The 56,059-nt window shown below is 63.9% G+C and carries 54 protein-coding genes (2 of these 54 cut by a window edge); 33 read left to right on the top strand and 21 right to left on the bottom strand.

Annotated features, from left to right (window positions below; translation table 11 throughout):
• From murI to rdgB, 4 genes are all read left to right on the top strand, one after another.
• Positions 1-160 carry the end of a glutamate racemase gene (murI, locus tag JMY29_RS12270; RefSeq protein ID WP_035733078.1) on the top strand. 899 nt of this gene lie to the left of the window's left edge, so 160 of the gene's 1,059 nt are visible here — the last part of the coding sequence; the start codon falls outside the window, past its left edge; the stop codon is at positions 158-160.
• Complete coding sequence (locus tag JMY29_RS12265; RefSeq protein WP_018776318.1) at positions 157-954, top strand: MBL fold metallo-hydrolase; 798 nt, start codon at positions 157-159, stop codon at positions 952-954. The genes murI and JMY29_RS12265 overlap by 4 nt, the downstream gene beginning before the upstream one ends.
• Before the next feature lie 84 nt (positions 955-1,038).
• Entirely contained in the window at positions 1,039-1,797 is a 759-nt protein-coding gene (rph, locus tag JMY29_RS12260) for a ribonuclease PH (RefSeq protein WP_018776317.1), read from the top strand.
• Complete coding sequence (gene rdgB / locus JMY29_RS12255; protein WP_189075145.1) at positions 1,794-2,465, top strand: RdgB/HAM1 family non-canonical purine NTP pyrophosphatase; 672 nt, start codon at positions 1,794-1,796, stop codon at positions 2,463-2,465. The genes rph and rdgB overlap by 4 nt, the downstream gene beginning before the upstream one ends.
• 100 nt (positions 2,466-2,565) lie before the next feature.
• On the opposite strand, the gene JMY29_RS12250 is transcribed toward rdgB, so the two are convergent.
• Positions 2,566-3,330: a DedA family protein gene (locus tag JMY29_RS12250; RefSeq protein WP_018776315.1), complete on the bottom strand. Its 765-nt coding sequence runs from the start codon at positions 3,328-3,330 to the stop codon at positions 2,566-2,568.
• A gap of 129 nt (positions 3,331-3,459) precedes the next feature.
• On the opposite strand from JMY29_RS12250, the gene JMY29_RS12245 reads away from it, so the two are divergent.
• From JMY29_RS12245 to JMY29_RS12225, 5 genes are all read left to right on the top strand, one after another.
• Positions 3,460-3,861, top strand: a complete 402-nt coding sequence (locus JMY29_RS12245; protein WP_179128283.1) for a GntR family transcriptional regulator — start codon at positions 3,460-3,462, stop codon at positions 3,859-3,861.
• Positions 3,858-4,790 (top strand): ABC transporter ATP-binding protein, encoded by a 933-nt coding sequence (locus JMY29_RS12240; protein WP_055972142.1) that lies wholly within the window; start codon positions 3,858-3,860, stop codon positions 4,788-4,790. Before JMY29_RS12245 ends, JMY29_RS12240 begins: the two co-directional genes overlap by 4 nt.
• Positions 4,787-5,473 carry a hypothetical protein gene (locus tag JMY29_RS12235; protein WP_189075144.1) on the top strand — a complete coding sequence of 229 codons (687 nt, stop codon included), beginning with the start codon at positions 4,787-4,789 and terminating at the stop codon, positions 5,471-5,473. The genes JMY29_RS12240 and JMY29_RS12235 overlap by 4 nt, the downstream gene beginning before the upstream one ends.
• A 108-nt stretch (positions 5,474-5,581) precedes the next feature.
• The gene (locus JMY29_RS12230) at positions 5,582-6,592 is read left to right on the top strand and encodes an exonuclease domain-containing protein (protein WP_018776311.1); all 1,011 of its coding nucleotides are present in this window, start codon (positions 5,582-5,584) and stop codon (positions 6,590-6,592) included.
• Positions 6,593-6,658: 66 nt separating this feature from the next.
• A complete protein-coding gene (locus JMY29_RS12225; protein WP_189075143.1) occupies positions 6,659-7,207 on the top strand; it encodes a DUF4395 domain-containing protein in 549 nt (182 codons plus the stop codon).
• A gap of 6 nt (positions 7,208-7,213) precedes the next feature.
• Here the strand turns inward: JMY29_RS12225 and JMY29_RS12220 are convergent, their stop codons facing one another.
• On the bottom strand, positions 7,214-8,284 hold the full coding sequence (locus JMY29_RS12220) for an ADP-ribosylglycohydrolase family protein (protein WP_189075142.1): 1,071 nt from the start codon (positions 8,282-8,284) through the stop codon (positions 7,214-7,216).
• A 135-nt stretch (positions 8,285-8,419) separates the two neighbouring features.
• Between JMY29_RS12220 and JMY29_RS12215 the strand changes: the two genes are divergently transcribed.
• From JMY29_RS12215 to JMY29_RS12190, 6 genes are all read left to right on the top strand, one after another.
• Positions 8,420-8,722 carry a YidH family protein gene (locus tag JMY29_RS12215; protein WP_018776308.1) on the top strand — a complete coding sequence of 101 codons (303 nt, stop codon included), beginning with the start codon at positions 8,420-8,422 and terminating at the stop codon, positions 8,720-8,722.
• Positions 8,723-8,735: 13 nt separating this feature from the next.
• Entirely contained in the window at positions 8,736-9,098 is a 363-nt protein-coding gene (locus JMY29_RS12210) for a DUF202 domain-containing protein (RefSeq protein WP_189075141.1), read from the top strand.
• Positions 9,099-9,268: 170 nt separating this feature from the next.
• Positions 9,269-10,180: an MIP/aquaporin family protein gene (locus JMY29_RS12205; protein WP_189075140.1), complete on the top strand. Its 912-nt coding sequence runs from the start codon at positions 9,269-9,271 to the stop codon at positions 10,178-10,180.
• Positions 10,181-10,251: 71 nt separating this feature from the next.
• Positions 10,252-11,427 carry an exonuclease SbcCD subunit D gene (locus JMY29_RS12200; protein WP_189075139.1) on the top strand — a complete coding sequence of 392 codons (1,176 nt, stop codon included), beginning with the start codon at positions 10,252-10,254 and terminating at the stop codon, positions 11,425-11,427.
• On the top strand, positions 11,424-14,465 hold the full coding sequence (locus JMY29_RS12195; RefSeq protein ID WP_189075138.1) for an AAA family ATPase: 3,042 nt from the start codon (positions 11,424-11,426) through the stop codon (positions 14,463-14,465). Before JMY29_RS12200 ends, JMY29_RS12195 begins: the two co-directional genes overlap by 4 nt.
• An 86-nt stretch (positions 14,466-14,551) precedes the next feature.
• Positions 14,552-15,913, top strand: a complete 1,362-nt coding sequence (locus JMY29_RS12190) for an MFS transporter (RefSeq protein ID WP_189075137.1) — start codon at positions 14,552-14,554, stop codon at positions 15,911-15,913.
• On the opposite strand, the gene JMY29_RS12185 is transcribed toward JMY29_RS12190, so the two are convergent.
• The gene (locus JMY29_RS12185; RefSeq protein WP_039242012.1) at positions 15,904-16,515 is read right to left on the bottom strand and encodes a TetR/AcrR family transcriptional regulator; all 612 of its coding nucleotides are present in this window, start codon (positions 16,513-16,515) and stop codon (positions 15,904-15,906) included. The genes JMY29_RS12190 and JMY29_RS12185 overlap by 10 nt on opposite strands.
• Positions 16,516-16,748: 233 nt before the next feature.
• Here JMY29_RS12185 and JMY29_RS12180 point away from each other — a divergent pair, with 233 nt between their 5' ends.
• From JMY29_RS12180 to JMY29_RS12155, 6 genes are read left to right on the top strand one after another with little or no spacing between them, the layout of a single operon-like run.
• Positions 16,749-18,452 carry an amidohydrolase gene (locus JMY29_RS12180; protein WP_189075136.1) on the top strand — a complete coding sequence of 568 codons (1,704 nt, stop codon included), beginning with the start codon at positions 16,749-16,751 and terminating at the stop codon, positions 18,450-18,452.
• 46 nt (positions 18,453-18,498) lie between these two features.
• On the top strand, positions 18,499-19,491 hold the full coding sequence (locus tag JMY29_RS12175) for an ABC transporter substrate-binding protein (protein ID WP_110503966.1): 993 nt from the start codon (positions 18,499-18,501) through the stop codon (positions 19,489-19,491).
• Positions 19,492-19,518: 27 nt separating this feature from the next.
• Positions 19,519-20,295, top strand: a complete 777-nt coding sequence (locus tag JMY29_RS12170) for an ABC transporter permease (protein ID WP_064721752.1) — start codon at positions 19,519-19,521, stop codon at positions 20,293-20,295.
• Positions 20,292-21,068, top strand: a complete 777-nt coding sequence (locus JMY29_RS12165) for an ABC transporter permease (protein ID WP_189075135.1) — start codon at positions 20,292-20,294, stop codon at positions 21,066-21,068. Before JMY29_RS12170 ends, JMY29_RS12165 begins: the two co-directional genes overlap by 4 nt.
• Complete coding sequence (locus JMY29_RS12160) at positions 21,065-21,919, top strand: ABC transporter ATP-binding protein (RefSeq protein WP_026266915.1); 855 nt, start codon at positions 21,065-21,067, stop codon at positions 21,917-21,919. The genes JMY29_RS12165 and JMY29_RS12160 overlap by 4 nt, the downstream gene beginning before the upstream one ends.
• Positions 21,916-23,523, top strand: a complete 1,608-nt coding sequence (locus JMY29_RS12155; RefSeq protein WP_189075134.1) for a sulfatase family protein — start codon at positions 21,916-21,918, stop codon at positions 23,521-23,523. The genes JMY29_RS12160 and JMY29_RS12155 overlap by 4 nt, the downstream gene beginning before the upstream one ends.
• A gap of 57 nt (positions 23,524-23,580) precedes the next feature.
• Here JMY29_RS12155 and JMY29_RS12150 read toward each other — a convergent pair whose 3' ends face one another.
• Positions 23,581-24,540 carry an AraC-like ligand-binding domain-containing protein gene (locus JMY29_RS12150; RefSeq protein ID WP_018776295.1) on the bottom strand — a complete coding sequence of 320 codons (960 nt, stop codon included), beginning with the start codon at positions 24,538-24,540 and terminating at the stop codon, positions 23,581-23,583.
• A gap of 234 nt (positions 24,541-24,774) precedes the next feature.
• Between JMY29_RS12150 and JMY29_RS12145 the strand changes: the two genes are divergently transcribed.
• Positions 24,775-26,250 (top strand): APC family permease, encoded by a 1,476-nt coding sequence (locus JMY29_RS12145; RefSeq protein WP_189075133.1) that lies wholly within the window; start codon positions 24,775-24,777, stop codon positions 26,248-26,250.
• Between the two features lie 72 nt (positions 26,251-26,322).
• Here JMY29_RS12145 and JMY29_RS12140 read toward each other — a convergent pair whose 3' ends face one another.
• Both JMY29_RS12140 and JMY29_RS12135 read right to left on the bottom strand, forming a co-directional pair.
• Positions 26,323-27,123, bottom strand: coding sequence for a MoaF C-terminal domain-containing protein (locus tag JMY29_RS12140; protein WP_018776293.1), 801 nt, complete (start codon positions 27,121-27,123; stop codon positions 26,323-26,325).
• A 122-nt stretch (positions 27,124-27,245) separates the two neighbouring features.
• The gene (locus JMY29_RS12135; RefSeq protein WP_035733076.1) at positions 27,246-27,992 is read right to left on the bottom strand and encodes an IclR family transcriptional regulator; all 747 of its coding nucleotides are present in this window, start codon (positions 27,990-27,992) and stop codon (positions 27,246-27,248) included.
• A 126-nt stretch (positions 27,993-28,118) separates the two neighbouring features.
• On the opposite strand from JMY29_RS12135, the gene JMY29_RS12130 reads away from it, so the two are divergent.
• Positions 28,119-29,453 (top strand): MFS transporter, encoded by a 1,335-nt coding sequence (locus JMY29_RS12130; protein WP_018776291.1) that lies wholly within the window; start codon positions 28,119-28,121, stop codon positions 29,451-29,453.
• Between the two features lie 66 nt (positions 29,454-29,519).
• Here JMY29_RS12130 and JMY29_RS12125 read toward each other — a convergent pair whose 3' ends face one another.
• Positions 29,520-30,704: an IS30 family transposase gene (locus JMY29_RS12125; RefSeq protein WP_374757942.1), complete on the bottom strand. Its 1,185-nt coding sequence runs from the start codon at positions 30,702-30,704 to the stop codon at positions 29,520-29,522.
• Positions 30,705-30,815: 111 nt separating this feature from the next.
• A complete protein-coding gene (locus JMY29_RS12120; RefSeq protein ID WP_209783757.1) occupies positions 30,816-31,499 on the bottom strand; it encodes a phosphoribosyltransferase in 684 nt (227 codons plus the stop codon).
• A gap of 71 nt (positions 31,500-31,570) precedes the next feature.
• Between JMY29_RS12120 and JMY29_RS12115 the strand changes: the two genes are divergently transcribed.
• Complete coding sequence (locus JMY29_RS12115) at positions 31,571-31,984, top strand: MarR family transcriptional regulator (RefSeq protein WP_018776289.1); 414 nt, start codon at positions 31,571-31,573, stop codon at positions 31,982-31,984.
• A gap of 24 nt (positions 31,985-32,008) precedes the next feature.
• On the opposite strand, the gene JMY29_RS12110 is transcribed toward JMY29_RS12115, so the two are convergent.
• The 5 genes from JMY29_RS12110 to JMY29_RS12090 all read right to left on the bottom strand — a co-directional run bounded on the left by JMY29_RS12110 (position 32,009) and on the right by JMY29_RS12090 (position 36,808).
• Entirely contained in the window at positions 32,009-32,839 is an 831-nt protein-coding gene (locus JMY29_RS12110) for an alpha/beta fold hydrolase (RefSeq protein WP_082924586.1), read from the bottom strand.
• A 1-nt stretch (position 32,840) separates the two neighbouring features.
• Positions 32,841-33,170, bottom strand: coding sequence for a biotin/lipoyl-containing protein (locus JMY29_RS12105; protein ID WP_018776287.1), 330 nt, complete (start codon positions 33,168-33,170; stop codon positions 32,841-32,843).
• Positions 33,163-34,242 carry an alpha-ketoacid dehydrogenase subunit beta gene (locus tag JMY29_RS12100; RefSeq protein ID WP_189076828.1) on the bottom strand — a complete coding sequence of 360 codons (1,080 nt, stop codon included), beginning with the start codon at positions 34,240-34,242 and terminating at the stop codon, positions 33,163-33,165. Before JMY29_RS12100 ends, JMY29_RS12105 begins: the two co-directional genes overlap by 8 nt.
• The gene (locus JMY29_RS12095) at positions 34,235-35,284 is read right to left on the bottom strand and encodes a thiamine pyrophosphate-dependent enzyme (RefSeq protein WP_079580513.1); all 1,050 of its coding nucleotides are present in this window, start codon (positions 35,282-35,284) and stop codon (positions 34,235-34,237) included. Before JMY29_RS12095 ends, JMY29_RS12100 begins: the two co-directional genes overlap by 8 nt.
• Positions 35,285-35,422: 138 nt before the next feature.
• Positions 35,423-36,808, bottom strand: coding sequence for an amino acid permease (locus tag JMY29_RS12090; RefSeq protein ID WP_189076829.1), 1,386 nt, complete (start codon positions 36,806-36,808; stop codon positions 35,423-35,425).
• 176 nt (positions 36,809-36,984) lie between these two features.
• On the opposite strand from JMY29_RS12090, the gene JMY29_RS12085 reads away from it, so the two are divergent.
• From JMY29_RS12085 to JMY29_RS12060, 6 genes are all read left to right on the top strand, one after another.
• Positions 36,985-37,458, top strand: a complete 474-nt coding sequence (locus tag JMY29_RS12085; RefSeq protein ID WP_018776283.1) for an Lrp/AsnC family transcriptional regulator — start codon at positions 36,985-36,987, stop codon at positions 37,456-37,458.
• Between the two features lie 103 nt (positions 37,459-37,561).
• Positions 37,562-38,281, top strand: coding sequence for an NUDIX hydrolase (locus tag JMY29_RS12080; RefSeq protein ID WP_189076830.1), 720 nt, complete (start codon positions 37,562-37,564; stop codon positions 38,279-38,281).
• The gene (gene nadA / locus JMY29_RS12075) at positions 38,278-39,585 is read left to right on the top strand and encodes a quinolinate synthase NadA (protein ID WP_189076831.1); all 1,308 of its coding nucleotides are present in this window, start codon (positions 38,278-38,280) and stop codon (positions 39,583-39,585) included. The genes JMY29_RS12080 and nadA overlap by 4 nt, the downstream gene beginning before the upstream one ends.
• A 39-nt stretch (positions 39,586-39,624) precedes the next feature.
• Positions 39,625-41,358, top strand: a complete 1,734-nt coding sequence (locus JMY29_RS12070; protein WP_189076832.1) for an L-aspartate oxidase — start codon at positions 39,625-39,627, stop codon at positions 41,356-41,358.
• The gene (gene nadC / locus JMY29_RS12065; protein WP_189076833.1) at positions 41,351-42,229 is read left to right on the top strand and encodes a carboxylating nicotinate-nucleotide diphosphorylase; all 879 of its coding nucleotides are present in this window, start codon (positions 41,351-41,353) and stop codon (positions 42,227-42,229) included. Before JMY29_RS12070 ends, nadC begins: the two co-directional genes overlap by 8 nt.
• A gap of 15 nt (positions 42,230-42,244) precedes the next feature.
• Entirely contained in the window at positions 42,245-43,411 is a 1,167-nt protein-coding gene (locus JMY29_RS12060; RefSeq protein WP_189076834.1) for a cysteine desulfurase family protein, read from the top strand.
• Between the two features lie 70 nt (positions 43,412-43,481).
• Here the strand turns inward: JMY29_RS12060 and JMY29_RS12055 are convergent, their stop codons facing one another.
• The gene (locus tag JMY29_RS12055; RefSeq protein WP_026266912.1) at positions 43,482-43,967 is read right to left on the bottom strand and encodes a GtrA family protein; all 486 of its coding nucleotides are present in this window, start codon (positions 43,965-43,967) and stop codon (positions 43,482-43,484) included.
• 18 nt (positions 43,968-43,985) lie between these two features.
• Positions 43,986-44,834 carry a fumarylacetoacetate hydrolase family protein gene (locus tag JMY29_RS12050; RefSeq protein ID WP_189076835.1) on the bottom strand — a complete coding sequence of 283 codons (849 nt, stop codon included), beginning with the start codon at positions 44,832-44,834 and terminating at the stop codon, positions 43,986-43,988.
• Positions 44,835-44,946: 112 nt separating this feature from the next.
• Here JMY29_RS12050 and JMY29_RS12045 point away from each other — a divergent pair, with 112 nt between their 5' ends.
• On the top strand, positions 44,947-46,140 hold the full coding sequence (locus tag JMY29_RS12045) for an SLC13 family permease (RefSeq protein ID WP_064721765.1): 1,194 nt from the start codon (positions 44,947-44,949) through the stop codon (positions 46,138-46,140).
• On the opposite strand, the gene JMY29_RS12040 is transcribed toward JMY29_RS12045, so the two are convergent.
• Positions 46,137-46,805, bottom strand: coding sequence for a DUF1684 domain-containing protein (locus JMY29_RS12040; protein WP_189076836.1), 669 nt, complete (start codon positions 46,803-46,805; stop codon positions 46,137-46,139). The two genes, JMY29_RS12045 and JMY29_RS12040, sit on opposite strands and share 4 nt — an antisense overlap.
• A gap of 54 nt (positions 46,806-46,859) precedes the next feature.
• Between JMY29_RS12040 and JMY29_RS12035 the strand changes: the two genes are divergently transcribed.
• Both JMY29_RS12035 and JMY29_RS12030 read left to right on the top strand, forming a co-directional pair.
• Positions 46,860-47,726, top strand: a complete 867-nt coding sequence (locus JMY29_RS12035; RefSeq protein ID WP_189076837.1) for a hypothetical protein — start codon at positions 46,860-46,862, stop codon at positions 47,724-47,726.
• A 70-nt stretch (positions 47,727-47,796) separates the two neighbouring features.
• Complete coding sequence (locus tag JMY29_RS12030; protein ID WP_055972202.1) at positions 47,797-48,603, top strand: transglutaminase-like domain-containing protein; 807 nt, start codon at positions 47,797-47,799, stop codon at positions 48,601-48,603.
• Here JMY29_RS12030 and JMY29_RS12025 read toward each other — a convergent pair.
• The 5 genes from JMY29_RS12025 to JMY29_RS12005 all read right to left on the bottom strand — a co-directional run.
• The gene (locus tag JMY29_RS12025) at positions 48,600-49,061 is read right to left on the bottom strand and encodes a MarR family winged helix-turn-helix transcriptional regulator (protein ID WP_018776271.1); all 462 of its coding nucleotides are present in this window, start codon (positions 49,059-49,061) and stop codon (positions 48,600-48,602) included. The two genes, JMY29_RS12030 and JMY29_RS12025, sit on opposite strands and share 4 nt — an antisense overlap.
• Positions 49,061-50,185, bottom strand: coding sequence for an LLM class flavin-dependent oxidoreductase (locus JMY29_RS12020; protein ID WP_189076838.1), 1,125 nt, complete (start codon positions 50,183-50,185; stop codon positions 49,061-49,063). Before JMY29_RS12020 ends, JMY29_RS12025 begins: the two co-directional genes overlap by 1 nt.
• Positions 50,186-50,324: 139 nt before the next feature.
• Positions 50,325-53,573 (bottom strand): efflux RND transporter permease subunit, encoded by a 3,249-nt coding sequence (locus JMY29_RS12015; protein ID WP_189076839.1) that lies wholly within the window; start codon positions 53,571-53,573, stop codon positions 50,325-50,327.
• Positions 53,574-53,641: 68 nt separating this feature from the next.
• Positions 53,642-55,147, bottom strand: coding sequence for a malate:quinone oxidoreductase (locus JMY29_RS12010; protein ID WP_018776268.1), 1,506 nt, complete (start codon positions 55,145-55,147; stop codon positions 53,642-53,644).
• 79 nt (positions 55,148-55,226) lie between these two features.
• Positions 55,227-56,059, bottom strand: partial view of an ABC transporter substrate-binding protein gene (locus JMY29_RS12005; protein ID WP_374757539.1) — the 3' portion only. 844 nt of this gene lie beyond the right edge of the window; the window shows 833 of its 1,677 coding nt (coding positions 845-1,677); the start codon falls outside the window, past its right edge; the stop codon is at positions 55,227-55,229.

Below are 56,059 nucleotides of genomic sequence, written 5' to 3'. Positions count from 1 at the left end.
GCATGTCGACCACGTGGCAGCGCAGTATCCCACCGGCAGCCTCGCCCGGATCACCCCCGAGATGCTGGAAGCAGCCAAGTCCGGTGCCGGCCTTGGCCGCCGCTCGTATTTCGTGAACCCCGGAGCGAGCGCGGACGCAGCCATGGGGCGTGGCTTGTGAAGCTGACCATTGTCGGGTGCACCGGATCCTTCCCCGGACCGGGATCGCCGGCGTCGTGCTACCTCGTCACCGCCCATGACGGCGAACGCGAGTGGAAAATCGTCATGGACCTTGGCAGCGGTGCCTTGGGTGCCATCCAGCGCTACACGGACCTTGAAGACATCGACGCGATCTTCCTCACGCACCTGCATCCTGACCACTGCATGGACCTGTGCGGCCTCCACGTCGCGGTGCGCTGGAAGCCGGGCGGCTGGGGACGGGACCGCCTTCCCGTGTGGGGCCCGGCTGCCACTGCCGACCGGATGGCCACGGCCTACGGTTTGGAGCTGGACCCGGGGATGCATGAGGAATTCGATTTCACCAACTGGACCGAGCTCAAGCCCGTCACTGTTGGTCCCTTCACCGTGACGCCGTTCGCCGTGAACCACCCGGTGGAGGAGGCCTACGCCTTGCGCGTCACGGCCACCGAACCGGGCAAGGACGGTGTCCCCGTGACCAAGATCCTGACGTATTCGGGCGACACCGATTCCTGTCAGGGACTGGAAGACGCCGCCAAGGGGTCGGACCTCTTCCTGTGCGAGGCGGCCTTTGAAGAGGGGCGGGACGACGACATCAAGGACGTCCACCTCACCGGCAAGCGTGCGGGCGAGGCTGCAACGAGTGCAGGAGCCAAACGCCTTCTCCTCACTCACATCCCCGTGTGGACGTCGCAAACAAAAGTGTTGTCCGAGGCCAAGCCAGTGTTCGCCGGGGACGTCGCCGTCGCCGTGGCCGGAGTCCACTACACGATCTAGCAGCCACTGCACGATCCAGCAGCCACCGCACGCTCCGGCAAGGCCCGGCGGTGGCAGTACCGTCATCGTCGCTAAGCTTGGAGCATGACTTCTGAAGCTACAGCCACACCCGTCGTCCGCGCCGATGGCCGGACCCCTGACCAACTGCGACCCATCAGTATCACCCGCGGCTGGTCCAAGCAGGCTGAGGGTTCTGCCCTGATCGAGTTCGGCAACACCCGGGTTCTGTGCACCGCTTCCCTGACCGAGGGCGTGCCACGCTGGCTCAAGGGCGAAGGCCGCGGCTGGGTGACGGCCGAATACGCCATGCTTCCCCGTGCCACGAACACCCGTTCGGACCGTGAGTCCGTCAAGGGCAAGATCGGTGGCCGCACCCACGAAATCTCCCGCCTGATCGGTCGCTCCCTGCGCTCCATCATCGATACCAAGGCACTCGGCGAGAACACGATCGTCCTGGACTGCGACGTCCTGCAGGCCGACGGCGGCACCCGCACCGCTGCCATCACTGGCGCTTACGTCGCGCTCGCCGAGGCCATCCGCTTTGCCCGGGAGAACAAGCTCATCTCCCGCAATGCCGAGCCCCTTGTGGACACCATTGCGGCGGTTTCCGTTGGCATCATCGACGGTGTCCCCATGCTGGACCTGCCCTACGTTGAAGACGTCCGCGCGGAGACCGACATGAACGTCGTCGTTACAGGCTCGGGCAAATTCGTCGAGGTCCAGGGCACCGCGGAAGGTGCTCCGTTCGACCGCGACGAACTCAATGCCCTTCTCGACCTTGCGCTGCTGGGCACAACCCAACTCGCCGCCATCCAGCGCGAAACGCTGGCGGAAGCTCCGTGAGCGCCGCTTCAGCGGCCATCGGCCCCCGCCTCGTTCTCGCCACGCACAACAAGGGCAAGCTGAAGGAACTCCGTGAACTGCTGCGGGGCCAGGTGCCGGGCCTCGACGTCGATACCCAAGTGGTGGATGCCGCCGCAGCGGGTGCCCCCGACGTGGCAGAAACCGGCGTCACCTTTGCCGAGAATTCGCTGCTCAAGGCCCGTGCCGTGGCCGAAGCGACCGGCTTGGTTGCCATCGCCGACGACTCCGGGCTGGCAGTGGATGTCCTGGGCGGCGCACCCGGGATCTTTTCTGCCCGCTGGTCGGGCCGGCACGGCGACGACACCGGCAACCTGAACCTGCTGTTGGCACAACTGTCCGATGTTCCGGACCAGTTCCGTGGGGCAGCGTTCGTGTGCGCCGCGGCCCTGGCTGTCCCGGGGACGGATGGCATCGCCCACGAGACCGTGGAGTACGGCCAGCTGGAGGGGACGCTTCTTCGTGAGCCCCGCGGTGAAGGGGGCTTCGGTTACGATCCTGTGCTGCAACCTGCCGGCATGGATCGCAGCTGCGCCGAGCTGAGCTCCGAGGAAAAGAACGCCATCAGCCATCGTGGCCAAGCGTTCCGGGCTTTGCTGCCTGCGGTCATCGCTGCTCTTTCCGGGACCGCGACGCCGACGCAGCAGTAACGTCATCGGCTGACTGTGCAGCCGTCAAAGAAGAGGCACCCCGCGTTCGCGTGGTGCCTCTTCTTTGCTGTGAAGCTTTTGCTGTGGCGCTGCGGGAGCCTTAGTGCTCGCCGTGCTTCCCACCGTCATGTTCTTCGATGAATTCCTCCACCGGGTCCGTCCCTTCGGCTGCGGCTTTACGCTTCGCCACAAAGCCGCGGGTGACCTCGATGATGACCGGGATGACGGAGATCAGCACGATGACAATGAAGATGATGTCCAGGTTCTTGCTGACCCAGGGGATACGATCGCCCAGAACGTAACCCAGGAACGTGACGCCGCCGCCCCACAGCACTGCGCCGATGACGTTGAAGATGAAGAACTTGCGCTTGTCCATCTGGGCAACGCCCACAATGACGGGGACGAACGTGCGGATGATGGGGACGAACCGCGCCAGGATCAACGCTTTCCCGCCGTGCTTCTCGAAGAAGGCGTGGGCGCTCTCGACGTTCTCTTTCTTGAAGAGCTTTGAGTCCGGACGGTTGAAAATCGCTGGACCGGCCTTGGAACCGATGAGGTAGCCCGTCTGGTTGCCGATGATCGCGGAGACGATGATCAGGCCGGCCAGGGCCCAGATGTTGAACTTGATTGTATCCGTGGCAACCAGCAGGCCCGCGGTAAACAGCATTGAGTCGCCGGGCAGGAAGAAGCCCACCAGCAGGCCCGTCTCCGCAAAGACGATGCCGCACACGAGGAGTACAACCCACGGTGCCAGGGCAGGATCGGCCAGGAAGATCTGGGGGTTGAGCCAGTCGGGCAGGAACGAAGCCATGGAGGGCTGCACCGGTCCTGCACCCCCGAAAGTGGATACGGCAAGGTCGCTCATCGCAGAAAAGATCACCCAACAAGCCTACTGGACGGCCGTCGTCGTCTTTTTCGGCGAAAGTCTTGACTCAAACTTCGGCGGTTGTATGGTTAGTTACATGAGTAATGAACCAATGAGGCGGTGTTGCTCATGATCGATGACAGCAAACCGATCTTCATGCAGATCGCCGAACTCATCGAGAACGGAATCGTGGACGGCAGCCTGGCCGAGGAATCCCAAGTGCCTTCCACCAATGAGTTCGCAGCTTTCCACCGTATTAATCCGGCAACGGCAGCCAAGGGCGTCAACGTGCTGGTGGATTCAGGAATTCTCTACAAACGCAGGGGGATAGGGATGTTCGTGGCGACAGGGGCGCGCGCCAACGTGATAGCGCGGCGCACCGAGGAATTCTTCGAACAATACGTCAAGCCGCTGGCACTGGAAGCCCGAAAGCTGGGGATCTCGAAGGAGCAGCTGAACACCATGATTGAACGCAGTTCCGGACTCGCACCTGACTCCGGAACGGACAAGGAAAGGAGCGCGGCCCTGTGAGCGATACCGTCGTCGAGGCCCGTAACCTGTTCAAGAAATACAAGGATCTCAACGCGCTGGACAACGTCAACCTGAGCCTCCCGGCCAACCGCATCTACGGCTTGCTCGGACGTAATGGCGCCGGCAAGACCACCTTGATGTCCGTCCTTACGGCCCAGGCCTTCGCGAGTTCGGGCGAAGCCCTCGTCTTCGGCTCCGGCGCTTACGAGGACGACTCTGTGCTGTCCCGTATCTGTTTCATCCGAGAGTCCCAAAAATACCCGGATGACTTCCAGCCCAGGCACGCCTTCCGCTCCGCCGCGCTGTTCTACAGGAACTGGGACCAGAAGTTCGCGGACCGGCTGGCTGAGGACTTCCAGCTCCCCGTCAAGAGACGAATCAAAAAGCTCTCCCGCGGCCAGCTGTCCGCCGTAGGAGTCATCATCGGCCTTGCCTCACGCGCAGAACTGACGTTCTTCGACGAGCCGTACTTGGGACTCGACGCCGTAGCCCGGCAATTGTTCTATGACCGGTTGGTGGAGGACTACGCGGAACATCCGCGAACCATCATCCTGTCCTCCCACCTGATCGATGAGGTAGCCAACCTTCTGGAACACGTAGTTGTTATCGATCGGGGCCGGATCATCATGAACGCGGACGCGGAGGACATCCGTGGTTCCGCCGTGACTGTTTCCGGTTCCGCGGACAAGGTGGACTCTTTCCTCTCCGGCCGGAAGATCCTTCATCGCGAAACCCTCGGTTCCCTGGCCTCGGTGACTGTGGACGAGACGCTCAACAGCCGCGAACGCGCGGAAGCGCAGGAGCTGGGGCTTGAACTCTCGCCCGTATCCCTGCAGCAGTTGGTGGTTCGCAAAACCATGGCCGGAGCCGGCACCAAGGGACAGGGTGCCCAGGAGTTCGCAGACGACGCGTTGGAGGCAAAGCGATGAGCAGAACACTAGCGGTTGCCCGGATGCAACTGATCAACAAGTGGACCTACATTGGATGGCCGCTGACCATCCTGGCCGCTTCGTTCCTGATGTCGCTGGCCATCTTTGCGCTTATTCCCGTCAACGAGGGCAAATACGGCGGTGGAAGCCAAGCCCCCTTGTGGTACTTCCTGGTGCTCGGAATCCAGAGCATGACCTTGGTGTTCCCGTTCTCCCAGGGACTGAGCATCAGTCGTCGGGCTTTCTACCTGGGTACTGTGGGGCTCTTCTCGCTCATCGCTCTTGGCATGACAGGCCTTTATCTCCTGGGTGGTGCCATTGAAGGGGCAACGAACGGTTGGGGTGTCTATGGCTACTTCTTCAAGATTCCGTGGGTCACGGACGGGCCTTGGTACTCAACAGCGGCCTTCTTCTTCGTGGTGATGATGTTCATGTTCATCATCGGGTTCTGGTTCGCCACCATCTTCAAGCGCTGGGGGACAACCGGAACTCTGGTATCAACGCTGGGAACGGCGGTGGCCCTCATCGGCCTGGCTGCGCTGGCAACCCTGCTGGGATGGTGGGGCGCAGTGGGAAGCTGGACGGCCCAGCAGACCCCACTGAGCGTCAGCGGGTGGATGGCATTGTTGTGCGTGGCACTCGCAGCCGGCTCCTACGCCACTCTTCGCCACGCCACACCTTAGGCAACACGGTAAGCAACACGATGTAGCGTTCCCCACATTAGCGGTGCAAGTGGCCGCCCCGCCGTCGAAATCGGCAGGGGCGGCCTTTTCCGGCTGTAATCTTGTCCAGTGGCATTGGACTTTACGGCGATCGACTTTGAAACAGCCAACGGCTTCAGGGGGTCGCCCTGTTCAGTGGGTCTCAGCAAGGTCCGCAACGGGGTTGTTGTGGAGGAAGCCTCCTGGCTGATGCGTCCCCCGGAGAACCACGATCATTTTGAGTTCCACAACACCCGCATCCACGGCATCCGTGCCGAGGACGTAGCGGGCCAGCCCAGGTTCGGTGAGCTGTTCCCCGAAATCGGCGCGTTCATCGGCGGCGATATCCTGGCCGCACACAACGCCGCCTTCGACCTCGGAGTCATCAGGTCGGGGTTGGAAGTCTCCGGTCTCGCCGGGCCGGCCTACGACTACGTCTGCACCGTGATGCTTTCGCGCCGGTGCTATTCACTCGTTTCGAACTCCCTGCCGTATGCGGCCGAAGAAGCCGGCGTACCGCTCGTGAACCATCACGACGCCGCAGAGGATGCCCGCGCATGCGCCGGGATCCTGGTGGACATCGCACGGCGCAACGATGCCAACAGCATCGCCGAGCTCTACCTTTCCCTGGGACTCAGCCTGCCAAGCCAGCCCGCTTTCGACCCCGCCTTCGGATTGTCCAAGGCGACGATGTCCGCGTTGGCCGCCAGGACCGGCAGCTCCTTCGAGCGAACACTGGACCGCACTCCGGGCATCGCCGGCGGCTGGTCTGCCTGGCCGGAGGAAGGACCCAATCCTCTGCCCAACCCCGCGGCAGAGCCCGGCCACCCCCTGTTCGGGCAAACAGTGGTCTTCACCGGAGACCTCGCGATCACCCGGCCGGAAGCCAAATCGCGGGCCGCGGAGATGGGCGCCCGGCCCGAAAGCCGCGTCACCGCCCGGACCACGGTTCTCATTGTCGGCGACGGTTTCGTGGCCGGAGACCTTCGTGCCGGACGGCTCACGGGCAAAGCCAAACGGGTCCTGGAACTCCACGCCAAGGGCCAACAAATCGAGGTCGTCTCGGAGGGCGAGTTCCTGCAGATGGTCGGCGGCGCATAAGGCCCCGCGGGTCATAGTGCGCAACAATGCTTCCTGTCCGGGGAGCGGGACTCCTAGCCTTGGCTAATGAGCAAGCCAAGCGTTTCCCTGGCCCCGGCGCGGCAAACTGCCAACGCCCCGGCGGGCGGGGTTGATTGGCGGAGAGTCTTCGCTTTCCCCAACCCGGTCAACGAATACGCCGCCCGGATAACTGCCGGCCTGGTGGTGATCCTTGCCGTTACGACGCTGCTGACCAGCTGGGGTGGGGGACTGGTAGCACTGGCGACCGGCTTCTGGCTGCGGGTCCTGTTTGGTCCCCGGATTTCCCCGTTGGCACTGCTGTCCGTCAAAGTCCTGGCGCCCAGGATCGGGCGTGCCAAGCTGGTGCCCGGTCCTCCCAAGCGCTTCGCCCAAGGCATCGGGGCAGCTTTGACGAGTGCCGCCGTCGTGTTGTTCTTCACCGGCTTGCAGCCGGCGGCATGGGTGCTGCTCGCGTTGTTGATCGTGGCAGCCTCACTGGAATCGCTGGCTGGCTTTTGCCTCGGTTGCGCCATCTTTGGCTTCCTCCAGCGCCGGGGTTTTATCCCCGCCGACGTGTGCGAGGAGTGCGCCGACATCTCCGTTCGCAGATCGTAGAGTCCCTCAGCCGGTGGTCACGGCAAGCAGCCTGTCCGCCATGCCGCGAATGACCTCGGGGGCTTCCAGTGCTTCCAGCCAGTCCGCGGGAAGGCACTCTTCACCATAAAAGGCGCCCAGGATGTTTCCTGCGATGGAGCCTGTGGAGTCGCTGTCGCCGCTGTGGTTTACGGCAACCGCCACAGCATTGCGGAAGTGCTCGGCGGGGTCCCCGCCGCTGGTAGCCAGAACGGCGTAAAGCCCGACGGCGAGTGCCTCCTCGGCAACCCACCCCTCACCGAGCGCTGCGGTCAGCTCTTCCGGGCTCAATACTGTGTTCCGGGCGGACAACTGCAACGCGGCTTCAAGGCTCTCGGAGAGCTCCGGGGCCTTGGTGGGGACGTTGTTCACATATGCGAGGGCTTCCTTGGCTGCGTCCCGGACATCGCTGCCGGCAACAATGTGATGGATCAGCAGGCTGAAGGCGGCCGCGCTTAGCCGTGCTGAAGGGTGTCCGTGGGTCAACGAGGCTGCGTCGGAACTGAGTTTGTAGACGGCGTCCCGGGAGATGTGGGGGATCAGGCCGAACGGCGCCGAACGCATTACTGTGCCGCATCCTTTGGACTCAGGATTCACCGGCCGCGCCACCGTTCCCATCTCGCCCGAGGCCAGGCCACTGAGGCAGGCGTTGCCCGGAGCCCGCCGGTGCCGGAGCACAGCCTGGGCATCGATCCACCGGGGCTGCGGGACGGGCGCTGACGAGGAAACCGCAACGTCCTGCGTCGCAAGCCAGCGCAGGTAGGCAAGCCACAGGCAGGCGATCTCGTCTGCCGCCACTCCATCGTTCGCCCATTCGAGCGCCTCCACCAGACCATCCACCGTGTACAGCGTCATCTGGGTGTCGTCCGAAAAGTGGCTGCCGCCGTCGAGCTGTTCAAACGAGGTCAGTCCCGCGGAGCCGTAGCGTGCCCGAATCGCCGCGATGGAGTCAAACTCGACGGCGTATCCCAGGGAATCGCCCAGGGCCCCGCCCAAAAGGGAGCCGTAGACACGGGACTTGAAGGACGGCGTGGCGGGGGAAGTAGCTTCAACACTCATGCCAGTAACTTACCGTGCCCGTGAGGCCCCGCTGATATGGTGGGGAAGCTGTCCGGCACTGCGAAAACTTGGAGAGATAACGTGCGTGAACCTGCTTGGCGACGAACAGGTAAAACACCTGACTACAGGTTTTCGATGGCGAATGAGCGTACTTTCCTGGCCTGGATCCGCACTTCGCTGGCTCTGCTTGCCGGCGCTGTGGCCGTAGATCAGTTGGCGCCGAATATCGCGCCGACGCCCGTCCGGCTGGTTTTATGCGTCCTGCTGGCCCTCGTAGGGGCCGGCCTGGCGGCACTGTCCTACCGCCGGTGGGGCCAGATGGAAGCAGCGATGCGGCAGGACCAGGCACTGCCTTTCTCACGGGTGATGTTATTCATGACCATAGTGGTAGCCGTGGCAGCGTTCGCCTTCGCGGTGCTGATCCTGGTGGCCCGATGAGCAGGAAGACCCAGTGACCGGCACCGTTCCGGAAAGTACCCGGGATCCCGGCCTGCAGCCCGAGCGGACCACCCTTGCCTGGCGCAGGACGCTGATCTCCCTGGTGGTGGTGGACCTGTTCATCTGGCGGAGTTGGCTGACATCAGAGCCTTCCTCCGGCACCATCGTTACCGGCCTGCCTGGACTGGACTACCAAGGGATCTGTGCGCTGGCCGCCGCGGCGGCCACCGTTGTCCTCGCTTCCGTGGTGTGGGTGCGCTCACGGCAACTCCAGGCCGGCTTCCAGGCAGCCCCCACGCGGTTGATCCTGGCCAGCACCCTGTCCGTGATGGGCCTGGGCGCCGCCGCGATCGCGGCCATTTCCTTGGGCGGATAAGCTCAAGGGGCAGCTTTCATCGCCTCCAGCGTTGACCCAGCAACCGTCCAGATTCGGGTGGCAAGATACTCGAGGGCTCCTGGCGCGTTGAAAGGCGTGCCCTAGTGTTGCCCGCTGTGCTTCGGCACCAGCGCACCAACTTTCACACCGACCGTAAGGACCCGTTCCACATGACCTCTTCTGTGCAGGCCGCTACCGATCCCCAACCGGGACTCCTGGCCAGGCTGTCGGCTGAAGCCCTGGGATCGTTGTTCATTGTGCTCGTTGCAGTGGGTGTATCGATACTCTCGAGCCCTGCAGCGGCGCCTTTGCCCTCAGCCTTGGCCGCCGGGCTGACCGTGACTGTGTGCATGTTGGCTTTCGGGCACGTTTCGGGTGGACACTTCAATCCCGCGATCACCTTGGGCAACCTCATTGCCGGACGCATCCGGGCGCTCGCCGCCGTCGCGTATATCGCAGCACAGCTCATCGGAAGCGTGGTTGGTGCAGCCCTTGTCTACGTTGTGGTGACTACCGTGCCCGTTCTCGCGGATGTGCGGGCCGCTTTTGGTTCCACAGCAGCCGGCTTCGGGGAGCACGCTCCCGCCCAAACCCAGCTGGCGGGCGTGCTGCTGGTGGAAGTTATCGGTTCTGCTTTGCTTGTTGCCGTCTTCCTCGGAGCGGCGGCCGGACGCCGTGCCCTTCCTTCCTTGGCACCGTTCGCAGTGGGCCTGGCGACGGCCGTACTGCTGCAGTTCGGCCAGGTTCTTGGCAACCTTCCTTTCAACCCCGCACGCGCAACCGCGCAAGCTTTCTTCAGCCCCTCCTGGGCCATTGAAGGACTGTGGCTTTTCTGGGTGGCACCACTGATGGGCGCAGCACTTGCCGGGCTGGCCTTCCGCGGTTTCCAGGGACTGTCCCTGCCCGTCGGCGCCGCCGCCGAACCCCGGAGCGGGACAGATGCCATCAACGACGACTTCGACGCTGGGACGGGGACCGCTGAGGAAGCTGCGGGCGCCGGTTCCGAAACAACTCCGGAGCCGCTCCCTGCGACGCCGGCGAAGGATGACGCACGCGACTTTTTCGACGGCAAGAAGGGCTAGCAACCGGCCAGGATCGACGCAGGGCGGCTTGTCTGCGCTTTATTGTCGGTGACCCCGGTTAGCTTGGAATCATGCGGTTACTCCATACTTCGGATTGGCATCTGGGCCGGTCGTTCCACGGCGTTGGCATGCTCGAGGCCCAACGCGGCTTCGTGGACCAGCTGGTGACTTTCGTCGACGCCAACTCGGTGGACGTCGTGCTGATCGCAGGGGACGTTTATGATCGCGCCCTGCCGGGCCTGGACGTCGTCACGCTGTTGGATGATGCTTTGGTGCGGCTCACCCGGGCCGGGGCCAGCGTTGTGCTCACCAGCGGCAATCACGATTCCGCCATCAGACTGGGTTTCGCTTCCCGGTTGCTGGAACGAGGGGGAGTGCACTTGCGCACGCGGGTGGAGGACCTGGACAGCCCCATTGTTTTCCCTTTTGGAGCCGAACGGGACGCCCCGGGCCAAGTGGCGATCTACGGAATTCCCTTCCTTGAACCCCGCCTTGTGGCCGAGCGGCTGGGCGTGGACTCTGCCAACCACTTTGACGTCACACAGCAGGCAGTAGGGCTTATCAAGAAGGACGTTGAACGTCGCCGCGAATCCGGACCTGTCTACCCGGTGGTCCTGGCACACACCTTTGCCAGCGGAGGCATCACGTCCGAAAGCGAGAGGGACCTCAGTATCGGGGGACTGGGAGCGGTGCCCTTGGACCTCTTCGAAGGATTCACTTACACGGCACTGGGCCACCTCCACGGACGGCAGCAATTGGCCGGCAATGTCCGCTACTCGGGTTCGCCGCTGGCGTACTCATTCTCCGAAGCCAAGCACAGCAAAGGTGCCTGGTTGGTGGACATCAACCCGTCAGGGGACATCGACGTCCAGGAAGTAGTGTGGGAAGCCCCCAAGACCCTGGCCGTACTGCGCGGGACTTTGGATGAGCTCCTGGAGTCCGGGGAGTATGCCTGGGCGGAAGAGGCCTACTGCCAGATCACCATTACTGACGCACAGCGGCCAACCCAGGCCATGGAAAGACTGAGAGTCCGCTTTCCGGACACGTTGGTCCTTTCCTTTGATCCCGAAGGCGCCGGGACCCGGACTACGACGAGCTACAGTGACCGACTCGCCAAGGCCCAGGACGATCTCGGAGTCTGCTGCGGCTTTCTGGAGCATGTCCGGGACCGCGGAGCCGGCGAGGCCGAAGAAGCTGCGCTCCGGGAAGCACTCGAAGCCGTCCGCTTGGAAGAGGCGGAACTGTGAGAATCCATCGCCTGGAAATAGAAGCCTTCGGCCCTTTTGCCACTGCCCAACACATCGACTTCGATCACTTGGGAGCGCAAGGACTCTTCCTCCTCAACGGTGCCACCGGGGCAGGCAAGACCAGCATCCTTGATGCCATCTGCTTTGCCTTGTACGGAGCCGTGCCCGGCGCACGCCAGGAAGGAAAACGCCTCCGCAGCGATCACGCGGCACCTTCAGCCGAACCACGCGTCGTCTGCGAATTCTCGGCACGCGGACGGCGCTTCGAAGTGACGCGCTCGCCCGCCTGGGAACGCCCCAGCGCACGGGGCAGGAAAGGGTTCACCACGCAGCAGGCGAAGACCCTCCTTCGGGAACGGATCGCCGGGAGTTGGGAGGAGAAATCCTCAAGGAACGACGAAGTCGGTGCCGAGCTCGCGGACATTTTGGGGATGGACAGGGAACAGTTCACCCGCGTGGTGATGCTTCCCCAGGGTGATTTTGCGGCGTTCCTCAGGTCCAAGGCCAACGACCGCCTGGAGCTCCTGCAGAAACTCTTCGGTACGCAACGCTTTGAAGCCGTCGAACGCCGGATCGCACGGCAGGCGGCGGAAGCCGCCCGGGCCGTGCAGGAAAATGCCTTGGAACTCAAGCTGTTGCTGGACCGGGCTGCAGCGGAGCGCCAGCAACTGGGACTCGACCAAGCCGCGACGGAAACTGCCGGGACTACAGTTGCTAATCCTGATGCCGGCGGAACAGCCGGGCAGGAACCGGAGGCCTGGCTGGCAGAGGTGGCAGCGGAGGTGAGTGCTGAATGGACGCGGAGGACAGACGAAGCAGACCAGGCAGAGTCGCTGTCCTCGCGCCTTGCCGAACAGTTCCGGCAAGCCCAGGAAAAGTCATTGCGGCATGCCCGGCTCGGAGCCGCAACGCAGAGGCGCGTCCTTCTTGAACTGGCCGCGCCGCGGGCACTGGAGAACAAGGACAAGCTCGCGAGGCACCGCCGGGCTTCCGTTCTGAGCGGCCAGCTTGACGCCGTTGACTCCTCCGCCCGCAAGTATCGCGCTGCCGTCGCAAAGGTTGAGCAGCTACGGGAACGGCTCGAAGCTGCAGGGCTGGAGGCAACAAACTCCAGCGCATCCCTTGAACGCCTCAAGGCCACCTATGCGGTTCTGGAAGCCCGCCTCCCTGACGAAAAGCGACTGGAGGACATCGCCGGCCGGCTTGCCGCCAAGCGTCGCGAACAGGCAGACCATGAAGCAGCAGTCGACCGGGCCGTGGACGAACTGGAACGGCTGCGTGAAGAAGCAACAGCTGTGAGCGGCCTGATTGAACCACTGGAACCGGCGGCTGATGGACTCGCGGAGCTTGAGCGCGAAACAGCCACTGCTGCTGAGCTGGTGGAAATTGTGTCCCGCCATGCCGAGGCAGCCAACGAGTTGGCAGAGATCTCCGAGAAGCACCTTCGAGCCCGTGCCACGGCCCAGGATCACCGCCAGGAATGGCTTGACGTTCGCGAGCTCCGCCTGGCCAATGCGGCAGGGGAGCTGGCTGCCGCGTTGGAGAGCGGTCAGCCATGCGCTGTGTGCGGGAGCGAGGACCACCCGCATCCCGCAGCTGCGGTACGGTCGGCCCTGTCCCTGGCCCAGGAAGAGGAACACGCCAGGGAGCGGTTCGAGGCCAGCGAAAAAGCCCAGGGTGTCCTTGCCGAGCAAGTCTCCGCAGCCGCCCAGGTCCTTGCCGGACTGGCGGCCCAAGGCGGCACCGTGGATGCGGAGGAGGCACAGGCGCGTCTCCTGGCTGCCCGGACCTCGACTTCGGCGGCGACAAAGGCATCCCGGACCCTTGACCAGCTTCGGAGCAAGCAGGAGGGCATTACCAGGAAACTGGCTCAAGTGCAGGAGCAGCACGCAGAGGACGCCGGTGCAGCCTCCCGGGCGTCCTCGGCCGTCCTTCACCTGCAGGAACAGCACGACACTTTGAAGGCCGACCTCGCCGGTTTACGGGAAGATTTCCCGAGTCTTCGTGAACGGTTGGAAGCCCTGTCCGCCGAGCGCACGCTCCTTCAGTCGGCAGCTGATGCCGACCGGGAACTCCAGCAGGCAGGACAGGCCCAGGCCGACGCCGCCGTATCGCTCCAAAATGCCTTGCCGGACTCAGGGTTCGCCTCGGCAGAGGAAGCGCGTGGCGAACTGCTTCCGCCGGCCGATGTGGTCGGTCTGGAGAAAGACGTGGCTGATTTCGACACTGAAGCGGCCCGCCTGGACGAGTTGTTTGCCAGCGAGGACTTGGTTCTGGCGGCCAAGGAAGTCCGGATCGGCGAGCTTCCCTTGCCTGAGGCTGAACTCGCCGAGGTCAAGCTCCACGCCGCCGACGCGGCTGATCGGGCAAGGGCGGCAGCATTGTCGGCAGCCCTTGCCGCGAAATCGGTGGAGGCCATTGAACGGATCCGGGTCGAGTACAACACCTTGGCCGAGGCCGGCAGGGAACCCCGCAACCAGGCCCGCATCCTGGCTGAACTGGCCGACACTGTCCGGGGCGCCGGGGACAACAACTACCGTATGAGCCTGAACGCCTACGTCCTGGCGGCACGCCTTGAGCAAGTGGCACTCGCGGCCTCTGAAAGGCTCGTTGCCATGAGCGACGGCCGGTACACGCTGCAACACACCGACGCCCGCGCGGCCCGGAACCAGAAATCCGGCCTCGGCCTTGAAGTGGTGGACGAATGGACCGGCCAGCGGCGCGACACCTCCACGCTGTCCGGCGGGGAATCCTTCATGGCCTCGCTTGCCCTGGCCCTCGGCCTGGCTGACGTGGTCCAGCAGGAGGCGGGCGGCGTGGACATCGAGACACTGTTTGTCGATGAAGGCTTCGGCAGCCTGGACGAACAAGCGCTGGAGCAAGTGATGGACGCTTTGGAAGGATTGCGCGACGGCGGCAGGGTAGTGGGCCTGGTCAGTCACGTTGCCGAAATGAAGCAACGCATCACCAACCAGCTCCAGGTGGTCAAGGGACGGCACGGCTCCAGCGTGCGGATTGCCGAAGCTGTTCCGGTCTGACAGGTATCCGATAGACTTAACCCGTTACACCGGGTCGCGCGCATCGGGAGGAGGGACGATGCGCAACCTTTAGCGAACCCGGATTAATGGAAAAAACTTCTGTGGCCTCCCAGCCCTTGTCATCGACACCCGCGCGGACCTCGCGTCTGCCTGGCCGTTTCGCACGGCTTCCGGAACTTGCCGGACCTGGTTTCCTGCCGCTGGGCCTCTTCGCCCGGCTCCCCCTCGCCATGTTGACCGTTGGCACCCTGACCTTGGTGACCTCAGTCAGCCACTCGTATGCAATCGGTGGCATGGCTGCGGGAGCGGTCGGCATCGGCTCCGCCCTGGGCGCACCTGTCCTGGGCTCCCTGGCTGATCGTGCGGGGCAACGCATCGTCCTGCTCGTCGCCGCGGTCATCAATACCCTGGCTGTTGCCGGGCTTTTGGCCGCCGCCTATATCACTCCCGGCTACGGGGAGGTAGCCGATGCTGCGGGCGTCCTGATCGCGGCCTTCCTTGCCGGTGCGAGTTGCCCCCAGGTAGGTCCCATGGCCCGCGTGCGCTGGATGGCCCTGACCACCCGCAATCTTTCTCCCGGCGCAACCGGCGGCAAAAGAAGCGTGGCCGCCAACCGGGCTGATCTTGACACGGCACTGTCTTACGAAGGCACAGCTGACGAGGTGACGTTCGTGCTCGGCCCGGCGCTGGTGGGTGTGCTGGCCAGCATGGTAGCCCCATGGCTGCCGCTCGCGCTTGCCGCCGTCATGACCATCACCCTGGTCCCTGCTTTCGCCGTCCACCCCAGCCAGCAGGCCGTGGTGCCGGCTCCGCGCAAGGTGAAGGCCGGCGTCGAGGGTTCAGGCGAAGAGGGCACTCAGGCGGCCGCGCCGCGACGCAAGCGGTGGGCCGGGGCGGTAGTGGCGGTGCCGGTGGTGGCCATGGTGTGCATGGGCACCTTCTTCGGTGCGACGCAGAACGCGTTGAGCGCCTTTTCAGCGCAATACGCCACTGCAGAGATTGCGGGCCTGTTGTACGCGGTGATGGGTCTGAGCTCGGCGGTTGCCGCGTTGTCTGTCGCGTTCTGGCCGCAGCGCTTCAGCTTGGCTTCGCGGTGGGTTGTGGCTGCCTTGGCGATGTCCGCTTTGTCCTTGCTGCTGCTTCTTCCTGCGGGTATCTGGCCCATGGTTTTCGTACTGCTGGTGCTCGGCATTCCGGTGGGTCCGGTCATGGTCACGGTCTTCAGCATCGGAGGCGTCGTTGCCCCGTCCGGCCGAATGGCGACTGTCATGACTGCCCTGGCCAGCGGGATTGTGGCCGGTACGGCGCTTGGCTCCTACCTGGCCGGACAGCTGGCCGAGACGCAGGGCCCGGGCGCAGCTTTGGTGGTTTCCATGGCCGCCGCCGCGGGCCTCCTGCTGCTGGGTGTTGTGACGTCCTTGGTGATGAAGCGCCAGCCTCAGGCGTAGTCGAGCGCACCGGACAGGGACCTGGCCATGAGCTCCACCAAGCGCTTGGACCGCTCCTCGTCGGGGTCTGCCAGGTGCTGCATGCTGATGCCGTCGATCCCCGAGATGAACAAGCGGGTGATGTCCTCCAGATTGGCGGGGACGGGCTCGCCGGCGGCTTCAGCGGCTCCGCGGAACAACTCCAGCGTTGAGCTCACCCACCCGTCGTACATGGAGCGGTTCATGAGCAATGCCTGTGGCTGGTCGTCGGCTTCCACCCGGAAGCGTCGGAGCAGCAGTTCGAACGTGGTTACTTGTTCGTGGGGGTTTTCCAGCATGCGGCTCCAGATGCGCCGGGCGTGGGCGCCCACCATGTGGCGCAGGCCCATGCCGGGGTCGGGGACGGGGTCCAGTGCCTTGGCGTAGTCCCTGCTGAGGAAGTTATAGACCTCTTCGAGGAGTTCGTCCTTGCTGCGGAAACAGTAGTGCAATGCCGCGAGGGGGGCGTCGGCCTCGCTGGCGATCCGACGTGTCGTAGCCGATGCCAACCCATCCTGTGCGATCACCCTGGCTGCCGCCTCGACGAACTGCAGGCGCCTTTCTTCGGCGGGAACCCTTGCCATCCGTTACCTTCCTCATGCTTCTTTCCGCCCGTGATCGGATCCACCAACCCAGCGGTCTCATCGATCGTAGGCGCTCTCCGCCGTGACGGCCTCGTGGCCGTGCCGTGGCGGCGGAAAAGTCCTCTGGAAGAAATTTTACGTCAAAACCTAGTCAAGTGACCCAGTCAAGCGACATACTTCTTTCAGGAACGTTGTCTGCATCACATTCGGATGCGGTGACCTGAGGAGAATCGATGCAGGATTTCGCTGATCTGGTGATCACGAATGCCTCTGTCCACACCATGGACCCGGCGCAACCACACCGCATGACTGATGCCATCGCCGTCAAGGACGGCTGCGTCGCAGGGCTCGGCCAAAACGATGTGAGCCGGCTGATTGGCCCGGAAACGCGGGTTGTTGACGCCGCAGGAGGGGCTGTTATTCCCGGCATCAATGATGCCCATTTGCACTTCGTCTCGGCGGCGATGGCCGCCTTCGGCTATGTGCGGCTGGACCCGGACATCGCCCCGGACTGGGCAGCCGTCGTCGATGTGCTGACGGCAGCACCGGTGGGCCCCGATGGCTGGATCCGCGCCCACGGCTGGGACGAGTCGATACTTGGACCGGCCAAGGGCCTGTTGGATTGCCGCTCTGACGCGCCCCTCGTGGCGTTCGACGCCACCGGCCACCAGCTCCTGGCCAACCGGGAAGCGCTCAAGCGTGCCCGCATCAGCGCCACGACCCCTGATATCCACGGCGGCGTGATCGTCAGGGGAGGGGACGGTGCCCCTTCCGGCCTGTTCCAGGACGGTGCCATGGAACTCATCTCCCGTGCCATGCCACCCGTTCCGGCCGCAACGCTCCGCCCGGCGCTGCTTCGCTTCCAGGAGTATCTGCACTCGCTGGGCATCACCTCCCTCACGGAGCCTGGATTGGGGCCGGCCAGCGCCGGGCTCATGGACGGAGCAGGTTCGACGGCGGCGCTCGGGTTGCTGGGCGACCTCGCCTTGTCAGGCGAACTGACGCTGCGGATCAATGTCCTCATGCTCTTCGCCGGAACCGGGGGAGCCAATGCCCGGGCCGTTGAGGAAGGCCTGCGAAGCGGGCTGGCAGAAAGCTGCAGGAACCGCGGCATCGATCCGGAGCAATTGAGGATAGCGGGCGTCAAAGTCTTCGCGGACGGGATCCCACGCAGCGGCACCGCCTGGATGAGCGAGCCCTATGGCACGGCCTGTACGCACGGCAGCCTGGTGATCCAGGGTGCCAGCGATGGCGAACGGGTGGCTGAACTCAACCGGATTCTGCAACTCATCAACGATGCCGGACTGCAGGCCGGTGTCCACGCCACGGGAGATGCGGCCACCGCCGCAGCTGTGCAGGCGATCATCGAAGCCACTTCTCCCGGCGGGAGTCCCGCGTCCGCCGGGAATCACCACAACCGCCACTACATCATCCACGGAGCCTTCAGCGACACAACCACCCTGCAGACCATGGCTTCCCGGGGCATCGGATACAGCACCAACCCCCTGATCCGCCAGGAAGCCGGGGACATCATGCGCCAGGTCCTCGGCGAGGACCGCTTCTCCCGCCACCAGCCCCTGCGTTCAGCAGTGGAGGCGGGCGTACGTTTCAATATTGCTTCCGACGCACCTGTGACCAGTCCGGATTGGCGGCGCACAGTGGTGGCCGCCGTCCGGCGTGCCACCCGCTCCACCCCTGGTGCACCGGGTGACCCCGAGCGGATCACCGGTCAGCAAGCGCTGGCTGCCATGACCCTCGAGGCTGCCTGGCAGGATCACGCGGAGCACTCCAAGGGCTCCCTGCTACCCGGCAGGACAGCAGATCTGTGCCTGTTATCCACCCCGTGGCCGGCCGATGAGGAGATCGAGAAACTCCTCGACACAGACATCCGGCTCACTCTCAGCGGTGGCCGTGAAGTCCACCCGTCCACCAGCTAGAACCATTTTCTTCCGTTTAAACCATTCGTCATTCAAGGAGCAACACATGCGACGCATTATTCCTTTGGCCGTGGCCGCTGCACTGTCCATGGCACTTGCAGCCTGTGGCGGCGGCTCCGGCCCGGCTGCCGTCCCGGCCGCCGATGGGACCACCACCCTTAAAGTGGGAACCATCGGCATAGGGTCCGACGCCGGCATCCGCCTCGCGGCCGACAAGGGCTACTTCAAGGAACAGGGCCTCAACGTCGAGATCTCTGTCATCGCCAACCCTCCCGCGGGAATTGCAGCCGCCCAGAGCGGTCAGATCGACCTCAGCTATACGCCTTCCATTCCGCTCCTGAATGCCTTGAGCCAGAACGTGCCGCTCAAGATCGTTGCCGCAGCTGACGGATACAAGGACGGGGCAGGAAAATCCAGCGACCTCAACCGCGTGGACGATACTGGCCTCCTCGTCCGGAAGGATTCATCCATCACCCGCCCGAAGGACCTCGAGGGAAAGAACGTCAGCGTTCCGGCAAGGAAAGCGCAGCTGGAGGTGACGGTCAGCAAACTGGTCAAGGATGACGGGGGAGATCCCGCCAAAGTGAACTGGATGGTCCTGGACCCGTCATCGGCCCTGCAGTCGTTGAATTCCGGACGCGTGGACGCGGCGTCCCTGGTCGCTCCGTTTACCTCCAAAGCGGTGTCAGAGGGGAACCGCCTGCTGGCGTCCCCCGGGGTCGAGTTCTTTGAGCAGGGAGCAATTGGCCTGTGGGTCTCCGGGGCTAACACGGTGAAGTCCAAGGAAAAGGCCTTGGCAGGGTTCAAAGCCGCCATCTACAAGGCGAACGCCTACGCCAACGGCCACATCGATGAAGCGCAGCAGCTCAGTGCGGAGATCACCAAGACCCCGCTTGACGTGGTCAAGTCCGGGGCCGTCAACTACTGGCCCGATGAGGTCCGTGTGGAAGACATTGAGCGGGCCAACAACAATCTCGCCGACCTCGGCTTCCTGAATGCGCCGGTGAAACTGCCGGCCGACCTCATCTTCGGCAAGTAGGCAGGAGAACGCCATGGGAGATTCATCATGAAAGCGTCCGTACGCCCCTACGCCTTCAGCATCGTGGGCGTCGCGGGGGCCCTGGTCATCTGGCAGCTTCTCGCAGAGGCCAAGGTTGCAGGAACTGCCCTGCCGCCGGCCACGACAGTGTTCGCGACCCTTGCGACCATCCTGGGAACAGGAACGTTCTGGTCCTCACTGGGGGCCACGATCGGCATCGCATTGCTCGCTCTGGCGCTGTCTGCCGTGGCCGGCGTAGCCATAGGGCTGCTCGTCGGCAGTTTCGAGTCCGTCAAGTACGCCACCTTGGCCGTCTTGGAGTTCCTCAAGCCGGTCCCGCCGATCGTCATCCTGCCCCTTGCCGTGCTGGTCCTCGGCCCAACAGCAGAGATGTCGCTGTTCCTCGTAGTATTCGGTTGTTTGCTTCCCATCGTCATGCAGACCGTGGATGGCGTTCAGGGCACCGACCCCGTGGCACGCGACACCGCCCGTTCCTATGGCATGGGAGAGGGCGAAATCCTGGCCCGTGTGGTGCTTCCCAGCGCCATGCCTTACATAGGAACAGCGATGCGCGTGGCAGCTCCCGCAGCCTTGGTAGTTACCGTGGTGGCCGGACTCCTCGGCGGCGGCCCGGGCCTCGGCCAAAACATCTACCAGGCCCAGGCCGCGGGTGACTACGCCGGACTCTATGGTTTGGTGATTGTCCTCGGAGTCCTGGGCCTCCTGTTCCAAGGTGCCACGCGCCTGGCTGAGCGCCGGGTCCTGCACTGGCACGAGTCCTACCGGGAAGTGGTGCCGCGATGAGAATCACAATGCGTAACTGGGTGATCGGCGTCGCCGCCCCTGTGCTTCTGTTGGTGGCGTGGTGGTTCCTTTCCGCGGACTCCACAGATCCTTTCTTCCCCCCGCTGCAAACCATCCTTGTCCGCTTCCAGGAATTGTGGCTCTTTGAACACTTCCAGTCCGACGTCCTGCTCAGCCTGGGAAACCTGTTTATCGGTTTCGTCATCGCTGCTGCGGCCGGGATCGCACTGGGGTTCATCACGGCCCTGGTTGCTCCTGTCCGGTGGATGCTTGACCCGTTGATCCACTTCCTCCGCGGAATACCCCCGGTAGCGCTGGTGCCGATCTTCATCTCGCTCATAGGCTTCGGCACCCAGATGCGCGTCACCAGCATCGCCCTGGCGGCGCTGTTTCCCACAATGATTGCCACGGTGGACGGCATCCGCAGCGTCAGCAACGACCTCTTGGACGTCTCCAGGGTCTACCGCCTGACCCGCAAGGAACGTGTGCTGAAGGTGCTCCTGCCGGCGGCGACCCCGCAGATCTTCTCCGGGCTGCAGGTGAGCCTGCAGGTGGCGTTCATCGTGATGATCGCCAGCGAGATGCTGGGCAGTTCCCAAGGGATCGGAGCCATGACTTTGCTGGCCCAACAGAGTTTCATGACGGCGGACATGTGGGCGGGAATCCTGCTCCTTGGCGTCATTGGCTTCCTGGTCAACATCCTGTTCAGCCTCCTTCGTCGCAGGGTCCTGTCCTGGTACATCGGATCCCGCCGCCTGGCGCGTGCATCATGAGCAACCGTCCGGCCCCGACTCTTCCCACCCGAAACAGAAAGTCCACCATGGCACAGCAACCAGAAACACGAGTAAGCGCCGCCACGCCCCGGTTGGACGTGGCGCACCTCGCCAAGACCTATGGCAGCGGAGGAAAAGCACGCACGGTCATCGAAGACCTGACCTTCACGGTGGATGCCGGCGAGGTTGTCTGCATCGTGGGTCCATCCGGCGTCGGCAAGACGACCCTCCTCAAATGCCTGGCCGGACTCCAGCCCGCGACCAGCGGAAGGGCCGCCATCGATGGGCGGATCATCAGCGGCCCGCCTCCGGAAATGGCCTTGGTCTTCCAGGACTACAACCGGTCGCTGATGCCATGGCTCACGGTCAGGAAGAACCTGGTTCTTCCCCTGCGGCATCTCAAGCTGTCCGCAGCGGAACTGAAGGAGCGCTGCGACAGTGCGCTCGCCGCCGTCGGCCTCTCCCACGCCGACAACCAGTATCCCTGGCAGCTGTCCGGCGGCATGCAGCAACGCGTCGCGATCGCCCGGGCGTTGGCCTACCGGCCCGAGATCCTGATCATGGACGAACCTTTCGCGTCAGTGGATGCGCAGACGCGGTTCGACCTGGAGGACCTGTGCCTGAAGATCCGGCGGGATTTCAACATGACCATCCTGGTGGTAACGCACGACATCGACGAGGCGGTCTACCTTGCGGACCGGGTGGTGGTCCTGGGGTCACGGCCCGCGCGCGTGCTCAAAGTGGTGGACGTGGACCTGCCCGCTCCCCGCGACCAGATCACCACGCGCTCGCTGCCGGAATTCGCCCGGCAGCGCACAGAGGTGCTCTCACTCATCAAGAGGCCTGCATGACGGGGCAAGGCGCCAGCGGCAACCGCCGGCCCAACGTCCTGTTCATCATCGCCGACCAGCTCCGGGCAGACCACCTGGGCTTCGGCGGCAACGGCACTGTCAAGACCCCACACCTGGATGCGCTCGCGGCCAGGAGCATCGTCTTCGGGAATGCGACAGTGGCCAATCCTACGTGCATGCCCAACCGTGCCAGCCTGATGACCGGGCGGTGGCCGTCGGCGCATGGAACCCGGTGCAACGGCATCACGTTGGATCCCCAGACGCAGACGGTTCCGGGCTCCTTGGCTGCCGGCGGCTACCGCACGGTGGGAGTGGGCAAACTGCACCACCAGAACATGGGCTGGGAATTTGAACCCCACCAGGCCGAGGAAATCCGGGCCACCGACCCCATGCTTTTGGACGCGGCGGCCGGGGACGCCCGCCGTCATGCTTTCCCTGCCGGGTGGGACCTGTGGGAAAACCGCGAAGCGCACGATGAGCGGTTCATTGCGCTGCCGTCGGACTACTACGGCTACCAGCACGTAGACCTGGTCATTGGACACGGCGACCGGCCTGGTGGCCACTACGTGCATTGGGCCAGGGAACGGGGCGTCGACCCGGAGACTTTGGGTGGTCCCGGCAACTCGTCCAACAGATATGGCGGGTGGGACCAGGTGTACCAAACGGCCATTCCAGCGGAGGTGCACCCCACCAGCTACGTGAGCGAGAAAGCGATAGAGCACCTGAAGGATGCCGCGGGCCAGGATCAGCCGTTCTTCATGTTCGTGTCCTTTCCCGACCCCCACCACCCGTTCTCCCCGCCGGCCGGCTACTCCGGGCTCTATGATCCGGCGGCCATGCCCCTGCCGCTCGGCTTTGACCAGGACCACGAAGCATCGCCGGCGCACGTGCGGGACATGATTGAACACCGAGGAGAGCCGAATCCGGACCCCACCATGACGTGGGCCGCGACGGAGGAGCAGTACAGGAACGCGGCAGCCGCACAGTACGGCCTGATCACCATGATGGATGAGCACATTGGCCGGATACTCGATGAGCTGGACAGGCAGGGGCTGGCGGAGGACACCATCGTGGTGTTCACCAGCGACCACGGTGACCTGTTCGGCGACCACGGCCTGATGCTTAAGCACTTCGTCCACTACCGCGCTGTCACGAATGTCCCGTTGGTGCTGCACATCCCCGGAAGGCCGCCGGGCCGGACGGAAGCGCTGGTTTCCAGCGCGGATGTGGCACCCACGCTGCTGGAGCTCACTGGATCCCGGGGTTACCGCGGAATCCAGGGACGCTCGCTGGTGCCTTTGTTGGAAGGGGCTACTGAGCAGCACCGGGACGCGCTGTTGGTGGAGGAGGAGCAGCCGTTCGGTTTGCCGGGTTTGCCGGGACCGGTCCGCATGCGGACGGTCATCACGCCTGAGGGGAGGTTGACCAGGTACTTCGGCACTGACCTTGCCGAACTGTACGATCACCGCACCGATCCCGGTGAGTTAACCAACCGCGCCGGCGATCCCGCTTTCGCTGAGTTGGAGGACCGCCTGCTGCGAACCATGCTGGAGGAGATGGCCGCTTTGTCGGATGAAGGGACAGCCCCGACGGCGGCAGCGTAGTCAACTGCCCGAAACACCGGCCCGACGGCGTCCCCCGGGTTCCGGTGCAGGGAACCGTTAGTGGCTGTTGCGGTAGCCGGTGGGGGAGTTCCCGAAAGCTGCCCGGAAGATCCGGCTGAAGTGGGCGGCGTCGGTGAACCCCCAGCGGGCCGCAATGGCGGTAACGGGCCGTTCGGCCAGCACCGGATCCCGCAGGTCACGCCGGCATCTCTCCAGCCGCCGTTGCCGGATGGAGGCAGCCACCGTGGTTCCGATTTCCTGGAAAAGATCGTGGAGGTGCCGGGTGGAGATGTAGTGGGCCGCCGCTATGGTTCCGGGGGAGAGTCCGGGATCTCCGAGGTTGGCTTCAATGTAGTCGTGGATACGCCCCAGGAGCAGCAGGTGTGGGTCCCGGCCGGTTTCGATCAGTTGATCGAGTTCGCCGTTGAACAAGGTGGTCACCAGATCCAGTGCGTTGTGGACCAGCCGGAGCCCGTTGGTGCCGGAGAGGGCATCGAGGTTGTCGGCCAGTTTCACCAGGAACGGGCTGATCAATTCCCCCAGGCCTTCGTCGCCGGGTATCCGCAACGCAGTGACGTGGCCCATGGCCTCGGCCGGCAAGTCCAGCAGGACATGCGGAAACATGAGCACCAAAGTGCGGAAGTCGTCGTCGAACGTTAGTTGATAGGGGCGGGAGGTGTCGTAGATGGAGAGGTCCCCCGGGCGCAAGACGGCTTCGCGATCGTCCTGAACCAGGCGACCCGATCCACTGAGCTGGATGCTGAGCTTGAAGAAGCGGCCCGTGGACTTGGCAATCAGCTCCGGGGTGCGCAGTACGGTGTGGGGTCCGGCGGTGATTTCCACCACCGAGATCTGTCCCAGGACGCGGGCGCGCATGGTTCCGTGGAATGTCGAATTGCGTGGCCCCTGGGCCAGCAGGGGTACGAAGGAAGCGGAGATTGCCCTGCTCCACTCCTGGAACGACTCCGCCACGATGGTTTCCACGGTTGCGGGGCCCGTATCAGCCGCGACGGTCATCAAGTTCCCTTTCAATGGCCCGTGGTGCCGCTGCCAGGAGGCAAGAACGCCGGTGGCGCGGATGTGAGCTTGCCCACGATTCTACACCGGCGCCCGGGCGCGAACGTGCTTGCGTGCAGCGACAAGCTCCTTGCCGTGTGAGACAAGTCACGCACCCGCCGTGCGGTGGAAGATTGCGGAATGACAGACATCGTGCCGCGCACATCTCCCGCGGCGCCGAGGCAGGAGCACACTATGAGCGTGGATAACCCCGTTATGGGCACGACCGCCCGAACGGTCGAAAGCAAGAGACGGCTTGGCGTACCGGCAGTGACCTTCATGATTATCGCGGCCTCTGCGCCGTTGACCGTCCTCGCGGGCGGAGTGACCACGACTTTCGCTGTGACCGGCGTGACGGGTGTTCCATTGTCCTTCCTGGTCCTGGGCGGAATCCTGGCGCTCTTCGCGGTGGGCTATGCGGCCATGAGCCGCTATGTCACCAACGCGGGCGCCTTCTACGCCTACATAGCACAAGGCATTTCGCGGCCTGCGGGCGTGGGCGCGTCACTGGTTGCCCTCATGGCCTACAACCTGATGCAGGTAGGCATCTACGGACTGTTCGGCTTCACGGTTTCTTCGCTGCTTTCCGCGCGACTGGGCATCATTGTCCCATGGTGGATCCCGGTGCTGGTCTGCATCGCCATCGTCGGCTGGCTGGGTGTCAACAGGGTTGACCTCTCCGCCAAGGTACTCGGCGTCCTGGTGGCCCTCGAATTCCTGGTGGTCATCGTTTACGACGTCATCAGCCTCGCCGTGGCCCCGGAAGGTGTCAGCGCTGCCACCTTCAGCCCGGAGACGCTGTTTGTGCCCGGGATCGGAGCCGTCCTGTCTTTCGGCATTGCGGCGTTCATGGGCTTCGAATCCGCCGCCATCTACGGTGAGGAGTCAAAGGATCCCCGGCGTACTGTTGCGAGGGCAACGTTCGCAGCTGTGGGAATCATCGCCGTCTTCTACGCGGTATCGGCCTGGGCCATGACCATGGGGGCCGGCCCCTCCGCCGTCATTGCGACGGCCACAGAGAATGGTCCGGACATGATCTTTGCGTTCCTGGGTGCCAACGGAGGCGTGCTGCTCAGCGACATCGCCCAGCTCCTCTTCGTCACCAGCCTCTTCGCAGCACTTGTCAGCTTCCACAACGCCGTAGCGCGGTACTTCTTCTCCCTCGGCCGCGAGCGCGTCCTGCCTTCGGCGCTGGCCAAGGTCCGGGCCGGCAGCGGGGCGCCGTACGCCGGTTCGCTGGCGCAGACGGTGATCGCCGTCGTCGTGACCCTGGCGTTCGCCATCGCAGGATCCGGTTCCGAACTCGGCGAACTGTACCCCGTGCTGACCATGTTCACGTGGCTGACCAACAGCGGGGCCATGGGGCTGGTGCTGCTGATGACCGTGGTGTCGGTTGCCGTGATCGGCTTCTTCCGCCGGCAGCAGCACGGCGCGAGCCTGTGGGTCAGGGTCGTTGCGCCGGCACTGGGCTTCGTATTGCTCGCAGTGGTTTTCGTGCTCATCCTGGCCAACTTCAACGTCTTGCTGGGACAGACGGAGTCGACGGCTGCCACGTTCGTCCTGCCGCTGTTGGTCCTGCTTCCAGGAGTCGTGGGCGTGGTGTGGGGCCTGCGCCTGCGGCGCTCGCAGCCTGCGCTGTACGCCCGGATCGGGCATGGCTCGGAGGACTGATCCTCTGAGGCCCGCAAAGGAAGCCCCGGCACGTTCTCCGTGCCGGGGCTTCCTTTGTTCCACCCTCCCGTACTAGCCCGCTATGGCCGGATTCAGTTCCGGGGTGTGGTGGGTGATGCTGATCAAGCGGCCGTGTGCGCCGAACGTGAAATGCACGGGTTCCGTGCCTTCCTCGTTCCAGCCGAAGAGGCTGCCGTGGGAGCGGATGGCGCGGGGATCGCGGTGGTCGGCCACTGTGACCGAGCCGCACGGGATGACCTTCTCCCGCCAGGTGAAGACGAAGATTCCGGGGCGGACCTGGAGAACGGTGTTGGAGTCGGTGTCTGCCAATCCGCGCTCCGGACCGGCGAGGCATTGCCAGGTGTACCAGGTGGGGCTGAGGTAGATGTGTTCGTAGGCGTGTGATTCGCTGTAGACCCATTCGACGCGCCGGCCGATGAGTGCCGTGCTTTCCGAGATGGCCTCGCCCGTGGCGGAATAACCGTCCAGTGTTCCGGGGCGGAAGTCGTGGTGCACGGCGACACTGGAGGCGGTGGCCCTGCCGAGCGCGGCGCCGATGTAGAGCGCCCGGCCCCGCGCAAGATCAAGGACCAGGGATACGGCGAGTTCCGGTTCCAGGACGCTCTGCCATTGGCAGTAATACAGCTCCTCGGCTACAACGAAGGCTTCGTAGGCGGCTGTTCCTGCGTGGCCGGCGGCAGCCCATTGCACTTCTTCGTCGTCGAAGCTGAAGGTCATGGGTCCTCCGTCGCCGCGGACGGAGAATTGTTGCCCGGCCAGGTCCTGTACGGCGGGGGCCTTGTTGGCGTCGAAGCCGGGGGCCAGTCCGTCCAGCGGCAGCCAGTTGGAGGTGTCAAGAAGATTCAGGCTCATGGATTCCTTCTCGTGCTCGAAAGAAGGAGCGGACGGCGTGTCCGGTCCTTCTTCGAGTATTCGGTGCCCTGGCCTTGGAGTCTTGTGCTGTGGGGCACGCCGCTTGACCTGGAAGGAAAGGTTCAGGCCAGTTGGCTTTCGATGCGTGCAGCACTGGCTGCCAAGGCCTTTCCAACGGCGTCGGCGTCCTGGTCCAGGCGGATATAGACGACGGCGATCGCCGCCGGCCGTCCGCCCGGAACCTTGATGGGGGCAGCAATGGAAGACAGTCCGGCAACGACTTCGTCGTGGCTGGTGGCGTAGCCGACGCGGCGGGCTTCGTGGGCCTCGGGCCGGTAGGGGTTGCCCGCGCCTACCTGCTGCCAGCGTTCCTCGGTCATGGTGGATTGGATGGCAATACCGGGGGCACCTGTGCTGACGGGATGACGGCTGCCCGGGTGCTGGGCGAGCGCCGCGCCTGTGTGCCGTGGTTCGACGGTGACAAGGGTGACACATTCCTGGTGGTCCCAAACGGCGATGAAGGCCGTCATGTGGAGGGTGTTTGCCAGTTGTGTGAGTTCGGGGAGGGCAGCGGTTTGCAGGTTCCGTGAGACGCCGCTGGCCAGGACCGAAAGGCCGGGGCCGGGCTGGACGCGTCCGGAGTCGTCGCGAACCAGCAGGGAATGGTCTTCCAGGGTCCTGAGTATCCGGTAGGCCACGGAGCGGTGCACGCCCAGTGCTTCTGTGAGTTCTCCAATGGTGAGCGGCCGATCGGCGGCGGCGAGGATCTCCAGTGCCCTGATTCCACGGGAGAGCGTTTGCGACGGCGGGACCTGTGTCCCGGCTTCCGGCTGGCCCTTGACGCCGCTGCTTGGATTCATGCGAACCATCCTATGTTGGCGGCGCGGCGTGGGGGCTGTGCTTTGGGTCACAGGCTGTAGTATTGTTTCCTAACTGACCGTTCTGTCGGTTAATGCACGTCTCGCATCGCTCTGTCACACATCCCTGGAGTTTCAATGACCGCAACTTCCACTGTCGACTCGCCGTCAGGCCCAAGCAGCAAGCGCGAAGAGCGCCGGGTCCTGGCCGGAACCCTGGTGGGCACCACCATCGAGTGGTACGACTTCTTCATCTTCGCCCAGCTCACTGCGACGCTGCTGGCGCCTTTGTTCCTCTCTCCCTTGGAGAAGTCCAACCCGGGAGTGGCCCAGCTTTTGTCCTTTGCCACCATCGGAATCAGCTTCCTGTTCCGTCCTCTCGGAGCCTTCGTCGCAGGGCACCTTGGCGACAAGATGGGTCGCAAGGCCGTACTCGTCATGACGCTGGTCATGATGGGAGCTGCCACCGCACTGATCGGTGTCCTGCCCACCTACGAAACGATCGGGCTTTGGGCACCTGTGCTGCTCATCTTCCTGCGGGTCGTCCAGGGCTTCTCCGCCGGCGGTGAATGGGGCGGTGCTGCCCTCATGGCCGTGGAGCACGCACCGATCAAGAAGCGTGGACTCTTCGGTGCCTACCCGCAGATCGGTGTGCCCATCGGAATGATCCTGGCTACCGGTTTGCTCTTCTTCCTGCAGTCGGGAATGTCCAAGGAGGCCTTCTCTGCCTGGGGCTGGCGTGTGCCCTTCCTGCTGTCCGTTGTTCTGATCGTGGTGGGTTACCTGATCCGCCGCGCGGTCGGCGAGAGCCCCGTCTTCAAGGAACTTGCCCAGCGAAAGGCTGAAAGCAAAGCTCCCCTGGGTGAACTCTTCCGCAGGAACAAGAAGGAAGTTGTCCTCGCTGCGCTGATCTTCATCGCCAACAACGCAGCAGGCTACCTGCTGATTGCGTTCTTCATCTCCTACGCCACCAAGGCCCTGAAGATGCCGCTGCCACAGGTTCTCCTGGCCACCACCATCGCTTCCTTCGGCTGGCTCATCTTCACCATGGTGGGCGGTTGGCTCTCAGACAAGATCGGCCGCGTGAAGACGTTCTTGATCGGCTATGGCCTGGTCTTTGCCTGGATGATTCCGATGTTCGCCCTCATCGACACCAAGGACATCCTGCTCTACGGGACTGCGCTGTTCGTACTGACGATCGGCCTGGGCCTGTCCTACGGTCCGATGTCGGCCATGTACGCAGAAATGTTCCCGGCCCAGGTGCGCTACTCGGGCATCTCCATCGGCTATGCCCTTGGTGCCATCCTCGGTGGAGCTTTCGCGCCGCTGATTGCCCAGGCGCTCCTGGATGCCACCAAGTGGTCCGGTTCGGTTGGCCTCTACATCATGGGCCTCTGCATCATCTCCGCCGTTGGCGTGATCCTCGCGAAGGAAACCCGGGGACGTCCGCTGGGGTACAGCGTCCACCACTGACATCGACATGACAAAAGCGGGTGCGGTCCACATGGCAAAGTCAATTGGTGGGAGCAACGCTGGGGGTTAGGCCGCTTGTAGCAGCTGGTTTAGCCGGTTGGCTGGGGTCTCGAGGTTCAGTGTTGGTCTGGGGCGGCGGTTGAGTTTCGCTGCGACCAGGCGGATGTCCTCGGGGGTGTGCACTGAAAAGTCAGTGCCTTTCTCGAACCAGAACCGCAGGAGCCGGTTGGTGTTTTCGTTGGTGCCGCGCTGCCAGGGCGAGTGCGGGTCGCAGAAGTACATCGTCGTATCGAGAGCGGTCTGGATTTTTGCGTAGTCGGCCAGCTCGGTGCCGCGGTCCCAGGTGATCGACCGGCGCAGGTGATCCGGGAGGGAGGCCATCTCCCGGATCATCGCGGCGGCAACGGTTTCCGCGGTGTGGTCCCCTGGCAGGTGCAGCAGGATCGTGAACCGGGTTGAGCGTTCCACCAAGGTTCCGATCGCTGTCCCGTTGGCGCCGATGATGAGGTCACCTTCCCAATGCCCGGGCACTGCCCGGTCCTGGACCTCGGCGGGACGTTGGCTGATCTTGAAGGCCTCTTTATAGGGGCTGTTGGCGCGCCGGTCAGTGCCGTGGGGGATGCGTTGTTTGCGTTTCAGGCTGAGCTTTTCGGCCAGGTCCGCCCGCAGGTTCCCGCGGGTTTGGACGTAAAGGGCCTGGTAGATCGTCTCGTGGCTCACCTGCATAGTCTGATCGTCACCGAAGTAATACGCCAACATCGAGGAGATCAGCTTCGGACTCCACCCGTCATCCATCCAGACGCCGACCAGCCGGCACAAACCCTCGTCCTTGGCCAGCCTGAAGGGTTTGGGACGGCGCCTGTCCTGATGCGCTTTGGCGTGAGCGACCGAGGCGTAGTACTTCCCGTCCGCGCTCGTGTGGCGTTTGACCTCCCGCCAAACTACGGACTTATCCCGCCCGATCAATGCGCCGATCTTCGCGTAACTGAGGCCCATCCGCACACCCATCTGGATCATGCCTCGCTCTTCCAGACCCAACGCACGGCCAGGGCCCCCGACTGAAGGAGCAGGATCGGCAAGACCTCCGGTAGCACCCCGGTTCACGGTCATCATTAGGCCAGACTGAACCCACCAATTGTGCCCGGTAGCGTGCACCGCCCCGACACGCCGGGCAGCAGTACGAACAGGCATCCCCGCACACACCAAATCAAGAAACTCAGTACGCGCAGCCTTGGGGAACAACTTGACCATAAAACGCTCCATCAATCAGAGCGTTGCAACGACCCTATGACTTTGCCCATGGACCGCACCCGCATTTTGTCATTGCCGGGACCCTGTCTCCGCTACCGGGTCCGACGCCGGCTACGGACGCCCGGCGACGCCCGCGCCTTCCAGCTGGCGCACCACATCGGCGTCGGAAAGCTGTTCGAAGTGACCGTAGAAAGCGCCGACAGCATGGAATTTACCTGGCGTGTGCAGGGCAATGACAACATCGCAGACCCGGGCGAGCGATGCCGACGCTTCAAGCGATGCAACCGGGACGGCCACCACTACGGTGCCCGCTCCTGCCGACCGGACGGCTTCCACCGCGGCCCGCATGGTGGCGCCGGTGGCAAGTCCGTCGTCTACCAGGACAACAGTCTTCCCGCGCAGGTCGTGGTCCGTGCCCGGGTATTCCTTGGCCCGGCGCAGCAGCTCCGAACGTTCCCGGGCTTCGACGCTATCCAAGGCCGATTGGGAGATGCCGCGGGCAAGAATGAGATCTCTCAACGGTTTGTTGACGATCCGGAGCACCTCGCCCTGTGACAACGCCAAAGCCCCGAACGCAGTTTCGTCCCGGCCGGGAATTCCCAGTTTTCGCACCAGGAGGGCGCCAAAGGGCAGGTAGAGTTCCGCAGCTGCTGCAGCGGCTACCGGAATACCACCCCGGGCGAGCCCGAGGATGATGGTGTCCGGTCGCTCCCTCAGCTGCGGGAGTCCTTCAGCCAGGCGTCGACCGGCTTCCGCGCGGTCCTTGAAACGCATGCCCATCTGCTCCACTTCCACGTCATTTGTTGCCCTTCCAAGCCTACCGTCCACACCTTGCCCGGCGCGGCCTCCACTGAAAGCATGGGCTTGTGAACAAGCCCATCGGATATTGGATCAAAAGGCTGGACGCTGCGCTGGAAGTCCAGTTGGACCGCACCTTGGCGCGGATCAAGCTCACGCGCCGCCAGTGGCAGACTCTTGCCACCCTGGCCGAGCACTCCATGCTTCCGGACCAGCTTGAGGAGGCACTGCAGCCACTGTGGGGCGGTGACATCCGGTTGCGCGAGCGGGAACTGGCAGCCTTGGTGGGCCGGGGAATGATCACGATGATCGATGACCGTTTGGCGCTGAGCGAGCGGGGACGGGAGAAGTACCACGAGGCGCAGCAGCTGGTGGAAGATGCGCGTCAGGATCTTTCGATGGGTATCGGCATCGATGAGTACGCCATGGCATTGAGCGTCCTGGAGCGCATGAGCCTCAACGCGGAACGGCTGGCCCGCTAGACCAGCCGTACCGCGTCGGGAGGTTTAGACGCCCAGGAATTCGGCGGCAGCGTCCTTGAAGGCCCGGCTTGTGATCACATTGGTGTGCGTGCGCCCGGGAATGACCAAGGTCTCCACCATGCCGCCATGCTTGCCCGCAATGGAGGCAAGCTCCGGCATGGTCGCAGCCCTTTCGTCCTTCTCGCCGGCCACCAGCAGCAGTGGCATGTGCGGGGCCGCCTCGGCAGGATCGAAAGGTTCGCCCTTGATGGCCTCGATGAGCGACAACATGGCAAACAAATTGTTGCTGGGCAGCATCTGGGCCATCTTCAAGAGCCCCGCGGTGGACTGGTCCTCTATGGGCGTGCCGTCAGCGAGGTGCTTTTGAGCAGCCACAAGGTCGAACGCTGCCAGCGGATCTGCTGAGCTTGGGCCGCCCAGGACGATCCTATGGACCAGATCGGGCTGCGTGGCACCAAACTCCCACGCCAGCCGTGATCCGAGCGAATAACCAATGACATCAAGTCCCGTGGAAGGGTCGCCGTCGCGCAAGGGGCGTGCACCGGCGTCGGTCACTATCTGCAGGAGATCCGCACGGATCCGGCTGGGGGTGTAGGAGTCCAGGTCCTCGGGGGAGTGGCTTCGGCCATGGCCGGGCAGGTCCACGGTGATGACCCTGCGCCCGGCGTCCTGGAGCGTGGTGATCCAGCCGCTGTCGGCCCAGTTCAGTTTGCTGGAGGAAGAGAAGCCATGGATCAGCAGGACGGGGCGCAGCCCGGCATCGGAAGCCGGCTCATGAACCTCGACGAACAGCCCGGGGTCGGTACCTTCCACTGTGTGCCGCTGCTGTTCCACGGTGTGCCTGCCAGTCATCATGTCAGTCCTCATCGAGTACGGCGCTCAGGCGGACCCTGCGCTTGGGTGCTTCGTCCTTCGGAACAGTGCCCACGATTCCGGCGGTGTCGTCCGGAACCTCGAACACGATCAGCGGTGCGCCAACGTTGATGGTCTCACCGGGCGCCCCGTGAATACGCACCACTTTACCCGCCTGGGGGCTGGGCAATTCGAGCGCGGACTTGCTGGTTTCGAGTTCCACGATCGGCTGGTTGCGTTCCACTTGCTGGCCGGGTTCAACCAGCCAGTCGAGCACGGTTGCCTCGATAAGGCCCTCGCCGAGGTCCGGAAGCGGGAAGGAAATTTCAGCCACGGCGGTACTCCAGTACGCGTTGGATCCCAAAGAGGATGCGGTCGATGTTGGGGATGTATTCGTCCTCCAGGTCGCCGGAGGGGTACGGGACGTCGAAGCCGGTCACACGCTCCACCGGTGCCTTCAGCGTTGCGAAACAACTTTGCGTAATGAGTTGGGCGACTTCGGCGCCGAGGCCCGAGGTCAGCGGCGCTTCATGGACGACGACGGCGCGCCGCGTCTTCCCGACGGACCTCGCCAAGGCTTCGGCATCAATGGGCTTGAGCCAGCGCAGGTCAAGGACTTCAATGTCTATGCCGTCCTCGGCCGCGAGCTCGGTCACCTGGAGGCACCGGGCTACCATGGCACCCCACGCCACCAATGTGAGGTGGCGGCCTTCCCTGGCCACGCGGGCGCCGGTGAGGCTGCCGCCGTCGGGTGAGCCGCCGTCGTGCGCTGCTGTGGCAGGGACGGCGGCAGCGGAGGTGACATCCACCGGGCCCTTCTGCCAGTAGCGGGACTTCGGCTCCATGAAGATGACCGGGTCCGGCCGCGTGGCAGCGTACTTGAGCAGATGGTAGGCGTCGTGCGGGTTTGAAGGGGAAACCACCTTGAGTCCCGGTACGTGCGCGAACAATGCCTCGAGGCTTTCGCCGTGGTGCTCGGGTGCGCGGATACCGCCGAAGCTGGGCACGCGCAGGGTGATGGGCATGGGCAACGTGCCGCGACTGCGGTAGTTCATCCGGGCGATCTGGCAGACGATCTGGTTGATGGCCGGATAGGCGAAGCCATCGAACTGGACCTCGGGAATCGGGTGGAAACCGGCCATGGCCAAACCTACCGACATGCCGAGGATTCCGGACTCGGCCAAGGGCGTGTCGAACACGCGGTCCTCGCCGTGCTTGGCTTGGAGGCCGTCGGTGATGCGGAACACGCCACCGAGCCGGCCGCAGTCTTCGCCGAAGATGACAGCTTTGGGGTTTTCGGCCAGGACCTCATCGAGTGCGCGGTTGAGCGCCTGCTGCATGGACAGTTGTTCAATGCCGGCCGTTTCAGCGGCGGCGGAGGGCATTTCGGTGATCGTCTCAGACATGTTCTGACTCCTCGCGCCACGCGCTGGCTTGGGATTGAAGGGCCGGAGTTGGCTCCTGGAAGACGAGGCTGAACATTTCAGCGCCCGGGCGGGGACCCAGGTCCTGGATTCCGGTCCGGATGGCTTCTGCTTCTTCCTCTGCCCTGCGTTGGGCGTCGGCAAAGAAGGCTTCGTCTGCAACGCCGTCGGCCAGCAACCTTTGCTTGAACCGCTCCAGCGGGTCCTCTCCGGCGTCGAGTCGCTCTTCTTCCAGGGTCCGGTAACGGCCGGGATCGTCGGCGGTGGAGTGCGGCCCGCGGCGATAGGTCATGGCTTCGATCACCACGGGTCCGTTGCCGCGGCGGCAGTGGGCGAAGGCGGAGCGGGTGGCTTCGAAGACGGCGACGACGTCGTTGCCATCGACCTGCAGTGCAGGTATGCCGTATCCGGCCGCCCTTGCTGCGACGGATCCGCCGGCCACCTGGCGTTCGGTGGGCACGGAGATTGCCCAGCCGTTGTTCTGGATGAAGAACACCACAGGTGCCTTCATGACAGCGGCGAAGTTCATGGCTTCGTGGACGTCGCCCTGGGATGAGGCGCCATCGCCGAAGTACGTCATGGCTACCCCGGTTTCGCCGTCAGCGGCGGCAAGGGTCTGGCCGTGGGCCCATCCAACGGCATGCAGGACCGAGCCCGCCACCACGGCCTGGATAGGTGCGAACCTGGATTCCAGGGGGTTGTACATTCCGCCGTGCCACGTGGCCTTGTGGGTGGACATGTAACCCACCATGTCCAGGCCCATGGCCCGGGCCACGCCCATCTCCCGGTAGGTGGGGAAGACGAAGTCCCGGTTCAGGTCCACGGCGTAACCGCTGCCCACCTGGGCTGCTTCCTGCCCAAGCTCAGGCGCGTACCCGGGGATGATGCCCTGGCGTTGCCAGGCTACGGCTGAAGTGTCCAGGTGGCGGACCGCTGCCATCAGCGTGTACAGCTCGCGGAGTTGATGGTTGGAGAGCGGGGCGGCGTCGTCATCGACGGCCGCAAGCGCTGGTTGAGTCGTCATGGTTGTGACCCTAGTCACCGCATAAGCTCTTTTGCAATAAGCTCAGTGGTGACACAACACTTTGTACAAGTTGAATAAGCAAAGAAGCCCTGCGCAGTACAAACTGCGCAGGGCTTCCGGAATCTTGCTAGCAGTAGATTACCTGGCCTGGTGGTCCGGCTTTCCCGCTTTTGCCTTGGCGTTGAGGAAGCAGCCGGCGGCAATGACCAGGATGAGGATCAAGGTGCCGACCAGCTGGCCCGCGCTCTCAGGGTTGGCGAAACCCACCACGAAGATTAGGCCCAGCAAGACCAGGCCCAGGATGGTGAGGTAGGGGAAGCCCTTCATGCGAAGGGGCAATTCTGCGCCCTCGCGGTCTGCCCGGCGCCGCAGGATGAATTGGGACACCAGCGCGGTACCCCAGACAACCAGGCAGGTGGACCCTACGAGGTTCAGCAGGGCAGGCAGGATCTTCTCCGGAAAGAGCAGCTCCAGGATGGTGGCAATGAAGCCGAAGGCTACCGAGATTCCGACGGCGGCCACGGGCACCTTGGCGGTGCTCAGCTTCGACAGGAGGCGGGGCGCTTCGCCACGCTCGGACAGGGAGAAGATCATCCTGGATGCGCCGTAAAGGTTGGCGTTCAAGGCGGAGAGCAGCGCTACCACGGCAACCAGGGTGATGGCCGTTCCCGCACCGGGAATTCCTGCGATGTCGAGTACTCCGGCGAAGGGGGACTTCAGGCCCTCCGAGCCCACGGGAAGAATGGCGGCAATGACGAAAACGGAGCCGATGTAGAAGACCAGGATGCGCCAGACCACCGTGCGGATGGCCTTGCCGACGCTGTGGGCGGGATTTTCTGTTTCAGCCGCGGCGACGCTGACGATCTCGGTGCCACCGAAGGCGAAGATCACCACGAACAAGGCCGCGGCGATGCCGCCGATGCCGTTCGGCGCAAAGTCGCCGAAGGCGGAGAGCCCTGGTGAGGTGGCGTTGGGCAGCCAGCCGAACAGCAGCGCGGCGCCGATGAGCAGGAAGATCACGATGGCCGCCACCTTCAGGATGGCGAACCAGAATTCGAACTCCCCGAAGTTCCGGACGCCCACCAGGTTGATGCCCGTGAACACCACCATGAAGACCAGTGCCAGGACCCAGACCGGGATCACCGGCCAGACCGAGAAGAGCAGTCCGGCGGCACCCAGTGCTTCTGCCGCAATCACCACCACCAGCTGCAACCACCACAGCCAGCCGATGGTTCCGCCGGCGGTCTTGCCCATGGCTTTTTCGGCGTAAACGGAGAAGGCGCCGCTGTTGGGGTTCGCCGCCGCCATCTCACCCAGGGCCCACATGACGAGGATGATCAGTGTTCCCGCTACGAGGTAGGAGATGAGGACGGCCGGGCCGGCGGCCTGCACGCCGGCGCCGGAGCCCAGGAAGAGGCCTGCGCCGATCGCGCTGCCCAAGCCCATCATGGTGAGCTGGCGGGGCTTGAGTGAATGGCCGAGGCCGGATGTTGGGGCAGGAGCCGCGATGGACTTCGTTGTCATACGTGTCTACCTTCTATGGATTTCATACGGGGTGTGGCGTGCCGGCGTCTTGGGCCGGGCAGGCGCGGCGTCGACGACGCAGCAAGAGCCGTGGAATAATTCTCGCAGTTTGTAAGATACATCACTTTTTGCTTAGGCGATGTGATGAGTAGAGAACCCCGGGGACAGGAACTTTGATGCTGGTCGATGCGCTTGATGCAAGAATTGTACGTTTCTTCACTGATTCGCCGCGATCTTCCGTGCTGGAGGCCTCGCGGGTACTGAAGGTTGCCCGGGCGACGGTGCAATCCCGGATTGACCGGATGATTGAAAACGGGGTCATTGGTTCCTGGGTCCCGCAGCCCGATCCTGCCAACTTTGGCTTCCCGGTGGTGGCGTTCTGTTCGGTCACCATCACCCAGGAGATCGGCCACGACGCCATCATTGAGAGCCTCAGCGCCATTCCCGAGATCATCGAGGTCCACACGGTTACGGGGAACTCCGACCTCATGGTGCGGATCGCCGCCCGGTCCAATCCGGACATGCAGCGCGTGCTCGATGCCATGATTGCCACCAAATCCGTGGTCCGCTGTTCCTCCGTGATAGTGCTCAACAGCCATATCCAAGGCCGCACCTTGCCGCTGATGGAGGCGGCGGCGAAGGCAGTGTGACGTAAAGCATTTTGCGGACCGGGCGCAGAGTCGTACCATTAGTTCTAGTCAACATGACTTTAACTAAAGCTCCGGTTCCTGGACCGGACGGCGACGAAGCGAGGTGAACGCCGTGAACCCCAGCTCAGCAAACGTCGCCGAGAGGCGGCTCGCACCGCCGTCGTTGGCTATTTCCACGGTGATTTTCGCCCTCCGTCCCAGCGAAACATCCGGCCGTCCTACGCTGTGGCTGCCGTTGGTCCGCAGGATCCGAGAACCCTATAGGGACATGTGGGCCCTCCCGGGCGGTCCCCTTGCCCATGACGAATCGCTGCAGGACGCGGCATCACGGAACCTTCGCGAGACCACCGGACTGACGCCGCATTACCTCGAGCAGCTCTATGCCTTCGGGGGACTTCACCGCTCGCCCACGCAACGTGTGGTGTCGATCGTCTACTGGGCATTGGTGCAACCCACCGAGGCTGCGCTGGCGGACGAATCCGAGAACGTCCGGTGGTTCCGCGCAGACCGGCTGGGCGAACTCGCCTTCGATCACAACGCAATCGTGGACTACGCGCTGTGGCGGCTGCGCAACAAGATGGCCTACGGGTCCATTGCTTACCACCTGCTGGGGGAGTACTTCACCCTGGCCCAGGTCCGCGAAGTCTACGAGGCCGTGCTGGACCGGCAACTCGATCCCGCGAACTTCCGCAGACACATCAAGGCCACACCGGAAATCGAAGAAACCGGTGAATACCTCCAAGGCGGAAAACACCGCCCACCACGCCTCTACCGCTTCACCGGCACGCCCGGCCTCGGGCCAGATAACAGGAGTACACCATGAGCAGCGTCAACACTGCCGTCCAGCTGATCACCCGCGAAGAAGCCGAAAAGGGCCTCTCCCGCGCAGGGTCCACGTGCAGCCCGGCCCTGGCCAGGGGTCCCTGGGAATACGACCTTGCCGAAGCCCTCTCCGGCGAGCCCGCCTACGGCCCGGGCGCCTCCAGCAGCGACGTCGCACCCAAGGCGACGCCGCGACAAGGCCAGCTTCCGGAAGAGTACAAGAAGGCCACAGATGCCGAACTGGATGCCCGCATCCGCGCCGCCAAAGCGACTCTCGGGGACCGGGCCGTCATCCTGGGGCACTTCTACCAGCGTGACGAAGTCATCCAGTACGCGGATTTTGTGGGCGACTCCTTCCAGCTGGCCAACGCGGCCCTCACCAAGCCCGACGCCGAGGCGATCATCTTCTGCGGCGTGCACTTCATGGCCGAAACCGCCGACATCCTTTCCACCCCCGAGCAAGCGGTGATCCTGCCCAATCTCGCCGCGGGCTGCTCCATGGCAGACATGGCGGACGAAGACTCCGTTGAGGAATGCTGGGAACAGCTCGAAGAGATTTTCGGCACCGGGGTGGACGAACAGGGCAGGGTTCCCGTCATCCCCGTTACCTACATGAACTCCTCAGCAGCGCTGAAGGCCTTCTGTGGTCGCAACGGCGGCATCGTCTGCACCTCCTCCAATGCCAAGGTGGTCCTGGAATGGGCCTTCGAGCGTGGCCAGCGCGTCCTGTTCTTCCCGGATCAGCACCTGGGCCGTAACACCGCCAAGGCACTGAGCGTCCCGCTGGAACAGATGCCGATGTGGAATCCACGCAAGGAACTGGGCGGCAATGACGAGCAGACGCTCCTGGACTCCCGGGTGATTCTCTGGCATGGCTTCTGCTCGGTGCACAAGCGCTTCAACGTGGGCCAGATCGAAAAAGCCCGCCAGGACTTCCCGGGCGTCAACGTCATCGTGCACCCCGAATGCCCCATGGAAGTTGTTGACGCCGCCGATTCTGCCGGTTCCACCGACTTCATCAAGAAGGCGATTGCCGCCGCCACCGAACCCACCACGTTCGCCATCGGTACAGAGATCAACATGGTGAACCGCTTGGCTGCGGAAAACCCGCAGCACACCATCTTCTGCCTGGACCCCGTGATCTGCCCGTGCTCCACCATGTACCGCATCCACCCCGGCTACCTGGCCTGGGTGCTTGAGGAACTTGTCGAGGGCCGCATCGTCAACCGCATCACTGTGGACGACGCCGTACAGGACAACGCGAAGATTGCCCTGGAACGCATGCTGGCCGCGAAGCCCGCATAGCCGACCCGGCACATCAGACCTAGCCGAATCGAGCCCCACATGACTACAGAGAGCCTGGCTGGAAAGACCGCACATGGGCGGTTGATCGTCGTCGGAAGCGGCATCGCCGGCCTGTACTCTGCCTTGCTTGCCGCAGAGGCCGGTGCGGAAGTGGTGCTGCTGACCAAAGGCGCGCTCGCGGACAGCAACACCTACTATGCGCAGGGAGGGATCTCCGCCGTGCTGGATGAACCCGCTCCCGGTGACACCGTAGCTGCCCACATCGCCGACACCTTGCGGGCCGGCGCCGGTCATTGCAACGAAGAAGCCGTTCGGGTGCTTTGCACCGAAGCGCGGCGGGACATCGCAGGGCTCGGGCGGTTCGGTGTGCGGTTCGATCTTGACGACGACGGCGACCCTGCACTTGGACTCGAGGCAGCGCATTCGGCGCCACGGATCCTCCACGCGGGCGGCGACGCCACCGGTGCAGGAGTAGCCTCGGCCCTGATCAGGACCGTCCTGGACTTCCAGGCGCAGGGCAGGATCCAGGTGATCGGGCATGCCCAGGTCACGGACCTGATCCACCAAGCAGGCCAGGTGGCAGGCGTCAACTTCCTCCACGAGGGACGTGGGCAGAGCCTCCGTGGCGACGCCGTTCTTCTTGCCACGGGAGGCGCCGGGCAGCTGTTCGCCCAAACCACCAACCCCTCCGTGGCCACAGCCGACGGCCTGGCACTCGCGTGGCGGGCAGGAGCTGCACTGGCTGACCTCGAGTTCTTCCAGTTCCACCCCACCTGCATGGTGCCCGGTGGAGCCCCCCAAGAAGCAGACGGCGATGCACACCCCCTGCTGATTTCCGAGGCAGTCCGCGGCGAAGGCGCCATTCTTCTTGACGCCAACGGCTATCCCTTCATGCCGGACTACCATTCGGACGCGGAGCTGGCGCCGCGCGATGTGGTCTCGCGCAGCATCGCCCTGCACCTTGACACGTTGGGCGACCCCAACGGGCACGTGTTCCTCGACGCCACCGTCATTGAAGAGTCGCGCGGTGCAGGGTTCCTGGAAAAGCGCTTCCCAACCCTGAGTCGGCACACCCGCCAGGCCGGCCTCGACTGGACCAAGGACCTGGTTCCCGTGGCACCGGCGGCGCACTACTGGATGGGTGGGGTGGTAACGGACCTCCACGGCCGGACTTCGGTTCCCGGGCTGCTGGCTGCCGGTGAAGTCGCGTGCACCGGTGTGCAGGGGGCAAACCGGCTGGCCAGTAACTCCCTGCTTGAAGGACTGGTGTTCGGGCGCAGGGCTGTTGAAGGGTTCCTTGGGTCGAACGGTGAGTCGTCTGACGGAGCCCCTCTGCGTGCCGACTCGGCCGCGGGCGGCCTCGCTTTTATGCACGCTGCCGGGACCCCGGCAGGCGACAATCGCAGCGGAACCTTCAGCGAAACCGCCGCGCCAGCGGGAGCCAGCGGGTTCTCGCGGCAGGCCCTTCGGCGGCTGATGACCGCCAAGGCTGGCGTGCTCCGGAGCGGGGAGTTGTTGGCTGAGGCCGCAGAGGTCTTGGGGGAATGGGAAGAGGCTGCCGGTCCCTTGAGCGTTCCGGAGTCCCTGGATGTCCGCGTACACGAGGACGCCAACCTTCTGCTGGCCGCCCAGTTGCTCGTGAGGGCTGCCCGGGAACGGCGGGAGTCAGTGGGGGCGCATTACCGCAGCGACAGCGTGAAGGCACCAGCCGCCGTCGACGATTTTGACAAGCGTTACACCATGAGCCGGAAAGTGAGCCTCGTCCATGACTAACCTGACCCTCCCCGCAGCCCCCGTGCGGGATATTTTGGAACGGGCCTTCGCGGAGGATGCGCCCAGCGGGGACATCACGTCCCAGCTGCTCATTCCGGCTGAGGCGCAGGCCGTGGCGGTCCTCAACGCCAGGGTCCCCGGCGTGTTCAGCGGCGGAACCGTGTTCCGCGACGCCATGAAGACAGTTGATCCGGCCACCGAAGTGGAGTTGCTCCTCGCCGATGGTGAAGCTTTCGACGCCGGAACCCACCTTGCACGCGTCAGCGGCAGTGCGCGCTCGATCCTGCTGGCCGAGCGGGTGGGCCTGAACCTGGTGCAGCGCATGAGCGCGATCGCCACCAAAACCGCAGAGTTCGTCCGGCTGGTGGAAGGGACGCGGGCCCGGATCACCGATACCCGCAAGACCACCCCCGGGCTGCGGGTGCTGGAGCGCTACGCCGTCCGCTGCGGCGGGGGAGCGAACCACCGTTACAGCCTCTCCGACGCCGTGCTCGCCAAGGACAACCACCTCGCCGTCATGACCGGCGGCGACGCCGGCAAACTGACTGAGCTGCTGATCGCTGCCAAAGCCCAGCTTGGCCACACCACCCACTTCGAAGTCGAAGTGGACAGCGCAGAGCAGATCGAACCAGTGCTGGCAGCGGGCGTGGACACCATCATGCTGGACAACTTCTCCCTGGAGGAGCTGCGTGCCGGCGTCAAGCAGGTTGATGGCCGGGCCATCGTGGAAGCCAGCGGCAACGTAAACCTGGACACCGTCACCGGCATCGCCGCAGCAGGAGTGGATGTCATCTCCATCGGCGGCCTGACCCACAGCGTGAACGCCCTGGACCTTGGCCTCGACATCGAACTCACCACGGGCCGGAACTGAAAGCCGGCTCCGGTCATGATCTTCCTCGACGCCGCTGCCACCACGCCGGTCCGCCGCGAAGTGCTGGAGGCCATGTGGCCCTATCTCAGCGGCGAGTTCGGCAATCCCTCAAGCCACCACACGCTGGGTGAATCGGCAGCGGCGGCGCTCGCGGCGGCACGGTCCGGCGTCGCGAAAGTGTTCAACTGCCGCCCCGGCGAGGTCACGTTCACCTCGGGTGGCACCGAAGCGGACAACCTTGCCGTCAAAGGCATCGCATTGGCGCGGCGGGAGGCTGACCCTGCATTGAAGCGGGTGGTGATCAGCGCCGTCGAACATCCGGCGGTGGAGGAATCGGCGCGCTACCTGGAACGGGTCCACGGTTTTGTGGTGGATGTCGTGCCGGTAGACAGCGACGGTGTTGTCACTGTGGACGCGCTGCGCAGCGTCCTTCAGCCGGGGACCGCCCTGGTGAGCATCATGTACGCGAACAATGAAATCGGAACCGTGCAACCTATCGCCGACCTGGCAGAGGTTGCCCACGATGCCGGTGTTCCCTTCCACACGGACGCCGTACAGGCTGCGGGGTGGTGTCCGCTGGATGTGAAGGAGCTCGGCGTTGATGCCATGAGCATTTCAGCGCATAAATTGGGGGCGCCGAAGGGTTCCGGAGCCTTGTTCGTCAAAGGCCGGCTGCGCCTGGAACCCCTCATGCACGGAGGCGGGCAGGAGCGGGGCAAACGTTCGGGAACGGAAAACGTGGCCGGAGCCGTCGCTTTGTCCACGGCCCTGGCGCTCTCCCATGCCGAACAGCGGGAACAGGCGGACCGCGTTGCGCTCTTGCGTGAGACCTTCATTCAGCGGGTTTTGGACACCGTTCCTGACGCCATGCTGACAGGACATCGGAGCCGGCGCTTGCCGTCGGTCGCGTCCTTCTGCTTCCCGGGAACCAGCGGCGAATCGGTCCTGCTGGAACTCGAACGCCTGGGAGTCGTGTGCTCCAGCGGTTCGGCGTGTGCTGCTGGATCAGATGCGCCGTCGCCGGTTTTGGTGGCGTTGGGCATCGCTCCGGAAACCGCCCAGACGGCGGTTCGCTTCAGCTTCACTTCCACCATCACCGACAAAGAACTGGAGAGGGCCGCCGGGGCGGTGGAAACCGCCGTCGCGCGTGTCAGGAACCTCGCGGCCCCGCAAGCCGGCTGACGCCGTGCGCTGCGCCCGGTGCTCGGCGCCGGGTGCTCGGTGCCGGACGCGCCGTGTTGGACGTGCCGTGTTAGACGTGCCGCGCCCGCCGGAAAATCCAGTGACGCAGCAAGGTGAAACGGACGGCGGTGGCCACGAACCCGGACAAGGTAGTGGTCCAGAGTTCCTCGGCGACGCTGGCTTCCGGCTTGAAAAGATGCAGGACACCCAAGCTGCCACCTGTGATCAGCAACGCGATGCCTATCACGAGCACGCCGCTTAGGTGGTCCCGCGCACGCTTTTTACTGCCAGTGATCTTGAACGTCAGGCGGCGGTTAAGCGCCGTGTTCATGAGTGAGGTCAGGATCAACGCCACGGCATTGGCCAGTTGCGGGTCGATGAGTGGACGCAGCAACGCGTAGATGGCCAGCGAGCTTCCCGTACAGATAATCCCGACGCCGGTGAAGCGCAGCAGCTGCCTCACGACGGGGTATCTCAGTACGCCGCGATGCCTTTTCCGGGGTGGTTTGTGAGGAGGAGACGGCAGTAGCCCTGTGGCGTCCGCAGCTGTCTCCATGGGGTTAAGCCTGACACACTATGCCGGCAGTTCCTCCCAGGAGGCGCCGGTCACGGGGTTGCTGAGCTCGCCGATTCCTTCGATGCTGCACACCACGGTGTCGCCGGGGTGGATGCGCGCGCTTTCGGCCGGGAAGCCGGTGAGGACCAGATCGCCGGGCTGGAGAGTCATGAACGAGGTGAGGTAGACGAGGATCTCCTCGACGTTCCAGCCAAGATCGGCGGTGCTGGCCGGCTTCAAGGCGGTTCCGTTGTGAATGATCCCGATGCCCAGCCGGGGGTAGTCCACGGTGGTCACTATCCACGGGCCGGCCGGGGTGAAAGTGTCTTGGCTCTTGGCGCTGATCCACAGTTCATCGCTCTTTTGCAGGTCCCGGGCTGAAACATCGTTGCCGATGGTGAAGCCCAGGACTGCGGACCGGGCGGTTTCCAGGGTCAGGTTCCGCGCCGCACGGCCAACCACGATCGTTAGCTCCGCTTCGGGATCCACATGGCCGACGGACGTGCTGAGCTGGATGGCTTCGCCCGGGCCAATCACGCTCGAGGCCGCCTTGTGGAAGGCCTGGGGAGGCAGGTCGCGGCCGGGTTGTCCGGTGTTGTGGGCCATGCCGAAGACGTTGACCGGCACGGACGGCGCAAGGAACGTGAAGGCGTCTTCAGTGACTTCCGAACCCTTTTCCCAGCCCCCGCGCGAAGGGCTGGGCGCATTGGCCCGGGATGACGGAAACGGGGAGTCGATGACGGACCATATTTTCCCCTCCGCGGACGCGAAATCCGGGGCGTCGTTTGCTACAAAGAAGTGCTCGTCCGGTGAAGCCGGATCGAGGGGGCGGACGCGGGCGATTCGACGCGCGGGGGCTGAAGTCATGATGACATCCTACGTCCTCCGTCGGTGATGCCGCACTTGAGGCGCCCGACGCCGTCGTAATCTGCCGTGCCGTGGAGGGAACCCCACAGGCGCGGGGCTTAGAATCCCTCTCATGCGTCTGGCGATTATCGGGTTGATTCTGCTTGTAGCGGGCGGGGTAACCGTGGCCACGGGGGTCCTGCCGTGGCACGAGGTAGCGGTCCTCGTGGACCGGGTAGCTCCGATCCTGGCATTTGTCGTCGCCATGACCGTGGTAACCGAACTCGTCAGTGAAGCCGGCACCTTCCAATGGGTCGCCCGGCATTTGCGCAGATGGGGGAGGGGACGCAGCGTCCTGCTGTGGTTGCTGCTGGCGCTGTTCGCCACCTTGAGCACAATCTTCCTGTCCCTGGATACGACGGCGGTCCTCCTCACTCCCGTCGTGGTCACCGTGGCCCGGCAGGCAGGACTGCCTGTCCTGCCTTTCGCGCTGACAACTGTGTGGCTGGCCAACACAGCCAGCCTGCTGCTGCCCATCTCGAACCTCACCAACCTCCTGGCGCAGCACAACCTGGGTGGGATCACCCCGGCCCAATTCGCCCAGCTCATGTGGGCGCCCTCGCTTGCCGCCATCCTGGTGCCACTGGCCTTCATCGCCCTCGTTTTCCGGCGCGAACTGCGCAAGAGCTATGGCCTGGATGAATCCCGCCCGACGGTCGCTTCCACGGCCAAGGCCCCCGACCGCCTTCTGCTGGTGGGCAGCGCGGTGGTTCTGGTGCTGCTGCTGCCGGCGCTGGTGTCAGGAGCTGCCATCTGGATTCCGGCATCCCTCGCAGCGGCGGTCCTGGCAGTCCTGTTCGTTCTTCGGCGACCCGCGGTCCTGAAGATCACGCTGATTCCCTGGTCGCTGCTCCTGTTCACCTGTGGCCTGTTCCTGGTTGTCGAGGCCACCCAGTACCTGGGCGCATCAGCAATACTCGGTGAAGTGGCGGGCCAGGGCAGTGGCTTCATCGAACTCCTACGGCTCGCCATGACCGGTGCCCTCGGCTCAAACGTCGTCAACAACCTGCCGGCCTACCTTCTGGCCGAACCGCTGGCAGGAACCCCGGAAAGGATGGCGGCGTTGCTGGTGGGCGTCAACGCAGGTCCGTTGATTGCCCCCTGGGCGTCCTTGGCAACACTGCTGTGGCACGACAGGCTGATGCGGATGAACGTACACGTGAAATGGCAGGGCTACGCGGTGATGGGCCTGCTGGTGGCACCGCTGACCATAGTCGCCGCCATTGCGGCGCTCGCAGCCTTTGGACCAGGTGGGTTGTTCGGCTAGCCTGCGTACAGTTCGCCGACCGGCACCTCCGCAGCCAACCTGTTGGCCGGGCCTGCGAGCGGGCACGCCCAGGCCTCGTTGTAGGCGCATGAGGGGTTGTAGGCGAAGTTGAAATCGAGGGTGAACTCCTGCCCGGCGCCCGTTCCCCTCGTCCCGTGGAATGAACCTTTGATGGTGTCCAGAAGGTACCTGCCGGCACCGTAGCTGCCACCCTGTTTGCCGGCGGTCGCATCACGGAACGGGACGAAGATCCCGCCGCCGTAGCTCCGGAGCTGCCAAACAGCCAAGGAGCCAAGTCCGGGCAGTTCAAACGTGCCGATCCGGGTGAATGGCACCACTCCGTCAGTCCCGGTCTGGACATTCATTTCCTGTCCCTGGCCTTCCGGCTGGAGCACGGCATGGAACCGGTAGGCGGGGTCGTACCCGGCGGTCTGCAATCCGGAAAACGATGCCTTCATCTCCGGCGTGAGGGCAGAGGCAGGATGCGTGGCAAACATCAGGTCCCGCTCCTGGCGCCAGTACACGTGTGCATCGAAGGGATTGGTCGCTGCGAGTTGCCGGACCTTGTCATAGAGGGCGAAGGTCTTCAGACGCCAGTCAGCTATGTCTACTGCGGACATCGTGGGGATAGTGTCCTCGGATTCGTCGTGCTGAGTAGGGGCCATACCCTCAGCCTAGACCTGTGCGTGTCGCGGCACCCCCGCCGCTAGGCTGTCCTCATGACTGGCACGAGGAATCCGGGCGGCATTCCGCTCAAACTAGCCGCCGTGGCGCTTGCGGGTTCCATGGTGGTGGGCACAGCGGCATGCTCATCCGAAAACAAGGGCCCACAGGTCACCGCTACAGCGACTTCGCGGCCGAACAGTTCCGAATCGGGGACCGGGGCGCCTGAAGGCTCGACGACGCCCCCCACCACTGAGGCCAGCCGAGCGACATCTCCGGCCGGCTCGAGCGGAACGGACGTTCCTTCCGGGTCACCGACCACGGGTCCGGATCCGGCGCCCACGGCCCTGTCCTGGAAAACCTATACGGATGCCGCCAAGAGCGTCAGTTTCGAGCTTCCGAAGGACTGGATCACGCAATCCGCAGAACCTGCCGCCGGCTCGTTGGCTGGCGCCGTCAAGGTGGAAGTCAAAGATGGCGCAGGGAAATACATAGCCACCCTCCAAACAGGGTTGCCTCCGTCCGCTCCGGCTGCCTGCCCTGCGGGGCAGGGGAAGCCCTACGTGGTGATCAGCAGCACGCCCGTTGACGTACCGCACTCCGACGGGCCGGACACCATTGATCCGCGGATGGTCTTCCGCGTCATCCAGGGGTATAGGTTCTTCGGTTCCTATGGGATTACCAACATGGTGGCCGGCGTTGACGGCCAGGCGTGCGAGCTCGTCAACCGCGTACAGGGACCGGCAGGAAAAGGCGACTTCTCGTTCGGGGATGTCCTTGCCCTGCATGCCTTCGCTGCCGAGGAAAAAGTGGCGCCCGTGAAGTCTTTCGATACGCTGGACCTGGCCGCTAAATACGTGGCCCACGATTCTGAATTCGCCAACGTCCAGCGGATGCTACTGTCTCTGAAGGTCAATCCGTAGTCCTGGGGTTGGCTGATCCACACACTCGGCGGCGTTGGGGGCCGCGCGCCGCAACCCAGTCCGGAGATCAATGGAACGCAACGTTGCTGCCACGCTCGTTTTCAAGACCGCGGCCAACACCAAAGTGGCCATGGCCATTGCCGTGGCCAACAACCCAGGCTATGACCTGGTGACCGAGAACCTATCGGTCACTGTTGCGGGCGAGGAACTTCCTGTAGCCGAACTCAGCGACCACCATGGTGGACGGTTCCACTATCTTGAGTTCGCCGAGCCCAGCGAAGTAACGGTGGACTACCGGGCAAGTGTCCACGGCTATGCCGTTCCCGATACGTCCACTCCCATGGAGCTCATCCGGTATGTCAGGCCAAGCCGTTACGCGGAGTCGGACAGGCTGCTGCCCACCTCCTATGCCGAGTTCGGCGGCCTGCAGGGTGCCGAACTGCTCCACGCAGTTCGTGACTGGGTCCACGGAGAGCTCCGCTACGTCAGTGGCTCGTCGCGGGGGACGGATGGAGCCGTGGAAACCCTGCTGCACCGCAAGGGTGTGTGCAGGGACTTTGCCCACCTCGCCATTGCCTTGTTGCGCTCCAAGGATGTGCCTGCGCGCCTTGCTGCCGTCTACGCCCCCGGCCTGAGCCCCATGGATTTCCATGCGGTGGCCGAAGCCTATGTTGACGGGTCCTGGCGGATCATTGATCCCACTGGCCTGGCGCCGCGTGAATCCATGCTCCGCATCACCGCCGGGCGTGACTCCTCGGACACTGCATTTCTTTCCACGGTGGGTGGAAGTCTCTCGCTGAAGACCCTGAAGGTCAGCGCTTCCATCAACGGAGAGCTCCCGGTGGAGAACCACCGGGAGCTCGTCAGCCTGCGCTAGTGTCCGGCCACTGAGGCTCGGAGCTTCTCGGTCAACCGCAAGAGTTCGCGCTGTTCATCGGCCGTGAGAGCGGGCGCCACCAGGGTTGCGATGTCGCGCACGTGTTCGCGCCCGATGGTTTTTTGAAGTTCCCGTCCCGCCTCGGTGAGGGCCAGCAGGACCCCGCGGCCGTCGTCGGGGGCGGTGGTCCGCTCCACGAGTCCGCGCTTCTCCAAGCGGTCCACCAAGCGGCTCAAGCTGGACTGGCTCAGCAGCACTTTGTCGTTGATCTCGTTCAGGCGCAGTTGGCCTGACGGGCAGCGCGAGAGCGTGAACAGGACGTCGTATTCCTTCACGGGCAGGGTCTTGAAGGCCGGTCCGGACTGCAGCTTCCGCATCACCGCCACCTGGGAGCGGAACAAGGACTCCCAGGTTTCGGCGGCGAGGCGGACGGCAGAGGACCCCGAAGGGGCGGGCATCAGGCGTCCTGGCGCGCTGCACCGGCGGTAGCCGATTCGGTGACCTTGGCTTCCAGGGCGGCTGCCACGCGGGAGGCGTGGGTGGGCGCATCCGGCACGTGTGCGGGCTTCATGGCGGCGTACTCCTTGCGCAGGACCGGCAGGACTTCCTCGCCAAAGAGGTCCAGTTGCTCCAAGACGGTCTTCAGGGGAAGACCGGCGTGGTCGATCAGGAACAACTGGCGCTGGTAGTCGCCGAACGCTTCACGGAAGGTCAGGGTCTTCTCGATGACTTCCTGCGGGCTGCCGACGGTCAGGGGCGTTTGCGACGTGAAGTCCTCCAGCGACGGGCCGTGTCCGTAAACCGGGGCGTTGTCGAAGTACGGACGGAATTCCTTGACGGCGTCCTGGGAGTTCTTCCTCATGAAGAACTGGCCGCCGAGGCCAACGATCGCCTGGTCTGCCTTGCCGTGGCCGTAGTGCTCGTAGCGCTCACGGTACAGGCCGATCAACTGCTGGTAGTGCTCCTTCGGCCAGAAGATGTTGTTGGCGAAGAAGCCATCGCCGTAGTAAGCAGCAACCTCCGCGATCTGGGGAGTGCGGATGGAGCCGTGCCAGACGAAGGGAGCGACGTCGTCGAGCGGCCGCGGCGTCGAAGTGAAGTTCTGCAGCGGGGTACGGAACTTGCCGGACCAGTTGACAGTGTCCTCATCCCAGAGCTTGCGGAGCAGGCTGTAGTTCTCGATCGCGAGTTCGATGCCGTCCTGGATGTTCTTGCCGAACCAGGGGTACACGGGCGCCGTATTGCCGCGACCGAGCACGAGGTCCACGCGACCATCGGAGAGGTGCTGCAGCATGGCGAAGTCTTCTGCGATCTTCACGGGGTCGTTGGTGGTGATCAGTGTGGTCGCAGTGGACAGCGTGATGCGCTCTGTCTGGGCAGCGATGTAAGCCAACGTGGTGGTGGGGGAGGAGGAGAAGAACGGGCGGTTGTGGTGCTCGCCCAGGGCGTAGACATCCATGCCGATTTCTTCGACCTTCTTGGCGATGGCAACGGACGCCTTGATGCGCTCGTTTTCGGTGGGCGTGCGGCCCGTTGTGGGGTCAGTCGTGATGTCGCTGACGCTGAATACGCCGATCTGCATGATGTGCCTTTCTCCCTGCCCGTGGTCCCGGGCTCTGTAAACAGTGTACCTCAAACTAGATGCATTTGCATGTATCAGTGCCTGTAACAGGACAGGGCCGGGAATTGTTCCCGGCCCTGCTTGGGTGATTGTCGGGGAGTTACTCCCCGGGATTGTGGGCCGCGCGGCGGCCCTTGACCCGGGGGATCATGCCCGTGGTCCAGTCCTGGAACTCGTCTGCACCACTGCCGCCCTGGCCATTGCTTCCCTGGCTGTTGCTTCCGGGTGCCGGAGTTGGCTTCTCCTGCAGATCACGCAGCAATTGCTTCTTCTCCCTGCGTCCTTCCACCAGTTTGTACAGGACAGGGACCAGCACCAGGGTCAGGGCCGTTGAAGAGACAAGACCGCCAATGACGACGATGGCCAAAGGTTGCGAGATAAAGCCCCCACCGCCTGTCAGGCCCAGCGCCATCGGAGTCAAAGCGAAAACAGTTGCCAGCGCCGTCATCAGGATGGGGCGGAGACGTTGCCGGGCGCCATGGGTGATGGCGTCAGCGACGTTCATGCCGGGGCGGCCGTCATGCGGTTTCCGGTATTGATTGATGAGGTCGATCAGGACAATCGCGTTGGTCACCACGATGCCCACCAACATCAGCATGCCGATCAGAGACGGCAGGCCCAACGGCACACCTGTCAGCAACAGGAGGCCGATGGCGCCTGTGGCCGCGAACGGCACGGAGACCAGCAGGATCAGGGGCTGGATGAGTGACTTGAATGCCGCCACCATGATCACGTAGACAATGGCAATCGCCGCCAGAAGCGCCAGGCCCAGTTGGCGGAAAGACTCCGCCTGCTGGGTGGTGGCGCCGCCGATGGTGGCGGTGACTCCGGCGGGCAGCTCTACCTTGGCGAGCCGCTCCTGCACGGCGGTGCTGACGCTGCCGAGGTTGGATCCCGACGGCGTGACGGTCACCCGCGCGGTCCGCTGGCCGTTGCTGCTGGTGATGGATACCGGCGTGTCCACTTGTTCGACGGCGGCGATGGTCTCGAGCGCGACGCCTCCGCGGGCCGTGGGGAGCTGGAGCGCCCGAACGGCGGCAAGGCTGGTGAACCGGGTCCCTTGGCCGATCTGGACCGGGTAGTCATCCGTGTCGATCCGGACTGTGCCGGCAGGGATGGGGCTGACCGTGGAGGCCAGGAACGCACCCACTTGTTCCTCGGTCAAACCCGCAGCCACGGCCTTGGCACGGTCAACCCGGACCTGGACCACGGACTGTGTGGATGCCAGGTTGGTTGAGACTTCCGTGCTGCCGGGAACACCCTCCATGGCCTTGACCATGGCATCACTGGCCGTCTTCAGGTCAGCGGAGTTGGCAGCCTTGATGGTGATATCCACTGTGGAGGACGTCCCGAAGCCGCCTTGCTGGGAGCCAACGGTGATCTTGCCTGCCGCCCCGGCCAGCTTGTTCCGGACTTCCTCCTGGAGCTTGCCCTGGTTGACTTTCTCGTCGGTGACGATCGTGAACGTCGAGTTCGATGAACCCGTCGATGTCAGGGCAGCGAAGCCGGTCTGGGCGTTGCCGGAGGTTACCTGCACATCCTTGATGCCCTCGATGCCCTTGAGGGCATCCTCAACCTTCGTGGCCTCTTCACTGGTTGCCTGCAGGCTGGTGCCGGCCGGCAGGACCTGCCGGACCGTCATGCTGTTCTCCCCGGAGCGGCCCAGCAGGTCCGTGGCCAGCAACGGTGACACGGCGATGGTCGCCACCAGGATCAGGGCTGCGGCGGACAAGGTGATGACAGGGTGCTTCTGGGTCTTTGTCAGGATCGGAAGGTAACCGCGCTGGAGCCGGCTCCGCTGCTCGGCTTCACGTGCTTTCTCCGCCGTTTCCTTACCGGAGCCTTCCGTATCGGAGTTAGCGGCCTCGGCGCCCTTCCTGGGCGACGACAGGAACCAGTAAGCCAGTACGGGGACGATGGTCAGGGAAACCAGGAGCGAGGACAACAAAGCTATGGTCACGGTCAGCGCGAAGGGGCGGAATAACTCACCGGCGAGATCGCCCACGAACGCAATCGGAAGGAACACTGCAACCGTCGTCAGCGTCGACGCCGTAATGGCCCCCGCCACCTCGCGGATCGATGTCAGGATGGCCGTGAGCTTGTGTTCGCCGTAGCTCAAGTGCCGTTTGATGTTCTCGATCACCACGATTGAGTCATCCACCACACGCCCGATGGCAATGGTGAGGGCGCCCAGCGTGAGGATGTTCAGTGAGTACCCGGTGGCAGAGATGCCAATGAAAGTTATCAGCAGGGACAGCGGAATGGACACTGCCGTGACCAAGGTCGAGCGGACGGACATCAGGAACACCAGGATGACCGCCACGGCAAAGCCAAGGCCCAGGAGCCCTTCAGTGGTGAGGTCCTTGATGGATTTCTCAATGAACGGGGCCTGGTCAAAAACAGGAGTGAAGGTGGCGTTGTTCCCCAGTTCCTCTTCCATCGTCCCGATGGCGTCACGGACAGCATGGGAGATCGCCACAGTATCGCCCTCGGGCTTCTTCGTGACGGACAGGGCCAACGTCGGCTTGCCGTTGGTTCGCGTAATTGATGTGGCGGCGTCGTCTTCGATGCTGACGTCTGCTACGGCACCGATGGTGGTGGCTTTGCTGGTTCCTGCCAGCGGAAGTCCCTTGATGACGTCCAGGGAGTCCACAGGACTGCCGAGTTGGAGGGAGAGCGTTTTGCCCTGGTCCTCGATGGTGCCGACGGGAACCAGGGTCCCGTTGTTCTTCAGCGCGCTGCTGATGGCTTGGACCGAGGCTCCCGTTGAGGCGAGATCGGCCTGGCGGGGCTGGATCAGGATGTGCTGGCTGGCGCCGCCAGTCACGTCGGCCCCCCGGACGCCGTCGATCTTCTGGAGGCGGGGCACGCTGAGCCTGAGCAGGTCCGCGTTGAGTTCACTCAACGGTTTGTCGGACGAAACGGCCAGGTAGACGATCGGGAAGTCGCTGATGTTGCCCGCGATGGACTGGGGCTCCACGTTGGCGGGCAGCACTCGCTTGGCGTTGGAAATGGCCCGGTCGATCTGGTTGCGTGCGCGATCGAGATTAGAGCCATAGGTGAACACCATGGTGATCTGCGAGACGCCGTTGCGTGAGGTGGACGAGGTTGATTCAAGTCCTTCGACGCTGTTCAGCGCAGTTTCAAGGGGCTGGCTCAGCTGCTTGTCCACCACCTCCGGCGAAGCGCCTGGCATGGAGGTGACAACTGTGATCTGCGGGAACTCGATGGACGGGATGAGTTCCTGCTTCAGCGACCCCATGGTGATCACGCCGAACACCGCCGCAAAGACGGTGATCAGCGCGATCAGGGCCCGGTTGCCCAGGGAAAGCTTGGCCAGGCGGAACATTGCATCGACTCCTGTGGTCTACGAAACGATTCGTCTGACGGGAACCGGCCGCAGCCCCGGGGTGTGGCCTAGCCCTGGACGGCGTTGGCCACTTCCAATTGCAGGGACCTGGCTGTGCTGGCCTCCAGTTCGGCGGCAAGGTCCGGGTTCTCATTGAGCTTGACGCCGTAGCCCGGCATCATGTCCTTGAGCTTGGACTGCCATCCCTTGAAGTTCTTGGGGAAGGACTTCTGCAGGAGTTCGATCATGATCGGCACAGCCGTGGACGCTCCAGGCGATGCACCGAGGAGGGCGCCGATGGAGCCGTCGCGGGAGGCGATGACCTCGGTGCCGAACTGCAGGACACCACCCTTCTGGGGATGCTTCTTGATGATCTGTACACGCTGGCCGGCAGTGATCAGTTCCCAGTTGCTGCCGACGGCCTCGGGGTAGTACTCGCGCAGCGATTCCACCTTGGCTTCGTGCCGCTTGGCAACCTCCTTGATGAGGTAGGCCGTGAGATCCATGTTGTCCTTGGCCACTGCCAGCATGGGGATGATGTTCCCCGGGCGGATGGACAGGGGAAGGTCAAGGTAGCTGGAAGTCTTCAGGAAGTTGGTGGAGAAGCCGGCGTAAGGACCGAACAGGAGGGAACGCTTTCCGTCCACAAAGCGGGTGTCCAGGTGGGGTACGGACATCGGGGGAGCGCCGACCGAGGCCTGGCCGTAGACCTTGGCACTGTGCTGGGAGGTGATGGCATCATCGGTGCAGCGGAAGAACTGTCCCGATACGGGGAATCCGCCGTAGCCCTTGCTTTCCGGGATGCCGGAGGCCTGCAGCAGGTGGAGCGCACCGCCGCCGGCGCCAACGAAGACAAAGTTGGCGTGGATACGGCCGTGCTCGCCGGACTTGGCATGCTTGATGGACAGATCCCAGCCGCCGCCTGCTGCGCGGTTGATGTTGGTGACGTCGTGGCCGTAGTTGACCTCGGCGCCGCTGCCCTGCAGGTAACCGGTCAGCTCGCGGGTGAGGGCGCCGAAATCGACGTCGGTGCCTTCCGCTGCGCGGGTGGCGGCGACACGCTGCTTGCGGTCACGGCCCTTGACGATCAGGGGTGCCCACTTGGCGATTTGGTCCTGGTCCTCGGTGTACTCCATGCTGCGGAACAGCGTGTTGGGCTTGAGGGCCTCGTAGCGGGTCTTGAGGAATTTCGCGTGGTCCTCGCCAATGACGAAGCTCATGTGCGGAACGGTGTTGATGAAGCCCTTGGGCGATCCGATCACCTTGCTGTCCACCAAGTGGGACCAGAACTGGCGTGAGAGCTGGAACTGCTCGTTGATGTGGAGGGCCTTGGAAGGATCCACGGAACCGTCCTTGGCTGCCGGTGAGTAGTTAAGCTCACACAGGGCAGCGTGTCCGGTGCCGGCGTTGTTCCACGGTCCAGAGCTCTCGAGCCCCGCTTCGTCGAGTCGTTCGAACAGGGAGATGGTCCAGGTGGGTTCAAGTTGCTTGATGAACGCACCGAGGGTGGCACTCATGATTCCGCCGCCAATAAGGACGACGTCGGCATGTTGAGTCTTGGAAATGAAGGTCACGATCAATCTCCGTTAGCGGCGGCACTGGCTGTCACAGAATATCCCCGTGCAGACCCAATACTGAAATTGTGGGGAATCGTCAAGGCTTTAAGCGGACGTTCGTGAAAACTTCGTTGAGGACCGGTGAAGCGGGGTAGCTTTCCACCTTGTTGGACAACGCCAGGGCCGAGATGGGGAAGGCGATCGGGACTGCCGGCACGGACGCGGCAATCTCGGCATTGATGGCCTGGTACTGGGCATTGCGGTCATCGCCCTCAGGCATGGCGCGTGCCCTTTCGATCTTGTGGAAGACCTCCGAGTCCGTGTAGCCGAACTCCGCCCGGCTTTCGCCGAAGAGGGGCCCCAGGAAGTTGTCGGCATCGGCGTACGAGCCGTTCCATCCGAGCAGGTGCAGCCCACGGTCCCCGGCGGACTGGACCTTTTGGAGGTAGCCGTTTTCCCAGTCAATGGGAACCGGTTTAATGTTGAGGCCAACGGCAACCAGCTGGCGGCTGATTTCGGCGTAGATCTTCTCGGGAGTGGGCATGTAGGCCCGCGTGGCATTCAACGGATAGTAGAACTTCAGTTCCTCACCCTTGTAGCCGGCCTTCTCGAGAAGCTGTTTGGCCTTCTCAGGGTTGTATCCCAGCGACGGGGCGTTGTTGTTGAAGCCGCTGAGCTTTGGCGGCACGAACTGGGACGCCTGGGCAGTGTTGTCGATGAAGAACTTGCGGATCAGGGATTCTTTGTCCACGGCCATTTCAATGGCTTGGCGGACCTCCAGCTTGTCCAGGGGTGCCACTGCCTGGTTGATGCCCAGGTACATCACGGAGAACGGGTCCCGTTGGATGATCTGGACACCCTTCTTGACGAGTTGGTCGAAGGTTGCCGGCGTCACGAGGTCGTAGGCGTCGATTTTGCCATCCAGAAGAG

It is taken from the genome of Paenarthrobacter nicotinovorans (genome assembly GCF_021919345.1).
GTDB lineage: Bacteria > Actinomycetota > Actinomycetes > Actinomycetales > Micrococcaceae > Arthrobacter > Arthrobacter nicotinovorans.
The sequence above is the reverse complement of the archived record's forward strand: the minus strand, read 5'-3'. Positions and strand labels throughout refer to the sequence as shown.

Excerpts from the sequence above, each read along its gene's own strand:
- rph (WP_018776317.1), top strand. The coding sequence starts at position 1,039 with ATGACTTCTGAAGCTACAGCCACACCCGTCGTCCGCGCCGATGGCCGG.
- JMY29_RS12250 (WP_018776315.1), bottom strand. The coding sequence starts at position 3,330 with ATGAGCGACCTTGCCGTATCCACTTTCGGGGGTGCAGGACCGGTGCAG.
- JMY29_RS12245 (WP_179128283.1), top strand. The coding sequence starts at position 3,460 with ATGATCGATGACAGCAAACCGATCTTCATGCAGATCGCCGAACTCATC.
- JMY29_RS12235 (WP_189075144.1), top strand. The coding sequence starts at position 4,787 with ATGAGCAGAACACTAGCGGTTGCCCGGATGCAACTGATCAACAAGTGG.
- JMY29_RS12225 (WP_189075143.1), top strand. The coding sequence starts at position 6,659 with ATGAGCAAGCCAAGCGTTTCCCTGGCCCCGGCGCGGCAAACTGCCAAC.
- JMY29_RS12220 (WP_189075142.1), bottom strand. The coding sequence starts at position 8,284 with ATGAGTGTTGAAGCTACTTCCCCCGCCACGCCGTCCTTCAAGTCCCGT.
- JMY29_RS12215 (WP_018776308.1), top strand. The coding sequence starts at position 8,420 with ATGGCGAATGAGCGTACTTTCCTGGCCTGGATCCGCACTTCGCTGGCT.
- JMY29_RS12205 (WP_189075140.1), top strand. The coding sequence starts at position 9,269 with ATGACCTCTTCTGTGCAGGCCGCTACCGATCCCCAACCGGGACTCCTG.
- JMY29_RS12200 (WP_189075139.1), top strand. The coding sequence starts at position 10,252 with ATGCGGTTACTCCATACTTCGGATTGGCATCTGGGCCGGTCGTTCCAC.
- JMY29_RS12190 (WP_189075137.1), top strand. The coding sequence starts at position 14,552 with ATGGAAAAAACTTCTGTGGCCTCCCAGCCCTTGTCATCGACACCCGCG.
- JMY29_RS12185 (WP_039242012.1), bottom strand. The coding sequence starts at position 16,515 with ATGGCAAGGGTTCCCGCCGAAGAAAGGCGCCTGCAGTTCGTCGAGGCG.
- JMY29_RS12180 (WP_189075136.1), top strand. The coding sequence starts at position 16,749 with ATGCAGGATTTCGCTGATCTGGTGATCACGAATGCCTCTGTCCACACC.
- JMY29_RS12175 (WP_110503966.1), top strand. The coding sequence starts at position 18,499 with ATGCGACGCATTATTCCTTTGGCCGTGGCCGCTGCACTGTCCATGGCA.
- JMY29_RS12170 (WP_064721752.1), top strand. The coding sequence starts at position 19,519 with ATGAAAGCGTCCGTACGCCCCTACGCCTTCAGCATCGTGGGCGTCGCG.
- JMY29_RS12165 (WP_189075135.1), top strand. The coding sequence starts at position 20,292 with ATGAGAATCACAATGCGTAACTGGGTGATCGGCGTCGCCGCCCCTGTG.
- JMY29_RS12160 (WP_026266915.1), top strand. The coding sequence starts at position 21,065 with ATGAGCAACCGTCCGGCCCCGACTCTTCCCACCCGAAACAGAAAGTCC.
- JMY29_RS12155 (WP_189075134.1), top strand. The coding sequence starts at position 21,916 with ATGACGGGGCAAGGCGCCAGCGGCAACCGCCGGCCCAACGTCCTGTTC.
- JMY29_RS12150 (WP_018776295.1), bottom strand. The coding sequence starts at position 24,540 with ATGACCGTCGCGGCTGATACGGGCCCCGCAACCGTGGAAACCATCGTG.
- JMY29_RS12145 (WP_189075133.1), top strand. The coding sequence starts at position 24,775 with ATGAGCGTGGATAACCCCGTTATGGGCACGACCGCCCGAACGGTCGAA.
- JMY29_RS12140 (WP_018776293.1), bottom strand. The coding sequence starts at position 27,123 with ATGAGCCTGAATCTTCTTGACACCTCCAACTGGCTGCCGCTGGACGGA.
- JMY29_RS12135 (WP_035733076.1), bottom strand. The coding sequence starts at position 27,992 with ATGGTTCGCATGAATCCAAGCAGCGGCGTCAAGGGCCAGCCGGAAGCC.
- JMY29_RS12130 (WP_018776291.1), top strand. The coding sequence starts at position 28,119 with ATGACCGCAACTTCCACTGTCGACTCGCCGTCAGGCCCAAGCAGCAAG.
- JMY29_RS12125 (WP_374757942.1), bottom strand. The coding sequence starts at position 30,704 with ATGGTCAAGTTGTTCCCCAAGGCTGCGCGTACTGAGTTTCTTGATTTG.
- JMY29_RS12110 (WP_082924586.1), bottom strand. The coding sequence starts at position 32,839 with ATGATGACTGGCAGGCACACCGTGGAACAGCAGCGGCACACAGTGGAA.
- JMY29_RS12100 (WP_189076828.1), bottom strand. The coding sequence starts at position 34,242 with ATGTCTGAGACGATCACCGAAATGCCCTCCGCCGCCGCTGAAACGGCC.
- JMY29_RS12095 (WP_079580513.1), bottom strand. The coding sequence starts at position 35,284 with ATGACGACTCAACCAGCGCTTGCGGCCGTCGATGACGACGCCGCCCCG.
- JMY29_RS12090 (WP_189076829.1), bottom strand. The coding sequence starts at position 36,808 with ATGACAACGAAGTCCATCGCGGCTCCTGCCCCAACATCCGGCCTCGGC.
- JMY29_RS12085 (WP_018776283.1), top strand. The coding sequence starts at position 36,985 with ATGCTGGTCGATGCGCTTGATGCAAGAATTGTACGTTTCTTCACTGAT.
- nadA (WP_189076831.1), top strand. The coding sequence starts at position 38,278 with ATGAGCAGCGTCAACACTGCCGTCCAGCTGATCACCCGCGAAGAAGCC.
- JMY29_RS12070 (WP_189076832.1), top strand. The coding sequence starts at position 39,625 with ATGACTACAGAGAGCCTGGCTGGAAAGACCGCACATGGGCGGTTGATC.
- nadC (WP_189076833.1), top strand. The coding sequence starts at position 41,351 with ATGACTAACCTGACCCTCCCCGCAGCCCCCGTGCGGGATATTTTGGAA.
- JMY29_RS12060 (WP_189076834.1), top strand. The coding sequence starts at position 42,245 with ATGATCTTCCTCGACGCCGCTGCCACCACGCCGGTCCGCCGCGAAGTG.
- JMY29_RS12055 (WP_026266912.1), bottom strand. The coding sequence starts at position 43,967 with ATGGAGACAGCTGCGGACGCCACAGGGCTACTGCCGTCTCCTCCTCAC.
- JMY29_RS12050 (WP_189076835.1), bottom strand. The coding sequence starts at position 44,834 with ATGACTTCAGCCCCCGCGCGTCGAATCGCCCGCGTCCGCCCCCTCGAT.
- JMY29_RS12045 (WP_064721765.1), top strand. The coding sequence starts at position 44,947 with ATGCGTCTGGCGATTATCGGGTTGATTCTGCTTGTAGCGGGCGGGGTA.
- JMY29_RS12040 (WP_189076836.1), bottom strand. The coding sequence starts at position 46,805 with ATGGCCCCTACTCAGCACGACGAATCCGAGGACACTATCCCCACGATG.
- JMY29_RS12035 (WP_189076837.1), top strand. The coding sequence starts at position 46,860 with ATGACTGGCACGAGGAATCCGGGCGGCATTCCGCTCAAACTAGCCGCC.
- JMY29_RS12030 (WP_055972202.1), top strand. The coding sequence starts at position 47,797 with ATGGAACGCAACGTTGCTGCCACGCTCGTTTTCAAGACCGCGGCCAAC.
- JMY29_RS12025 (WP_018776271.1), bottom strand. The coding sequence starts at position 49,061 with ATGCCCGCCCCTTCGGGGTCCTCTGCCGTCCGCCTCGCCGCCGAAACC.
- JMY29_RS12020 (WP_189076838.1), bottom strand. The coding sequence starts at position 50,185 with ATGCAGATCGGCGTATTCAGCGTCAGCGACATCACGACTGACCCCACA.
- JMY29_RS12015 (WP_189076839.1), bottom strand. The coding sequence starts at position 53,573 with ATGTTCCGCCTGGCCAAGCTTTCCCTGGGCAACCGGGCCCTGATCGCG.